This is a genomic window from Nocardiopsis sp. JB363 (genome assembly GCF_900143625.1).
Lineage (GTDB): Bacteria > Actinomycetota > Actinomycetes > Streptosporangiales > Streptosporangiaceae > Nocardiopsis.
The window spans coordinates 57,001-112,954 of sequence record NZ_FRFF01000019.1 but is presented as its reverse complement, the minus strand read 5'-3'; the positions used below and the strand labels follow the sequence as shown (position 1 = coordinate 112,954).

55 protein-coding genes, 2 tRNA genes and 1 riboswitch (2 of these 58 running past the window's edge) are annotated in these 55,954 nt (G+C 68.8%); of the genes, 26 read left to right on the top strand and 31 right to left on the bottom strand.

Annotated features, from left to right (window positions below; translation table 11 throughout):
- Together BQ8420_RS04100 and argS are read right to left on the bottom strand one after the other, a co-directional pair.
- Positions 1-229 carry the start of a YceI family protein gene (locus BQ8420_RS04100; RefSeq protein ID WP_087096451.1) on the bottom strand. It extends 374 nt beyond the left edge of the window, so 229 of the gene's 603 nt are visible here — the first part of the coding sequence; it begins with the start codon at positions 227-229; its stop codon lies off the left edge, out of view.
- Between the two features lie 287 nt (positions 230-516).
- A complete protein-coding gene (gene argS / locus BQ8420_RS04095; RefSeq protein ID WP_087096450.1) occupies positions 517-2,262 on the bottom strand; it encodes an arginine--tRNA ligase in 1,746 nt (581 codons plus the stop codon).
- A gap of 110 nt (positions 2,263-2,372) precedes the next feature.
- On the opposite strand from argS, the gene BQ8420_RS04090 reads away from it, so the two are divergent.
- Complete coding sequence (locus BQ8420_RS04090; RefSeq protein ID WP_087096449.1) at positions 2,373-2,813, top strand: protein-tyrosine phosphatase family protein; 441 nt, start codon at positions 2,373-2,375, stop codon at positions 2,811-2,813.
- A 46-nt stretch (positions 2,814-2,859) separates the two neighbouring features.
- Here BQ8420_RS04090 and plsX read toward each other — a convergent pair whose 3' ends face one another.
- Positions 2,860-3,933 (bottom strand): phosphate acyltransferase PlsX, encoded by a 1,074-nt coding sequence (gene plsX, locus BQ8420_RS04085; protein ID WP_087096448.1) that lies wholly within the window; start codon positions 3,931-3,933, stop codon positions 2,860-2,862.
- A gap of 307 nt (positions 3,934-4,240) precedes the next feature.
- Between plsX and BQ8420_RS04080 the strand changes: the two genes are divergently transcribed.
- The gene (locus BQ8420_RS04080; protein WP_087096447.1) at positions 4,241-5,602 is read left to right on the top strand and encodes a KamA family radical SAM protein; all 1,362 of its coding nucleotides are present in this window, start codon (positions 4,241-4,243) and stop codon (positions 5,600-5,602) included.
- A 293-nt stretch (positions 5,603-5,895) separates the two neighbouring features.
- Here the strand turns inward: BQ8420_RS04080 and BQ8420_RS04075 are convergent, their stop codons facing one another.
- Both BQ8420_RS04075 and BQ8420_RS04070 read right to left on the bottom strand, forming a co-directional pair.
- On the bottom strand, positions 5,896-6,129 hold the full coding sequence (locus BQ8420_RS04075; protein ID WP_087096446.1) for a DUF397 domain-containing protein: 234 nt from the start codon (positions 6,127-6,129) through the stop codon (positions 5,896-5,898).
- A gap of 386 nt (positions 6,130-6,515) precedes the next feature.
- Positions 6,516-7,442 carry a helix-turn-helix transcriptional regulator gene (locus BQ8420_RS04070; RefSeq protein WP_087096445.1) on the bottom strand — a complete coding sequence of 309 codons (927 nt, stop codon included), beginning with the start codon at positions 7,440-7,442 and terminating at the stop codon, positions 6,516-6,518.
- 287 nt (positions 7,443-7,729) lie between these two features.
- Between BQ8420_RS04070 and BQ8420_RS04065 the strand changes: the two genes are divergently transcribed.
- Positions 7,730-8,260, top strand: a complete 531-nt coding sequence (locus BQ8420_RS04065; protein WP_087096444.1) for an ATP-binding protein — start codon at positions 7,730-7,732, stop codon at positions 8,258-8,260.
- Positions 8,261-8,415: 155 nt separating this feature from the next.
- Positions 8,416-8,775 (top strand): STAS domain-containing protein, encoded by a 360-nt coding sequence (locus tag BQ8420_RS04060; protein ID WP_087096443.1) that lies wholly within the window; start codon positions 8,416-8,418, stop codon positions 8,773-8,775.
- 72 nt (positions 8,776-8,847) lie between these two features.
- On the opposite strand, the gene glmS is transcribed toward BQ8420_RS04060, so the two are convergent.
- Positions 8,848-10,701 (bottom strand): glutamine--fructose-6-phosphate transaminase (isomerizing), encoded by a 1,854-nt coding sequence (glmS, locus tag BQ8420_RS04055; protein ID WP_087096442.1) that lies wholly within the window; start codon positions 10,699-10,701, stop codon positions 8,848-8,850.
- Between the two features lie 333 nt (positions 10,702-11,034).
- Here glmS and coaA point away from each other — a divergent pair, with 333 nt between their 5' ends.
- The 3 genes from coaA to BQ8420_RS04040 all read left to right on the top strand — a co-directional run bounded on the left by coaA (position 11,035) and on the right by BQ8420_RS04040 (position 16,071).
- Positions 11,035-11,940, top strand: coding sequence for a type I pantothenate kinase (gene coaA / locus BQ8420_RS04050; protein WP_235005913.1), 906 nt, complete (start codon positions 11,035-11,037; stop codon positions 11,938-11,940).
- A 208-nt stretch (positions 11,941-12,148) separates the two neighbouring features.
- Positions 12,149-14,275 (top strand): AAA family ATPase, encoded by a 2,127-nt coding sequence (locus BQ8420_RS04045; RefSeq protein WP_087096440.1) that lies wholly within the window; start codon positions 12,149-12,151, stop codon positions 14,273-14,275.
- Positions 14,276-14,406: 131 nt separating this feature from the next.
- The gene (locus BQ8420_RS04040; protein ID WP_235005908.1) at positions 14,407-16,071 is read left to right on the top strand and encodes a hypothetical protein; all 1,665 of its coding nucleotides are present in this window, start codon (positions 14,407-14,409) and stop codon (positions 16,069-16,071) included.
- Positions 16,072-16,081: 10 nt separating this feature from the next.
- On the opposite strand, the gene BQ8420_RS04035 is transcribed toward BQ8420_RS04040, so the two are convergent.
- Positions 16,082-16,810: a DUF998 domain-containing protein gene (locus BQ8420_RS04035; RefSeq protein WP_087096479.1), complete on the bottom strand. Its 729-nt coding sequence runs from the start codon at positions 16,808-16,810 to the stop codon at positions 16,082-16,084.
- Between the two features lie 231 nt (positions 16,811-17,041).
- Here BQ8420_RS04035 and BQ8420_RS04030 point away from each other — a divergent pair, with 231 nt between their 5' ends.
- Positions 17,042-17,944 (top strand): universal stress protein, encoded by a 903-nt coding sequence (locus BQ8420_RS04030; protein ID WP_087096439.1) that lies wholly within the window; start codon positions 17,042-17,044, stop codon positions 17,942-17,944.
- Between the two features lie 354 nt (positions 17,945-18,298).
- Positions 18,299-20,095, top strand: coding sequence for a phosphoenolpyruvate carboxykinase (GTP) (locus tag BQ8420_RS04025; RefSeq protein ID WP_200815785.1), 1,797 nt, complete (start codon positions 18,299-18,301; stop codon positions 20,093-20,095).
- Positions 20,096-20,188: 93 nt separating this feature from the next.
- On the opposite strand, the gene BQ8420_RS04020 is transcribed toward BQ8420_RS04025, so the two are convergent.
- Entirely contained in the window at positions 20,189-20,731 is a 543-nt protein-coding gene (locus tag BQ8420_RS04020) for a hypothetical protein (protein ID WP_235005907.1), read from the bottom strand.
- Between the two features lie 202 nt (positions 20,732-20,933).
- Here BQ8420_RS04020 and BQ8420_RS04015 point away from each other — a divergent pair, with 202 nt between their 5' ends.
- Positions 20,934-21,707 (top strand): DUF4239 domain-containing protein, encoded by a 774-nt coding sequence (locus BQ8420_RS04015; protein ID WP_087096437.1) that lies wholly within the window; start codon positions 20,934-20,936, stop codon positions 21,705-21,707.
- A gap of 3 nt (positions 21,708-21,710) precedes the next feature.
- On the opposite strand, the gene BQ8420_RS04010 is transcribed toward BQ8420_RS04015, so the two are convergent.
- The 7 genes from BQ8420_RS04010 to BQ8420_RS03980 form a co-directional block, all read right to left on the bottom strand.
- A complete protein-coding gene (locus tag BQ8420_RS04010; protein WP_087096436.1) occupies positions 21,711-22,352 on the bottom strand; it encodes a hypothetical protein in 642 nt (213 codons plus the stop codon).
- A 77-nt stretch (positions 22,353-22,429) separates the two neighbouring features.
- Positions 22,430-24,085 carry a cation acetate symporter gene (locus tag BQ8420_RS04005; protein ID WP_087096435.1) on the bottom strand — a complete coding sequence of 552 codons (1,656 nt, stop codon included), beginning with the start codon at positions 24,083-24,085 and terminating at the stop codon, positions 22,430-22,432.
- Entirely contained in the window at positions 24,082-24,489 is a 408-nt protein-coding gene (locus tag BQ8420_RS04000) for a hypothetical protein (protein ID WP_087096434.1), read from the bottom strand. The genes BQ8420_RS04005 and BQ8420_RS04000 overlap by 4 nt, the downstream gene beginning before the upstream one ends.
- Complete coding sequence (locus BQ8420_RS03995) at positions 24,490-25,278, bottom strand: LytTR family DNA-binding domain-containing protein (protein WP_087096433.1); 789 nt, start codon at positions 25,276-25,278, stop codon at positions 24,490-24,492.
- Positions 25,278-26,291 carry a sensor histidine kinase gene (locus BQ8420_RS03990; protein WP_087096432.1) on the bottom strand — a complete coding sequence of 338 codons (1,014 nt, stop codon included), beginning with the start codon at positions 26,289-26,291 and terminating at the stop codon, positions 25,278-25,280. Before BQ8420_RS03990 ends, BQ8420_RS03995 begins: the two co-directional genes overlap by 1 nt.
- Before the next feature lie 267 nt (positions 26,292-26,558).
- Positions 26,559-28,256, bottom strand: a complete 1,698-nt coding sequence (locus BQ8420_RS03985) for a cation acetate symporter (protein WP_087096431.1) — start codon at positions 28,254-28,256, stop codon at positions 26,559-26,561.
- Positions 28,253-28,660: a DUF485 domain-containing protein gene (locus BQ8420_RS03980; RefSeq protein WP_087096430.1), complete on the bottom strand. Its 408-nt coding sequence runs from the start codon at positions 28,658-28,660 to the stop codon at positions 28,253-28,255. The genes BQ8420_RS03985 and BQ8420_RS03980 overlap by 4 nt, the downstream gene beginning before the upstream one ends.
- Before the next feature lie 299 nt (positions 28,661-28,959).
- Positions 28,960-29,027: riboswitch (guanidine-III (ykkC-III) riboswitch) on the top strand.
- Between the two features lie 32 nt (positions 29,028-29,059).
- Here BQ8420_RS03980 and BQ8420_RS03975 point away from each other — a divergent pair.
- Positions 29,060-29,374, top strand: coding sequence for a multidrug efflux SMR transporter (locus tag BQ8420_RS03975; RefSeq protein WP_087096429.1), 315 nt, complete (start codon positions 29,060-29,062; stop codon positions 29,372-29,374).
- A gap of 54 nt (positions 29,375-29,428) precedes the next feature.
- On the opposite strand, the gene BQ8420_RS03970 is transcribed toward BQ8420_RS03975, so the two are convergent.
- From BQ8420_RS03970 to BQ8420_RS03940, 7 genes are all read right to left on the bottom strand, one after another.
- On the bottom strand, positions 29,429-30,235 hold the full coding sequence (locus BQ8420_RS03970) for an HAD family hydrolase (protein WP_200815779.1): 807 nt from the start codon (positions 30,233-30,235) through the stop codon (positions 29,429-29,431).
- A gap of 67 nt (positions 30,236-30,302) precedes the next feature.
- Positions 30,303-31,196: an STM4011 family radical SAM protein gene (locus BQ8420_RS03965; RefSeq protein ID WP_087096477.1), complete on the bottom strand. Its 894-nt coding sequence runs from the start codon at positions 31,194-31,196 to the stop codon at positions 30,303-30,305.
- A 43-nt stretch (positions 31,197-31,239) separates the two neighbouring features.
- Entirely contained in the window at positions 31,240-32,574 is a 1,335-nt protein-coding gene (locus BQ8420_RS03960) for an STM4012 family radical SAM protein (protein WP_087096427.1), read from the bottom strand.
- A gap of 11 nt (positions 32,575-32,585) precedes the next feature.
- Entirely contained in the window at positions 32,586-33,431 is an 846-nt protein-coding gene (locus tag BQ8420_RS03955; RefSeq protein ID WP_087096476.1) for an STM4013/SEN3800 family hydrolase, read from the bottom strand.
- 44 nt (positions 33,432-33,475) lie between these two features.
- Positions 33,476-34,639 (bottom strand): STM4014 family protein, encoded by a 1,164-nt coding sequence (locus BQ8420_RS03950; RefSeq protein ID WP_087096426.1) that lies wholly within the window; start codon positions 34,637-34,639, stop codon positions 33,476-33,478.
- The gene (locus BQ8420_RS03945) at positions 34,636-35,706 is read right to left on the bottom strand and encodes an STM4015 family protein (RefSeq protein WP_087096425.1); all 1,071 of its coding nucleotides are present in this window, start codon (positions 35,704-35,706) and stop codon (positions 34,636-34,638) included. The genes BQ8420_RS03950 and BQ8420_RS03945 overlap by 4 nt, the downstream gene beginning before the upstream one ends.
- Before the next feature lie 80 nt (positions 35,707-35,786).
- Positions 35,787-36,149, bottom strand: a complete 363-nt coding sequence (locus BQ8420_RS03940) for a MerR family transcriptional regulator (RefSeq protein ID WP_087096475.1) — start codon at positions 36,147-36,149, stop codon at positions 35,787-35,789.
- 45 nt (positions 36,150-36,194) lie between these two features.
- Here BQ8420_RS03940 and BQ8420_RS03935 point away from each other — a divergent pair, with 45 nt between their 5' ends.
- Positions 36,195-36,785 carry a class I SAM-dependent methyltransferase gene (locus tag BQ8420_RS03935; protein WP_087096474.1) on the top strand — a complete coding sequence of 197 codons (591 nt, stop codon included), beginning with the start codon at positions 36,195-36,197 and terminating at the stop codon, positions 36,783-36,785.
- Positions 36,786-37,029: 244 nt separating this feature from the next.
- Positions 37,030-38,268, top strand: a complete 1,239-nt coding sequence (locus tag BQ8420_RS03930) for a phosphatidylserine/phosphatidylglycerophosphate/cardiolipin synthase family protein (RefSeq protein ID WP_087096424.1) — start codon at positions 37,030-37,032, stop codon at positions 38,266-38,268.
- Positions 38,269-38,309: 41 nt separating this feature from the next.
- Here BQ8420_RS03930 and BQ8420_RS32560 read toward each other — a convergent pair whose 3' ends face one another.
- Together BQ8420_RS32560 and BQ8420_RS03920 are read right to left on the bottom strand one after the other, a co-directional pair.
- Entirely contained in the window at positions 38,310-38,525 is a 216-nt protein-coding gene (locus BQ8420_RS32560; RefSeq protein WP_087096473.1) for a calcium-binding protein, read from the bottom strand.
- 310 nt (positions 38,526-38,835) lie between these two features.
- Positions 38,836-38,908: transfer RNA gene (locus tag BQ8420_RS03920), tRNA-Arg, on the bottom strand.
- 415 nt (positions 38,909-39,323) lie between these two features.
- Between BQ8420_RS03920 and BQ8420_RS03915 the strand changes: the two genes are divergently transcribed.
- Positions 39,324-40,433 carry a D-alanyl-D-alanine carboxypeptidase family protein gene (locus BQ8420_RS03915; protein WP_087096423.1) on the top strand — a complete coding sequence of 370 codons (1,110 nt, stop codon included), beginning with the start codon at positions 39,324-39,326 and terminating at the stop codon, positions 40,431-40,433.
- 46 nt (positions 40,434-40,479) lie between these two features.
- On the opposite strand, the gene mscL is transcribed toward BQ8420_RS03915, so the two are convergent.
- The 4 genes from mscL to BQ8420_RS03895 all read right to left on the bottom strand — a co-directional run bounded on the left by mscL (position 40,480) and on the right by BQ8420_RS03895 (position 43,031).
- Positions 40,480-40,896: a large conductance mechanosensitive channel protein MscL gene (mscL, locus tag BQ8420_RS03910; RefSeq protein ID WP_087096472.1), complete on the bottom strand. Its 417-nt coding sequence runs from the start codon at positions 40,894-40,896 to the stop codon at positions 40,480-40,482.
- 85 nt (positions 40,897-40,981) lie between these two features.
- Positions 40,982-41,632: an SAF domain-containing protein gene (locus BQ8420_RS03905; RefSeq protein ID WP_087096422.1), complete on the bottom strand. Its 651-nt coding sequence runs from the start codon at positions 41,630-41,632 to the stop codon at positions 40,982-40,984.
- Between the two features lie 187 nt (positions 41,633-41,819).
- On the bottom strand, positions 41,820-42,194 hold the full coding sequence (locus BQ8420_RS03900; RefSeq protein WP_087096421.1) for an FmdB family zinc ribbon protein: 375 nt from the start codon (positions 42,192-42,194) through the stop codon (positions 41,820-41,822).
- A gap of 174 nt (positions 42,195-42,368) precedes the next feature.
- Positions 42,369-43,031: a 5-formyltetrahydrofolate cyclo-ligase gene (locus tag BQ8420_RS03895; protein WP_087096420.1), complete on the bottom strand. Its 663-nt coding sequence runs from the start codon at positions 43,029-43,031 to the stop codon at positions 42,369-42,371.
- Between the two features lie 174 nt (positions 43,032-43,205).
- Here BQ8420_RS03895 and galU point away from each other — a divergent pair, with 174 nt between their 5' ends.
- From galU to BQ8420_RS03845, 10 genes are all read left to right on the top strand, one after another.
- A complete protein-coding gene (gene galU, locus BQ8420_RS03890) occupies positions 43,206-44,144 on the top strand; it encodes a UTP--glucose-1-phosphate uridylyltransferase GalU (RefSeq protein ID WP_087096419.1) in 939 nt (312 codons plus the stop codon).
- Between the two features lie 128 nt (positions 44,145-44,272).
- Positions 44,273-45,502: a gephyrin-like molybdotransferase Glp gene (gene glp / locus BQ8420_RS03885; protein ID WP_087096418.1), complete on the top strand. Its 1,230-nt coding sequence runs from the start codon at positions 44,273-44,275 to the stop codon at positions 45,500-45,502.
- A 131-nt stretch (positions 45,503-45,633) separates the two neighbouring features.
- Positions 45,634-46,137 (top strand): cyclic pyranopterin monophosphate synthase MoaC, encoded by a 504-nt coding sequence (moaC, locus tag BQ8420_RS03880; protein ID WP_087096471.1) that lies wholly within the window; start codon positions 45,634-45,636, stop codon positions 46,135-46,137.
- A complete protein-coding gene (locus tag BQ8420_RS03875) occupies positions 46,130-46,651 on the top strand; it encodes a molybdenum cofactor biosynthesis protein B (protein WP_087096417.1) in 522 nt (173 codons plus the stop codon). The genes moaC and BQ8420_RS03875 overlap by 8 nt, the downstream gene beginning before the upstream one ends.
- Positions 46,652-46,902: 251 nt before the next feature.
- On the top strand, positions 46,903-47,622 hold the full coding sequence (locus tag BQ8420_RS03870; RefSeq protein ID WP_087096416.1) for a GNAT family N-acetyltransferase: 720 nt from the start codon (positions 46,903-46,905) through the stop codon (positions 47,620-47,622).
- A gap of 405 nt (positions 47,623-48,027) precedes the next feature.
- Positions 48,028-48,681, top strand: coding sequence for a hypothetical protein (locus tag BQ8420_RS03865; RefSeq protein ID WP_087096415.1), 654 nt, complete (start codon positions 48,028-48,030; stop codon positions 48,679-48,681).
- Between the two features lie 69 nt (positions 48,682-48,750).
- Positions 48,751-48,824, top strand: a tRNA-Ala gene (locus BQ8420_RS03860).
- Positions 48,825-49,151: 327 nt separating this feature from the next.
- A complete protein-coding gene (locus BQ8420_RS03855; protein ID WP_087096414.1) occupies positions 49,152-49,769 on the top strand; it encodes a TetR/AcrR family transcriptional regulator in 618 nt (205 codons plus the stop codon).
- Between the two features lie 2 nt (positions 49,770-49,771).
- On the top strand, positions 49,772-50,185 hold the full coding sequence (locus tag BQ8420_RS03850; protein WP_087096413.1) for a hypothetical protein: 414 nt from the start codon (positions 49,772-49,774) through the stop codon (positions 50,183-50,185).
- An 839-nt stretch (positions 50,186-51,024) separates the two neighbouring features.
- Positions 51,025-51,564 (top strand): hypothetical protein, encoded by a 540-nt coding sequence (locus BQ8420_RS03845; RefSeq protein ID WP_235005906.1) that lies wholly within the window; start codon positions 51,025-51,027, stop codon positions 51,562-51,564.
- 33 nt (positions 51,565-51,597) lie between these two features.
- Here the strand turns inward: BQ8420_RS03845 and BQ8420_RS03840 are convergent, their stop codons facing one another.
- The 3 genes from BQ8420_RS03840 to BQ8420_RS03830 all read right to left on the bottom strand — a co-directional run bounded on the left by BQ8420_RS03840 (position 51,598) and on the right by BQ8420_RS03830 (position 54,260).
- Positions 51,598-51,909, bottom strand: a complete 312-nt coding sequence (locus tag BQ8420_RS03840; protein ID WP_087096412.1) for a sec-independent translocase — start codon at positions 51,907-51,909, stop codon at positions 51,598-51,600.
- 183 nt (positions 51,910-52,092) lie between these two features.
- Complete coding sequence (locus BQ8420_RS03835) at positions 52,093-52,296, bottom strand: cold-shock protein (RefSeq protein ID WP_017603347.1); 204 nt, start codon at positions 52,294-52,296, stop codon at positions 52,093-52,095.
- 326 nt (positions 52,297-52,622) lie between these two features.
- Positions 52,623-54,260 carry a dolichyl-phosphate-mannose--protein mannosyltransferase gene (locus tag BQ8420_RS03830; RefSeq protein WP_087096411.1) on the bottom strand — a complete coding sequence of 546 codons (1,638 nt, stop codon included), beginning with the start codon at positions 54,258-54,260 and terminating at the stop codon, positions 52,623-52,625.
- Between the two features lie 112 nt (positions 54,261-54,372).
- Between BQ8420_RS03830 and rsmI the strand changes: the two genes are divergently transcribed.
- Together rsmI and BQ8420_RS03820 are read left to right on the top strand one after the other, a co-directional pair.
- Positions 54,373-55,248 carry a 16S rRNA (cytidine(1402)-2'-O)-methyltransferase gene (gene rsmI / locus BQ8420_RS03825; RefSeq protein ID WP_087096410.1) on the top strand — a complete coding sequence of 292 codons (876 nt, stop codon included), beginning with the start codon at positions 54,373-54,375 and terminating at the stop codon, positions 55,246-55,248.
- 76 nt (positions 55,249-55,324) lie between these two features.
- On the top strand, positions 55,325-55,954 hold the 5' portion of the coding sequence (locus tag BQ8420_RS03820) for an AIM24 family protein (RefSeq protein WP_087096409.1). 33 nt of this gene lie beyond the right edge of the window; only the first 630 of its 663 coding nucleotides appear in the window; it begins with the start codon at positions 55,325-55,327; the stop codon falls past the right edge of the window.

Below are 55,954 nucleotides of genomic sequence, written 5' to 3'. Positions count from 1 at the left end.
GGTGCTCGTCCCGGGCGTTCACACCGGTGTTGACGCTGGCCGTGGCGATCTCCACCTGGACGGAGGAGAGGGTGGGGTTGTCGGTCACGTGGACCTGGCCGTGCGCGTCGCCGAGGGTGCCCTGAACCCGACCGAAGCGCAGGTAGTGGGCGACGAAGATCAGGCTGGAGTGGACCGGGTCCAGGTACCAGGTGCCCGGACCGGGGCCGAAGGCCGCAGCGGATGTCATCGGCGTTATCTCCCGTTTGTCTGGTATGAGACTTTTGTCCACACACCTTAGGTGTGATGGCCCACCGCAACGTGGAGTTCCGGTCCGACCTGCTACGAGATATTCGACTCGCCCTGCCCGGGAAGTCCTCAAAGCGGTCGTGACCAGCGCCGACACACCTTCTGAGAGGTTCTCATAGGCGGGCTTCCGTCCGGTTCCGGCCATCGCGGAACAGGGCCTCGGCCATGGCCTCCGCCCGACACACGAAAGGGCCGGGGCGTCCGCCCCGGCCCTTCGCGTACCCGCGCCTACATGTACTCGGGCGACTCCACACCGAGCAGGTCCAGGCCCCGCACCAGTACTCGCAGCGCCACCGCGACCAGCGCCAGCCGCGACTCGCGCTCGGCATCGGTCTCGGCGCTCAGCACCGGGCAGTGCTCGTAGAACGCCGTGAGCGTCTGCGCCAGCTCGAACAGGTACGAGGACAGGCGGTGCGGCTGCAAGAGATCGCCCACCTGCTCCACCGCCGCGCCGAAGCCCAGCAGCTTCAGAGCGAGGTCGCGCTCGGCGCCTTCGGACACGGTGATCCGACCCTCCACCCCGGCCGGGTCCACCTGGCCCTTACGGAAGATGGAACGGATCCGGGCCTGCGCGTACTGCAGGTACGGGCCGGTGTTGCCGGTCAGCGCCAGCATCCGGTCGAAGTCGAACACGTACTCGGTGTCGTGTGCGACGGAGAGGTCCGCGTACTTCACCGCGCCGATGCCGACCTTGCGGGCGATCTCGGCCCGGCTCTCCTCGTCCAGGTCGGGGCGGGTCTCGGCGACCACGGCCGCGGCCCGGTCGACCGCCTCCTCCAGCAGCTGCATCAGTCGGACGGGAGCGCCGCTTCGGCTCCGCAGGATCTTGCCGTCCGACCCCAGCACGTTGCCGATCTGCACGTGCGTGGTCTCCACGTCCTCCGGCAGCCACCCGGCCTTACGGGCGGTGGACCACACCATCTTGAAGTGCATGGCCTGCGGGGCGCCCACCACGTACAGGATGCGGTCGGCCTTGAGGTCGTCCACCCGGTACCGGACGGTCGCCAGGTCCGTGGTGCCGTAGCCGTAGCCGCCGTCGCTCTTGCGGATGATCAGCGGCACCGGCTTTTCCTCGCGGCCGGTGAAGCCGTCCAGGAACACGCACAGGGCGCCGTCGCTGATCTCGGCGATGCCCTTGGTCTCCAGCTCGGCGCACACGTCGGCGAGCATGTCGTTGTAGCTGCTCTCCCCGGCCAGGTCCTCGTCGGTGAGGGTCACACCGAGACGGGCGTACACCTTGTTGAAGTAGACCTTGGAAAGGCCGACCAGCTTGCGCCACAACCGCAGGGTGTCCTCGTCGCCGCTTTGGAGGGCGACCACCCGCCGGCGGGCGCGCGCGGCGAAGTCGCCGTGGTCCTCGCCGGAGGAGTCGAACTTGGTGCGGGCCGCCTGGTAGAAGGCGTTGGGGTCGGTGGTGATCAGGTCGGCCTCGGGGGAGTCCTCCCCGACCTCCAGCAGGTGCTCGATGAGCATGCCGAAGGGGGTGCCCCAGTCACCGATGTGGTTCTGCCGGACGACGTTGTGGCCCAGGAACTCCAGGGTGCGGGCCAGGGAGTCGCCCACGACCGTGGTGCGCAGGTGCCCGACGTGCATCTCCTTGGCCACGTTGGGCGCGGAGTAGTCGAGCGGGATGTTCTTCCGCTCCTGCAAGGGGACACCGACACGGTCGTCGTCGAGGAGTCGACGCGCCTGGTCGGCGATCCAGTCCTCGCGAAGCGTGAGGTTGATGAAGCCCGGGCCACTGACCTCGACGTCACGGCAGACGTCGGACACGTCCAGGTGTTCCATGATCGCCGCGGAGACCTCGCGGGGCTTTCGGCCCAGGCGCTTGGCGAGCGCGAGCGCGGCGTTCGCCTGATAGTCAGCGAACTGGGACGGGCGGATGACGGGGTCGGTGTCGGCGAACTCGGGACCGAAGGCGGCGCCGAGGGCGGACTGGACCCGTCGCGAGAGTACTTCCTGCGGGTCGGCCATGACCCTAAGCCTACCGACCGGCCACACCCGTCCCTACTGATATGGCGCAGGCCACATCCAGGACTTTCGGGGGCTGTGCCGCGCCCGTGCCGATGTCTAGGCTCGACGGCATGAGAGACAGGAACCAACTGTGGGATCCGGCCTCGCCCGGGGTCATGCGCCTGCCCTCCGGACGCTTGGTGCGCGGCCGTGGACTCGCCCTGCCCCTGCCCGCCGGTCCCCGCCCCGAGTTCGCGGTGTACCTGCTCGACCACGAACCGCCCAGCGTCCCATGGATGGCCCGGTGGGTGCACTGGGAGGACTTCGGGCTGCCCGCGGACGACACGGACACCCTGGAACGGTTGAGGGAGGCGCTGGAGCTTTCGAGGGAGCAGCGGGTGGAGCTGGCCTGTCTCGGCGGACGGGGACGGACGGGAACGGCCCTGGCCTGCCTCACGGCCCTGGACGGTGTCCCCGCGAAGGACGCGGTGGGCTATGTACGAGAGCACTACTCGACGTTCGCGGTGGAGACCACCGAACAGGAGGAGTACGTCCGCTGCTTCGAGGCGTGAGGGTAGGACCGACCTGGCAGTGGAGGTCCGATCAGCGTTCGTCCGATCAGCGTTCGTCCGGGGAGCGACGGTGGAGCCAGATCGGTGAACGGTGGTGCACCCGGCGGCTGATCCGTTCCCCTATGCGGCCGCCCGCCAGGTCGTTCGCGAGCCGACAGGCGTGGGCGACCCCCACGTGGTGGCTGTCGCCGTGGGCGATCACCACCGTGCCGTTCAGACCGAGCAGGGCGGCGCCTCCGTAGGTCTCGCTGTCGAAGCGCTCGCGCAACCGGCGCAGGGCGCTTCGTTGCAACACGGCACCGGCCTTGGCCATGGTGGAGGAGGAGATCGCCTCCTTCATGGCGTTGAGGGCGAACCCCGCGGTCCCCTCGACGGTCTTGAGCGCCACGTTGCCGGTGTGCCCATCGGTGACCACCACGTCCACCTTCCCGGCGAGCAGGTCGTCGCCCTCGACATTGCCCTGGAAGTCCACCTCCGGCACCTCGGCCAGCAACTCCACCGTGCGGCGGATCAGCTTGTTGCCCTTCCCGGGCTCCGAACCGATGGTCAGCACACCCACCCGTGGGCGCTCGATGCCGAACGCCGTCTGCGCGTACGCGCAACCCAGGTGCGCGAACTGCACGAGCATCTCCGGCTTGGCGTCGGCGTTGGCGCCGGCGTCCACCAGGATCGTGGGAGTGGGCAGGGTGGGAAGGGTCACCGCCAGCGCGGGGCGCAGGACCCCCGTTCGCGTGCGGAGCCGGACGGTGGAGGTGGCCACGATCCCTCCGGTCGAGCCGGCGGAGACCAGGGCGTCGGCGTCGCCTCGCCGGATGAGGCGGCAGGCGACGGCGGCGCTGGAGCGGGGGCGCCGCCAGCTCGCCAGAGCGCCCTCGTCCATCGCGATGCTGTCCTCCGCGTGCACCACCGGGATGTCGCGCAGGGCGCCCTCCTCGGCGAGCATCGCCGCGATCTCGGTGCGTCGGCCCACCAGCAGTACGCGGAGGCCGAGTTCGCGTACGGCCATCACCGCTCCGCGCACGATCTCCCGGGGTGCGTTGTCGCCACCCATGGCGTCCACCGCGATGATCGGCGGTGACGTGCGCGGAACGGGGGATTGCGCGTCGGGTGTGCCACTCATCGTCGGTTGTTTCCTCACAGTCCGGGGATGGTACCGCGTCACCCTTGTCACGCCTGTGTCGGGCGCTTTCGTACACTCATGCGAGGATACTTCCGGTATGTCCAGGTCAGGGCTGGATTTTGCGTGGGGTGGGTACAAATCCCCCTGCGGGGGTATGCCCGCTCGCCGACTCCCCTGCTCGGCACGCTCCGTGCACGGGAGACAACCGAATTTTCGTCCCCAGGTGGTCCACCGGTACCCGTAATACCGGAGCCACCGGCTCAGGGCTGCCTTCTTGGCGCCCTATCTACCGCAGGAGAGGAGAGGCGTGAGCGTTACGCCTGACGCGGCACAGTCCCCGTCCGCCGGACGTCGGTTTCGTGCCTACACGACGAAACACCTCGACGAGTTCACGGCACGAGCCGGTCTCTCGACCGACGAGCAGCTCGCGGTCAAGGCGGTGGCACACGTGCTGCCGTTCCGCGTCAACAGCTACGTCGTCGACGAGCTCATCGACTGGGATGCCGCTCCAGACGATCCGATCTACCGACTGGTCTTCCCTCAGTCGGACATGCTCCCGCCCGCGGACGTCGCCCGGATCGCCGACCTGCTGACCGCGGGTGCGGGGCGCAAGGAGCTCAACGAGGCCGCCAACCAGGTCCGTGCCAAGCTCAACCCGCACCCCGCCGGCCAGATGGACCTCAACGTGCCCACCACGGGCGACGAGGAGCCCATCCCGGGCATCCAGCACAAGTACAAGGAGACGGTGCTCTTCTTCCCGAAGCAGGGGCAGACGTGCCACGCGTACTGCACCTACTGCTTCCGCTGGGCGCAGTTCGTCGGCGACGCCGACCTGAAGTTCGCGTCCGGTGAGATCGACCAGATGGTCGAGTACGTGCGTTCGCACCCCGAGGTCACCAGCGTCCTGTTCACCGGTGGCGACCCGATGATCATGGGCGAGGGGGTCATCTCCCGCTACATCGAGCCGCTGCTGGAGATCGAGCACCTCGAAGCCATCCGTATCGGCACGAAGGCTCTGGCCTACTGGCCGCAGCGCTTCACCACCGACCCGGACGCCGAAGACACGCTGCGTCTGTTCGAGAAGGTCGTCGCCTCGGGCAAGAACCTCGCGTTCATGGCGCACTTCTCGCACCCGAACGAGATGCGTCCGCCGCTCGTGCAGGAGGCCGTGCGTCGCATCCGCGAGACCGGCGCCGTCATCCGCACGCAGGCGCCGCTGATCCGCACGATCAACGCCGACTCCGCCACCTGGGAGAGCATGTGGCGGACGCACGTGCGGCACGGCATGGTGCCGTACTACATGTTCGTGGAGCGTGACACCGGCCCGCAGGACTACTTCGCGGTGCCGTTGGCCGAGGCCTACGACATCTTCCGCGGTGCCTACCAGAAGGTCTCGGGCCTGGCCCGGACCGTTCGGGGGCCGTCGATGTCGGCGACCCCGGGCAAGGTGTGCGTGGACGGGGTGATGGAGATCGCGGGAGAGAAGGTCTTCGTCCTCCACTTCATCCAGGCGCGCGACCCGGAGCTGGTCGGCAAGCCGTTCTTCGCCCAGTACGACGAGAAGGCGGCCTGGCTGTTCGACCTCAAGCCCGCCCTGGGCGCCACCCACCTTCCGTGGGAACAGGCCCCGGTCGGCGCCAACGGCCTGGTCGACCCCACCCGCATCTGACGCGAAGCGTCCGACGCGGGAGGTTCGCGAGGTCCCGTCGGCCCACCCCTTAGGGCGGGCGGGACCGAAGCGGCCGGTGGTCCCTTACCGCCGGCCGCGTAGCGAAACGAAACGGTGTTCCCATGCACGGAGCCCGGCACCTGGATTGGTGCCGGGCTCCGCTCGTGTGTACGCCGTGGACGGATGGTGGCCCGCGCGGCACGGGAGTGGACCGCGCGGACCTCGACGTGCACACGTTCCCGGGCTGGTCTTTTCCTGGGGGGTAGTGGGTGCCCGGGGTGGGGGTCGAGGGGTCAGCTCAGGAGGGCGTCGAATTCGCCGGTCTTGGCGCCACGGACGAAGGCCTCGATCTCCGCGGGGGTGTAGACGAGGGCGGGTCCCTCGGGATCCCGAGAGTTCCGCACGGCGATGTCACCGTCGGGGAGGGTGGCGACCTCTACACAGTTCCCATTGGGGTTGCTCCAGCTGCTCTTGGTCCAATCGACCCGCAGCAGGTCCGCGGGAACGCCGTTGTAGATCGGATACATCCTCAACCTCCTGGAACTTCGGGGACTCGCGGGGTGGTCCACAGACGGCTCCAGCGCGCCGCGCTCATCGGGTCTGGCCGCCACGGTCCCGCCGGTCGGGTCGGCCGCGCCACGGGGGTGGTCCTGATGTCCCCTTGCGAGGCCAAAGCGTAGTGCATGCACGTGCATACGTGATTGCATCGGCAAGCACTCATGAGTGTCCGCAGAAAACCGTGTTGGCAGAACCGCATGTCAGGACTAACGCGCGGGAGGCGCCGATGGTTCGCCGTTCCCGGATCGTTCTTCACTCGTGGCCGAAGTAGGACACTTCGGGCAAGAACGAAGCCCCGGGCGCAAAGCGGCCGGGGCGGTGGGGAGGCGGGGGGATGGGAAGGGGAAGGTGGTGGTCAGTCGCTGTAGCGCTCCAGGAACCTTCTGAGGATGCCCTCGGTCTCCCCCGGCAGCGGGGCCTGGGTGGCGAGGTGGTCCATGGTCTGGGCGTAGACGCTCGTGTCGTCGTACTTGTCGAAATACAGCGCGCTGTTCAACTGCTCCAGGTACACCACGTCGGGCAACTGCGGCGTGGGGAACCGCATGATGCTGAACGGGCCGCCCGCCGCGGGGTGACCGCCCATGTCGAACGTGGCGATCTGGATGGTGACGCTGGGCCGCCGCGCCATCTCGATGAGGTGCTCGATCTGCTCGCGCATCACCTTCGCGTCGCCGTAGGGCCGGTGCAGGACCGCCTCGTCGATCACCGCCCACAGCCGCGGGGCGGGGATCTCCGCGTCGGGGCCGTCGGACAAGCGACGCTGCCGATGCATGCGCATCCTCACACGACTGTTCACGTCGTCGTCGGAGGTGGCGGTGCGGGAGAGCCGAATGACGGAGCGGGCGTATCCCTCGGTCTGTAGCAGCCCGGGGACGAACTGCACCTCGAAGGTACGGATCACCGACGCGGCCTCCTCCAGGCCCACGTACACACCGAACCAATGGGGCAGCACGTCACCGTACTTGTGCCACCACCCCTGGGCGTTGGCGCTGGAGATCAGGCCCAGGAGGGCCTCGCGCTGCTCACGTTCGTCCACTCCGTAGAGTTTCAGCAGGTCGTCGACGTCGCGACGTTTGAAACTGACCTGACCGAGCTCCATTCGGCTGATCTTGGCGTGGGACGCGCGGATGGCGTATCCGGCGTCGTGCCGGGAAATGTCCTTCTCCTGGCGCAGCCGTCTGAGCTGGGTGCCCAACAGAATGCGCAGCACTGTGGGCCCACCACTGGAATTGGCCAGAAAATCCTGTGTGGCCTGGTGGTTCTCGACGGGGTCGGCTACCACTTCGCCTCCCTAGGAGTGGTATTGGCGCGAACGACCGCCAAGTATACCGATGCTGTTCTCGCCTCGACAGACCTCGATGAGGATTCGGCGGTGGACGAAGGTCCCGTTCTACGAATCGATGACGATGAAGGTGAATTCTTCGTGATGCCCCCTACCAATGGGGCCGAAGCTTCCTATAGGGTTGCCAAACGTTGATCTGCACGTGCATCTGTGTCTTACGTCTGTAAGCGACATAGAGGGCACTGCGGAAACGGACTCGCGAACCGCCATCACCCGTGAGGACAGTGATGAACGCAGATCTGATGCCCTCGGAGTTGCAGGCCAGGGCATCCTGGGGCCACCCGGCGCTACCGCGGGGTCGGTGGGACGTCGGGCTCGGCGGCCTGGGGATCGGACAGGGCACCCTGGGGCTCGGCATGGCCGCGCACGCCTACGCCGCGGTGCCGACCTCGGTCGGCGCGGCACGACGATTCGCCGTCAAATGCCTGAACGAGTGGGGGATGGTCGAGGTCACCGAGAACCTCTGCCTCATCGTCTCCGAACTCGTCGGCAACTCCTGTCGACACGCCGTCGCCGGGCGGGACCCCGAGGACACCCGGGTACTCCTCCAGCTCCGACCGCTGCCCTCCGTCGACGCGGTGGTCTGCATGGTCGCCGACCCCGAGGCACGGGGACCGATGCGGGTCTCCGCGCACCAATTCGCCGAATCCGGTCGTGGCCTCGGCCTCGTCGCCGCTTTCGCCCGAGAATGGGGATGGAATCCCATCGCCGGACACGGAAAAGTCGTCTGGGCGGAGTGCGGGCCAGACCCCTTCTGACCTCGAATGGCGTCCTTGGATATACCCGAGACGCACACCCGATCGGGGAGAGCGGATACGACTCCTCGGGGCGAGTAGGCTGTCAACGCATGTCGGTATTCGACCGGCAGCGGTAGACGAACAACCCCACAAACCCCGAAGCGTGGGAGTGAGGCGTGGCCGTACTGGACCCCGACCGTGAGCACTTCTCTTGTGATGGCACGATCATTGTGCGCCTGGACGGCGAGATCGACATCGCCACAGCCGAGGACGCCTACTTCCGGCTGAGCTCCGCCGTCCTGGAGTCCTGCGCGGTCGTCGACCTGTCCGGAGTCGGTTTCATCGACGCCTCCGGGGTCAACGCCCTCATCGGAGCGGCTCGACTGGCCTCCGGACGACAGCGGCACCTACTGATCGCGAGCGCTCCCCGGCAGCTCCACCGGATCCTCGACGTACTCGAACTGCGCGCCGTGCTGCCGACCCACCAGGACACGGTGGCGGCCCGCGCCACACACGCCGCCTGGGCCGCTCACTGAGAAGCACCGAAGAGGACGAACGGGGCGGGCCACCCGGGTACCCCCGTTCGACCCGCCCCGCGAGAGACGTCCCTACTCCACGGTCACACTCTTGGCGAGGTTACGCGGCTGGTCGACGTCGTTGCCCTTGGCCAGGGCCAGCTCGCAGGCGAACACCTGCATCGGGATCGTGGCGACGATCGGTTGCAGCAGGGTCGGCACCGCCGGGATCTCGATGAGCACGTCCGAGTACGGCCGGACCGACTCGTCGCCCTCCTCGGCGATCACGATGGTGCGGGCGCCACGGGCGCGCACCTCCTGGATGTTCGACACGATCTTGTCGTGCAGCACGCTGCGCCCCTTGGGCGAGGGGACCACGACCACGACCGGCAGACCGTCCTCGATCAGCGCGATCGGGCCGTGCTTGAGCTCACCGGCGGCGAACGCCTCGGCGTGCATGTACGCCAGCTCCTTGAGCTTGAGCGCACCCTCCATCGCCACGGGGTAGCCCACGTGGCGCCCCAGGAACAGCACCGTGTCCGCGTCGGCCAGGGAATGGGCCAGCTCACGGACCGGCTGGACCGTGTCCAGGACCTTCTCGATCTGCTCGGGCATGGTGGCCAGCTGGGCGATGACGGCGTTGATCTCGTCGCCGAACTTCATCCCGCGGACCTGCGCCAGGTAGAGGCCGACCAGGTAGCAGGCCGCCAGCTGGGTGAGGAACGTCTTGGTGGCGGCCACCCCGACCTCCGGGCCGGCGTGCGTGTACAGCACACCGTCGGACTCGCGCGGGATGGTGGACCCGTTGACGTTGCAGATCGCCAGGACCTTGGCGCGCTGCTCGCGGGCGTAACGGACCGCCATCAGGGTGTCCATGCTCTCGCCGGACTGGGAGATGGCGATGACCAGGGTCTGCTGGTCCAGGATCGGGTCGCGGTAGCGGAACTCGCTGGCGACCTCCACCTCGCAGGGGATCCGGCACCAGTGCTCGACCGCGTACTTGGCGATCAGGCCCGCGTGGTAGGAGGTGCCGCAGGCGATGATGACGATCTTCTCGACGCCGCGCAGGTCGGCGGGGCTCAGACGCATCTCGTCCAGGGTGAGCTGGCCGTCGACGGTCACCCGGCCCAGGAGGGTGTCGGCCACAGCGCGCGGCTGCTCGACGATCTCCTTGAGCATGAAGTAGTCGTAGCCGTCCTTTTCGGCCGCGGAGGCGTCCCAGTCCACGTGGTACTCGTTGACGTCCACGGGCTCGCCGTCGTAGTCGGTGACGAGCACGGAGTCGGCGCGCAGCTCCACGACCTGGTCCTGACCCAGTTCCACGGCCTCGCGGGTGTGGGCGATGAACGCCGCCACGTCGCTGGCCAGGAAGTTCTCACCCTCGCCCCGGCCGACGACCAGCGGGGAGTTGCGGCGGGCGGCGACGACCAGGTCGGGGTCGTCGGTGGAGACCGCGACCAGGGTGAAGGCACCATCCAGGCGCTTGCAGACATCGCGCATGGCACCGGCCAGGTCACCGTCGCCCCGGCTCGCCAGCGTGGTGCTGAGCAGGTGGGAGACGACCTCGGTGTCGGTCTCGGACAGGAACTTGCAGCCCTGCTCCTCCAGCTCCAGCCGGAGGGCGGCGAAGTTCTCGATGATGCCGTTGTGGACGATCGCGACCCGGTTGTCGTTGTCGACATGGGGGTGGGCGTTCACGTCGTTGGGGGCACCATGGGTGGCCCAACGGGTGTGCCCGATACCGGCGCCGTCGCCGGAGATGGGGCGCTCTTCAAGGGCTTGACGCAGGTTGGCGAGCTTGCCGGCCCGCTTGTCCGTGTTCAGGGCGCCCTCGCCCAGCACCGCGACACCCGCGGAGTCATATCCGCGGTACTCCAACCTTGCGAGGCCATTCACAACGACCTCAAGCGCCGGTTGCGGCCCGACGTAGCCAACGATTCCGCACATGGCCGTCAGCGTAAGCGAAAGAGTGCGCTGTTCCGACCAACCATCGACCCATACCACTTGCCGTTTTCGCAGGTAGCGGTATAGACCATTTGGTGTACGCGGGGTGGGTCGCGCAGGTGGGGGTGCTGGTCTGGTCCACGAGTGGAACCGGTTCCACCCCGTCCGAATCCGGACAAAAAACCTTCGAAGTCGGCGAGGCGAACGTGTGGTTTCGGGAACGATCGCGCACCAGGTCGGCCAATGAGGGGGCCGGCTGCCCGGAATGGCGGAGTGGCTGCTCTAGGGTGATCAACCGTGTCTCACGCGACGAAGAACGGCTTCTCCTCACCGTACGTGGAGCTGGACCGCCCGGCCTGGGCCGCACTCCGCGCCTCCACACCCCTGTCCCTGACCGAAGCCGACCTCAACGAGCTTCGCGGGACCAACGACCCCACCTCCCTGGAAGAGGTGAGCGACATCTACCTGCCCCTGTCCAGGTTGCTGAACCTGTACGTCGGGGCCACCCAACAGCGACACGCCGCCGTGCGCGCGTTCCTCGGCGAGTCCGATCGCCCGGCCCCGTTCATCATCGGGGTGGCCGGAAGCGTCGCCGTGGGCAAGTCCACCACCGCGCGACTCCTGCGCTCCCTGCTCGCCCAGTGGCCCAACCACCCCGATGTCGAACTGGTCAGCACCGACAACTTCCTCCACCCCAACGCCGTTCTGCAATCCCGCGGACTCATGCGGCGCAAAGGGTTCCCGGAGAGCTACGACCGGCGTGCCCTGGTGAGATTCGTGTCGGAGATGAAGGCCGGCGCGGATCGTCTCGACATTCCGGTGTACTCCCACCTGCACTACGACGTGGTGCAGGGCGAACGCCAGACCGTGCGCCGGCCCGACATCCTCATCGTGGAGGGCATCAACGTCCTACAACCGGCCACCACCGGGCACCTGGCCGTCGCCGACTTCTTCGACTACTCCATCTACGTCGACGCCAAGGTGGAGAACGTCCGCAACTGGTACCTGGATCGGTTCCAGGAGCTGCGCCGGACCGCCTTCTCCGACCCGCGGTCCTACTTCCACCACATGGCCACCTCCACGGAGGAGGACGAGGCCCTGGAGTTCGCGGCCAACACCTGGCGCACCGTCAACGAGGTCAACCTGTTGGAGAACATCCGGCCGACGCGAGGCCGGGCCACGCTCGTGCTGTTCAAGGGCGAGGACCACCGTGTCACCCGGGTCCGCCTGCGCAAGACCTGAGTGGCGAAAGCGGTCAGAAGCGGTCAGAGGCGGTGTAAAGCGGCAGGGTGTGCCCGCTCGGGTAGGCTGGACCGTTCGGCCTCGCGACCCCACGGGGTCGTTTGTGCGCGCTCAATGGATCGGAACGAACCGGGCCTTCACGGTGACCGGGGCGGGACCGCGCGCACGCGCGAAGCCGCGTCCTGTCCCGCCGACCAGAGGTCCTCCCATGACCGCGACCGATCCCGAACTCGACTCCGAACGCCGCCACCTCGACGCGGCCCGCGCCGCCCTCCGGAAGATGTACGAGGGGGTGCGTGGCGCCGAACTCGTCATGAGCGGCGACTCCAAGGACGAGTACAACGACGAGGCCCTGTTCCTGGCCCGGCGACGGCGCGTCGCCGAACTGGTCGACATCTCCGACACGCCCCTGTACTTCGGTCGTCTGGACTTCGAACCCGGCACCGTCTTCCTGGAGGAGGACGAGGCGGGCGGACTCGGTCCCAGGGCCACCGACGAGCCCGACCGGATCCGTATCGGCCGACGCCACGTGTACGACACCGACAGTCGCCCCATGGTCCTGGACTGGCGCGCGCCCATCAGCATCGCCTACTACCGGGCCTCGCCCACCGACCGGATGCTGGTGCGATCCCGGCGCCGCTACGGCTTCACCACCCTCCCCGACGCCGACGGTGAACCCCAGGCCCACCTCACCGCCTTCGAGGACGAGGACCTCCTGGCCGGCCCGGACACACCCGCTCCCACCGGCGAGCTCCTCACCGCGGAGATCGAACGGTCGCGTACCGGACCCATGCGCGACATCGTCGCCACCATCCAGCCCGAGCAGGACGACCTGGTGCGCGCGCCGCTGGAGACCACCCTGTGCGTGCAGGGGGCGCCCGGCACCGGCAAGACCGTCGTGGGCCTGCACCGCATCGCCTACCTGCTCTACACCGAACGCGCACGGCTGTCCCGGACCGGGGTGGCGATCATCGGACCCAACCGGTCCTTCCTTTCCTACATCCGCGACGTCTTGCCCGCCCTCGGCGAGGTGGACGTCCACCAGACCACCGTCGTCGACCTGCTCACCCGGGACCTGCCGGAGCGGGCCCGGCACGCCCAGGGGTGGATCCGCCGGGTGGAGGCCCCGGAGGCCGCGCGGGTCAAGGGTTCGGCGGTCATGGCGGAGGTGCTCCGCCGCGACCTGTGGGCGAACCTGCGCGAACCGGAGGAGACGGTGATGGTGCGCGGCGGTTCACGCCGGTGGCGCCTGTACCCGGAGGACGTGCGCCCGCTCGTCACCGAGCTGGCCGGACGAGGGGTCGCCTACGGGTCGGGCCGTGATCTGCTCGCACACCGGATGGCGCACGTGATCCTCACGCAGATGGAGGCCGAGGGACAGATCTGCGACGACCGCACGCACACACGGGTGCGACGCGACCCGGCGATCCGTTCGGCGGTCACCGCCCTGTGGCCCAAGATCGACCCGATGAAGATGGTGCTGGGGCTGCTCACCGACCCCGAACGGTTGGCCCGAGCCGCAGAGGGGCTGCTCACCGCCGAGGAACAGGCCCTCCTGCCGCTGCCGGGCAAGCCGCGCGGACCCAAGTCGGCGCAGTGGTCGGAGGAGGACCTGGCCCTGGTAGACGAGGCGGTGGCGCTGATCGAACGCCCCTCCGGGATGGGACACGTCGTCGTGGACGAGGCCCAGGACCTGAGCCCGATGCAGTGCCGGGCGATCGCGCGACGCAGCGGTTCCGGTTCGCTCACGGTGCTCGGTGACATCGCGCAGGGCACGAGCCCGTCGGCGGCGCGAAACTGGTCGACGCTCCTGGAACACCTGGGCAAACCCACCGGCCACCTGCACGTGCTGGACCGCGGCTACCGGGTGCCCGCGCAGATCATCGACTTCGCGGCCCGGCTGCTGCCCACCATCGCCCCCGGCCTGGGGGCACCGTCCGCGGTACGCCGATCACCGGGCGCGCTGCGGCTCTCCCCGGCCGTCGATGACCTCGCCCCCGCCGTAGCGGAGGCCTGCCGCGCCGCGCTCGACGGCGAGGGTTCGGTGGGGCTGATCGCCGCCGACCATCGACTCGCGGAGCTGCGGACGGCCCTGGCCGCCGAGGGGGTGGAGGCGCCCCTGTTGGGCGAGGTCGGTCTGGACGAGGCACGTCTGATCGCGGTCCCGGCGAGCCTGGCCAAGGGGCTGGAGTTCGACGCGGTGGTGGTGGCCGAGCCCGCCGCCATCGTCGAGGCCGAGGAGCGGGGAGCCAACCGCCTGTACGTGGTCCTGACCCGAGCGGTGAGTGCGCTGCACGTGGTCCACACACGTCCCCTGCCGCTCGAACTCACCTGAGTCGGGCGGGAAACGAGGACGGCCGCGGACACGGGAACACCTTCGGATCGGATAGGACCGGATCGGGCGAAACCTCGGGGCGACTTCCCACGTCGGACAGGGGCGAGGACACGTGCGAAGGGGGAGCGGTCATGAGGGGAGTCGTCCTCGACGATCTCAGGAAGCCGGGGGGCACGGGGGACCCGGAGCTGGACCGACGGCTGCGGCGGGCGGTGGAGCGGGCATGGACCGACGAACCGGAACGCACCATCGATGACCTGCGCGAACTGCACCGGGAACTCGTGGTCCGGGTGGGCGCCGACCACCCCGACGCGCTGTCCGTTCGGGTCCACGTGGCGCTGTGCCTGGAGCGGCAGGACGACCCGGTGGGGGCCGCCGTCGACCTCAGCGGACTGTGGGGGGAACTGTCCGTGAGCGTGGGCCCCCTGCACCCGCACATGCTCGCCCTTCAGGCCGAAATCGCCCGGTTGTGGGGAGAGTCCGACCTGGTGGACCTGGCCGCCGACAGCTACGGCCGTCTCGTGGACCTGCTCGAACAGGACCGTGGCGCGGACGACCCCGACACCCTCGCCGCCCGAGAACGGCGGGCCTGGTGGACCGGGAAGACCGGACAGCCCGAGAAGGCCGCGCTCGCCTACGCCGACCTGCTCGACCGGCAGCGCCGGGCTTTGGGGCCCAACCACGCCGACGTGTTGGAGAGCCGCGCGGAACTGGTGCGCTGGCGCTCCGCCGCCGGCGACCCGGCGGGGGCGGCGCGGGTCTGCGTCGATCAGGTCGCTGCCCGCGAACGTGTCCAAGGACCCTCCCACCCCGAGACCCTCGCCGCCCTGCTCCAGTCGGTGCGGCTGCACACGGAGGCCGGTGACCCGGCCGGCGCCGCGTGGGCCTGCGCCGACCTGCTTCGCGCCCGACTGACGACGAAGTCGCCCGGCGACCGGGAGGTCCTCAACACCCGCCGGATGCTCGCCCACCACAGGGCCGAGGCCGGGGACCTGCTGCGGGCCGAACAGGACTACGAGGATCTCCTGCCGGACCTGACGGGTTCCCTGCCGTCGGACCACCGCATCACCCTGCTGACCCGGTTCGGCCGTGCGCGCCTGCTGTTCCTGTTGGGCGAGACCGACCTGACCCGGTCCGAACTGGCGCAGACCCTTCCCGAACTGCGACGGGTGCTGGGGGAGGACCACAAGGACGTACTGGAGGCGTGGTTCCTGCTGGCGGCCTCCATGGTCACCACGGGCGAACTGGAGGAGGCGCTCATCGAGGCCGAGACGTTGCTGCCGCGACTACGGCATCGATACGGGCGGAGCCACCACACGACCCTGTTCGCGCGGGCGCACGTACTGGAGGGACGGGGCGACCCCGCCGCTCTCGACGTCTACCGCGACCTGTGCGCTGAGTGGGAACGGATCCTGGGACCGACCCACCCCAACACCCTGCTGGTCCGGCTCCGGCTGGCCACCGAGGACGACCTCTCGGAGGAGGTCGAGCGGCGCGCGCTCACCGGCCTGTTCGAGGAGTTCCGCGCGGCGTTGGGCCCCACTCACGGGCTGACCGTCATGTTTCGGGCGCTCCTCATCACCCTGGACGAGGACGAGTCCACCGCCCTGTCCGAGTTGGGTGAGCTGTACCGGCGGTGTGTGGAGAACCTGGGGACCGACGCCCCCGGCACCCGGGCGGCGCTGGAGGCCTACACCGAGTGGCTGGGGCTCGTCGTGGGCCGTGAGAGCGGCCTGGACGCCCCCGACGCCCCCGACGCCCCCGAGGTGCAGGAGGGCACCGGGCGGGTGGTGTGAACTCCGAAGGTCAGCGCAGCCGCTCGGGTGTGCGGACGGGGCCGCGACGCCGCTTCCAATGGCCGGGGACCAAACCCACGGCCAGCAGCCACAGGGCGACCGTCACCAGGTGGAGCCGCTCGGCCAGTCCCAGCGCGACACCCGGGGAACCGTCCCCGGAGGAGAGGTACAGCCCGGCGGCGAGTACCAGGACGACCACGGCGGCCACCGCCTGCGCACCGGTGATCAGCGCCAACACCGGCCAGGTGCGTTCACCCGCCACGCGACGGTCCCAGGCGAGTGAGGCCGAGGCGACCAGTGCCGCGAGGGTCGCGATCACGGCCAGCGGCGGCTGGACGACGCTCACGCCGCCCACTCCCTCCACCACGGACTCCACCGCGCACGCCGCGTCGGTGGACACCACACACCGCCCGGGCAGCAAGGACGAGACCAGCGACGCGACGCCGAACACCACCATCGACCACCACGACACCGTCAGCAGGCGGCGAGGTCGCTCGGCGCCCAGTGCCAGCCCGAGGCCCGCGGCGAGTACGACCAGGATCGCGGCGGTCCGGTGGGCGCTGTCCAACATGCGACCGAAGGTGGAGTCGGGGTCGGCGAGCGCTCCGGTGTCGGCCCCCAACCCGACGGGGAAGACGACCTCCAGTACCCACATGCTGTAGACGATGGCGGCCACCACCGCGGCGACACGACCGTCGCGGTGGTCCCAGTGCAAGGTTGCGGTGTTCGAGTAGGGCATCGCGTTCCCCATCCGCCGATGACTCGCTTATGTCTCTCGGACGCGCCCTGGCGTCCGCACGTTCCGTTCCTGCAGGGACACTGGTCGTCCTGGGACCTTACGTCACCCAACTCGCGGCGGCACTGTTATCCGCCGGTGCGTGTTCGGGCGGCATGATCGGGAAGAGCACGGGAACATCGGCGGGGCCGAAGCTCCCGCGACCGGTGAGATCTACGGAAAGGGCGCACGCAGATGAACGGCGCTACCACGACACGATGGATCGTCGTGGGGGTGGACGGCAGTGACTCCAGCAGGCACGCGTTGGAGTGGTCGGCGTACCAGGCCATGATCCGGGATCTGGGCGTGTTGATCGTCGCCGCCGCGCGCCCGCTGGCCACGGACGGTTTCGACGTGTGGTCGAGCGTCGAGGAGCAGGCCGGGAAGGCCGAGGGCGTGGGGGCGCGGAGCCTGCTCGACCACGCTCAGGACTGGGTGTCCCGGCTGTTCCCCGAACTGTCCGTCCGCACCCGGATGTCGTTCGACCGACCCGCCCAGGCCCTGGTCACGGAGTCCCACGGGCCCGGGGTGGCCGCGGTCGTCGTGGGGTCGCGCGGTCTGAGCGGGATCGCCGCGGCGTTCGTGGGGTCGGTGGGTATCGAACTGGCCGCTCGCTCACCGGTGCCGGTGATAGTGCTGCCCCGGGACCACGCCGCCGCGCACGGGGTGCGCAGCAGGGTGATCGTGGGGGTGGACGGTTCCGAGCCCAGCCGGCGGGCGTTGGCGTTCGCCTTCGACCAGGCGAGGTTCGCCGACACCGACCTGGTGGCGGTCAGCGCCTGGCAGCCGCTGGTGGCGTTCGCCGCGGCGACCGGGCCGATCCCGCCGGAACTGTTCGACGACGCCACGGCGGCGGAGGCCGCCCGGCAGGCCCTGGACGACGAACTGATGGATCTGCGGTTGGTGCGGCCCGACGTCCGGGTGCACACGCGGGTGGTGCGAGCGCACCCGGTGGTCGCCCTGTTGGAGGAGGCCACCCCGGCCGACCTGATCGTGGTGGGGTCGCGCGGGCGCGGAGGGTTCCGCGGCCTGCTGCTGGGATCGGTGAGCCACTCTGTCCTGCACGGTGCCCGAGGCCCGGTGGCCATCCTGCGCTGAGGCGAAGCCGCAGGGTGTCGGCGGATCGGCCCGCACAGGTCTAATGGGTCTTCTCCGGTGGCCCCCGGCCATGGTGTGACGAACAGCACCACGTGTCGTTTTCGGTGCGGAACTCGCCCGCAGCGCAGGGAAAAGCGGCCCGAACAGTGCCGGAGTGGGTGCGCCGAGCACGGGTGCGCGCACCGTGGTCGACCACCCGAACCCCTTGCTGTGCAGCGGAATCGGGTGCGCTGTGTCCACAGTTTTAGACCACTGGCCTAGACCAATTGGTCAGTTCTGCTCCTCGTCGTTCATCATTCGAGAGATCTCGTCATTCGAAGAGGAGCCGTTGTGACTGCTGACGTGGGTATTGACGTGGGCGCCGCCCCGACCGACAACGAAGAACTCATCTCCTGGGTTCGCGACGTCGCGGAGCTGACCCGGCCCGACGAGGTCGTGTGGTGTGACGGATCCGAGGAAGAGTGGACCCGCCTGACCGACCTGCTGGTCGCGCAGGGCACGTTCACCCGGCTCAACGCGGAGAAACGTCCCAACAGCTTCCACTGCAAGTCCGACCCGAGCGATGTCGCCCGAGTAGAGGACCGCACCTTCATCTGCTCCGAGCGTGAAGAGGACGCGGGCCCCACCAACAACTGGATCGCCCCGGACGAGATGCGCGCGACCTTCGACGAGGTCTTCAAGGGCGCCATGCGCGGGCGCACCATGTACGTGGTGCCCTTCTGCATGGGTCCCCTCGGCGGTGACATCTCCCAACTCGGTGTCGAGATCACCGACTCCCCTTACGTCGTCGTCTCCATGCGGATCATGGCCCGGATGGGCTCCGCCGCCCTGCGCCTCATCGAGGAGCGCGGCGAGTTCGTCAAGGCGATCCACTCCGTCGGCGCTCCGCTGGAGCCCGGACAGCAGGACGTCGCCTGGCCCTGCAACTCCACCAAGTACATCTCGCACTTCCCCGAGGCCCGTGAGATCTGGTCCTACGGCTCCGGCTACGGCGGCAACGCCCTGCTCGGCAAGAAGTGCTACGCGCTGCGCATCGCCTCGGTCATGGCCCGCGACCAGGGCTGGCTCGCCGAGCACATGTTGATCCTCAAGGTCACCTCGCCGCAGGGCGCGTCCCACTACGTCGCCGCCGCCTTCCCGAGCGCCTGCGGCAAGACCAACCTCGCCATGCTCCAGCCGACCATCCCCGGCTGGAAGGTCGAGACCGTCGGCGACGACATCGCCTGGATGCGCTTCGGCGCCGACGGACGACTGCGCGCCATCAACCCCGAAGCCGGCTTCTTCGGTGTCGCGCCCGGCACCGGTGCCAAGACCAACGCCAACGCGGTCGAGACGCTGTGGGGCAACAGCATCTTCACCAACGTCGCTCTCACCGAGGACGGCGACGTGTGGTGGGAGGGCCTCACCGAGGAGCCCCCGGCCCACCTGACCGACTGGAAGGGCCGTCCCTGGACCCCCGAGTCCGGTGAGCCCGCCGCCCACCCGAACTCCCGCTTCACCACCCCGGCCGGGCAGGCCCCGACGATCGCCGACGAGTGGGAGGACCCCGCGGGCGTGCCGATCTCGGCCATCCTGTTCGGTGGCCGCCGCGCCACCGCAGTGCCGCTGGTGAGCGAGTCCCTCAGCTGGCAGCACGGCGTCTACCTCGGCGCCAACGTCTCCTCCGAGAAGACCGCCGCCCAGGAGGGCTCCGTCGGTGAACTGCGCCGCGACCCGTTCGCGATGCTGCCGTTCTGCGGTTACAACATGGGCGACTACTTCGCCCACTGGCTGAAGATCGGCGCCGGCGCCGACCAGACCAAGCTGCCGAAGATCTTCTACGTCAACTGGTTCAAGAAGAACGCCGACGGCAAGATCGTCTGGCCGGGCTTCGGTGAGAACGGCCGCGTCATCAAGTGGATCGTCGAGCGCCTGGAGGGGGAGGCCGACGCGGTGGAGACCCCGATCGGCCACGTGCCGACCGCCGACGGCATCGACACCGAGGGGCTGGACCTGTCCGACGAGGACATGAGGTTCGTCCTCGACGTCGACACCGACGTCTGGAAGCAGGAGGCCGCGCTGGTCCCCGAGTTCTTCAAGACCTTCGGCGACAACCTCCCGAGCGAGCTCTGGGACGAGTACCACGCGCTGCTGAACCGCCTGGACCAGTAGCCATCCAGGTCGCCCCCTCCCTTTCCGCGTATCGGGAGTCGACCGACGGTGAGGGGCGCGGGCACGACGGTGCCCGCGCCCCTTCGTCGTGGGTCAGCTACAGGAGACGTAGTCGGTGCGGAACGTCGTGCTCTGCTCCGAGACGTGCATGCGCCCCTGGACGTTGCCGATCGAGGCGATACCGGTGCTGAAGGACGCGGACTGACCCGTGGAGATCACCCGGGGGCCGCCCTTGCGTTCCAGGCGACCGATCTGGCCGACGCGCAGCTCCACGGTGATCCGGCTGCCCGAGACCTTCGAGTAGCTCACCCTCGCGGTGGTGCAGTCGGTGGTCCGGACACGGAGGGTCCCGTGGGTGAGGGCGGCCGAGCCGGCGGCCAAGGCGCCGACCTCGTCGGGATTCTCCACGGCGTCGGTGTACTCGGGGTTCTCGTCCAGGAAGGCCTCCAGGCTCTCCACGTCCTCACCGACCTCGTAGAAACCCTCATCGGTGATGATGACCTCCACGGAGGAACCCTGCGCGCGGTCGTCCTCGGCGACCGCGGCGGAGGGGACGAGGAGGATCGAAACGGTGGTCGCGGCGGCGAGCGCGGTCAACCGCGACAAGGCTCCGCCGGGGGAGAGATGGGTGGGCACGGCTGGTCCTTCCGAGGGTGCTGGGGAGAGGCGGAGAGTGGTGCTGAGAACGTACCAACCGGTAGGTCGGGGGGCCAAGGGCCGAGGCCTCGGCGGCCGGGGCGGGGACAAATGCGGGCGTTCATCCGTTCCGGCGGTGGAGCCGATCGGGGCGTGTTAACGATGATCCGTTGACACCCCTTTCTCCTGTTGGGAGCCCCGATTGTCCACCCTGCTGCTGCTCGCCGCCCTCCTGATCGTCATGGTCGCCGGCGCCGTACTGATCTCCCGACGCCTCCAGGTCGACGATGAGTTCTCCGGTGGCGCCCTGGGCGCCACCATCGCTCCCTGCGTGCTGGCTCTCTACCTCGTGGCCGCCGCCATGGGCGCGGTGATCGCCTGGGAGAACTTCACCACCGCGGAGGACGGGATCGTCGCCGAGGCCGGCGCGGCGCAATCCCTGTACTGGAGCACCACCGCCCTGCCCGAGGGCGAGGCCGCCATGGTGCGCGAGAACCTTCGCGCCTACTTGACGACCGTGGTGGAGGACGATTGGCCGCGCATGGTGGCCGAGGGGGAACTCAGCGCCGAGGGGGACGAGGCGATGGCCGAACTGACCACGTCGGTGCGCACGCTCTCGGCGTCCGACTCCGGCGACGGGCTCGACCGGTTGACCGCGCGTCAGGAACTCGGCAATCTCAGCGACGCGCGTGTGGCCAGGTCCGACGCCGCCGGGGACGGCATTCCGACACTGCTGCTGGTACTGACCGCCGCGTCCGGTGCGGTGGTCGCGGTGATGCCGTTCGCGATGATCAAGCGCGGCGCCAGGGTGGCCTACCTGTGGGCCGCCGTCAACCTGCTGTTCGTGTTCGCCACCATCGCGCTGCTCTTCTACATCGGTGATCCGTACGCGTCGGCGTTGAAGGCCGACGCCGAGGGGTTGTCGGCGGCGCTGGTCACGTTCGAACGCGTCGACTCGATGACCGTCACGCCCTGACTCCTACCCCCGCCGGGTGGCACCGGCGCGGCCGGCACCGGAGGCGGCGACGGCGCCCACCACGGCGATGATGACCATGGTGCGCATCGGGGTGAAGACCCCGGACGCGGTGTCGTCGGCCGTGGGTCGGTCGGCGGCGAGGAGGGGTTCGGAGTGGACGGTCTCGACCGCCAGGGCCGCCTCCACCGTCGTGAAGGGATCGGTGGGTTCGGCGGGTTCCGGCGCCGATGGTGTCTCGGGCCCGGGGCCCTCGGGACCGGGTGATTCCGGTGCGGACGGTGGCGCGGCCACGGCTCCTGCCGGTGCCGGCGCGGTCGCGGCTTCGGGAACGGGAGAGGGAGCGAGTACCTCGGGGAAGACGCGACCCGGTTCGGGCACGGGTTCGGGGAGGAAAGCGGGCGGTGGCACCGGGCAGCCGCCCGGACCGATCACGACCCTCACCTCACCCACGCACACGACCACCCGCTCCGGAGCGGACTCCACATAGGTGTCGGGAGCGTCCACACGGACGTCCCGGGGCCCGGCCGTGACACTCACGTCGGGGGGCCGGACGTCCCCCGACTCGTCGGCCTGGGCGGCCGCGCAGGAGCACAGCACGACTCCGGCGGCGAACAGGAAGGGAAGCGCACGCGGCAGGCGGAACACACTACTCCTCGTGACTGGACTTGGGCACGGGGTGATCATATTCCGCCGGGTCCCGCCCCGTCCCGCGAACGGGGTGGTCAGGGGGAGTGCAGGCGCAGGACCGCGTGTTCGGCCCACTCCGGTGGTCGGGTGAAACGTGAGACGACCACCATCGTCAAGAAGGCCAGCGGGATCGTCCAGGCCGCCGGTTGGGCCAACAGCACGGTCCCCCAACCCGGGATCGTGGGCAGCAGGATCGACCAGCCCACCGCGCCGGTGGCGGTCGACCCGCCCACGATCAGTCCGGCGGCGGCGCCCGGCAGGGTCAGCCGGCGCCACCAGATCCCCAACACCAGCAAGGGGCAGAAGGTGGAGGCGGCGACGGTGAACGCCCACACCACCAGTGCGTTGATGTCGATCATCTGCGCGGGCAGTGCCAACAGGACGGACACGCAGGCGCCGATCACCACGGCCAGCCGCAGGCGGGGCACGCTGCCCTGGAAGAGGTCGTGCGAGAGCCCCCCGGCCAGGGCCAGCAGCAGCCCGGAGGAGGTGGACAGGAACGCGCCGAAGGCACCCGCGGCGACCATCGCCGTCAGGATGGTCCCCACCGAACCCGGGACCGCCTGGGCCGGCAGCACCACCGTCACGGTGTCGGTGCCCTGCAACATCACCAGCTGTGGGGTGAGCACACGACCCAACAGCCCGTACACGGTGGGGAACAGGTAGAACAACCCCAACAACGCGATCACGCCCACGGCCACCCTGCGGGCGATCCGCGCGGTCGGGCTGGTGTGGAAGCGCATGATCACGTGCGGCAGGCCCATGCAGCCCAGAGTGATGGCGAGCAGCGTCGACCAGGTCTCGAACAGTGGGTAACCCCCCACGTCCAGCAGGGGTGTGCTCCACCGCTCGCCGCCGAGCTCCGGCAGACCCTCGGGGTGCGGGATGGTGGCGCCCTCCGGGAACACGTATTCCGTGCCCTGAGCCACCGAGTGCTCTCCCGCCGCCAGTTCCAGCTCCTCGCCGTCCGCGGTGACCACGGTGACCGGTTCGTCCAAAGTGAAGTCGGTGCCGACGGTGAACTCCACCGGTGTGGTCTGGGGGAAGTGCGTACCCCATTCGGGATGCAACGCCTCGGCACGGGTATCGGCGCCGGCGTGCACCACCAGGTAAATCGCCGGCACCGCCAGGAACGTCAACTTGACGACGTAGTGGAAGGCCTGCACGTAGGTGGCCGAACGCATGCCGCCCGCCGCGATGGAGCCGCTCACCACCAGCCCGGCCAGCACCACCCCGACCCAGTAAGGGGTCCCGCTGACCAGGCTCAGCACCACCCCGGCCCCCTTGAACTGGGGGACCAGGTACAGCAGCATGATCACCAGCACCACGCAGCCGCAGAGTTTGCGCAGGCGAGGCGCGCCCAGTCGGTACTCGGCGAAGTCCGGCACCGTGAAGGCGCCCGAACGCCTCATCGGTCCGGCCACCAGCGCGACCACGGCCACGTACCCGGCGGTGAAACCCGCCGCGTACCACATGGTGCCCAGCCCGTTCTTGAGCACCAGTCCGGCCAATCCGAGCACGGAGGCGGCGGACAGGTACTCACCGGCGATCGCCAGGGCGTTCCAGTTGGGCGAGACCCGTCGCGAGGCCACCAGGAAGTCGGAGGTGGACCGCGCGGCCCGCACCCCGTAGATCCCGATGATCAGGCTCATGACGAGCACCAGGCCGATGGCCAGGACCGCGAGGGTCATGAGGTCCCGTCAACGCGATGGGCCGGCCGGTCTCCGGGTTCGTCCCGCACCGCGGCCTCGGCCCGGTCCTCCAGGCGTTCGGCCGACCGCACGTGCCACAGCGCCAGTCCGAACAACAACGGGTAGATCGCCACGGTGAGCAACAGCCAGGAGACCGGGACTTCCATCACCTGAAGGTCCCCGAGCGTCGGGAACAGGGCGAAGGAGCCGCTCAGGCCGAAAAGCAGTACGCCCAGCACCGTCACGGTGCGCACGGCGTTGCGTCGCTGTGCTCGGAACAGGGCGCGGGCCGCCTCGGTGTCCACGGGTTCGGGCACCGGCTGCAGGTGCTGTACCGGCCGGTTGCCCCGGGCCAGCGCGATCCTGGTCTGTGGGCTGGTGAGCTTCTCACGACGTGGACTCAACTACTGCTCCTTGGCCGTGCCCGGGCGCCCGGCCGCCGAACGGCCGAGCTGGTCGTGCTTGGCGGCTTCCAGAAGCTGCGCCCGCAGGTGGCGACCGTGGCGGCGGCTCACCGGCACGTCGCCGGCGGGGGTCCCGGCCACCAGACCGGAGGAGGAGGTCACCCGCAGGTCCCGGACCCACGGGATGGCGATGAGGAAGCCGCGGTGCACCCGGAGGAACCCGGCCGAGGACCACACCTCCTCCAGATACGACAGCGACAGCCGGATCAGGTGGGTGCCGTCGGAGGTGTGCAACCGCACGTAGTCCCCCTGGGCTTCCACGAACTGCACGTCGTCGCGCTTGACGAACACGGTGCGCCGGCCGGTGTCGATCTGGACCACGTGCAGGTCCTCGGCGGGGGAGGAAACGCCGTTGGAGTCGCGCAACTGCGCGATCCGGCCCACGGCCTCGGCCAGCCGCTCGGGACGGATCGGTTTGAGCAGGTAGTCCACCGCACCGATCCCGAACGCCTCCACGGCGTGCGCCTCGGACGCGGTCACGAACACGATCGACGGCGGCTCCGACATGACGCTCAGCACCCGGGCCACGTCCATGCCGTCCAGCCCGGGCATGAGGATGTCGAGGAAGGCGGCGTCGATGCTGGTCGTACCCAACAGTCGTACCGCCGAGGCCCCGTTCGATGCCACCAGGACCTCCGACACCTCGGACATGTCACCGAGGAGGGAGGCCATCTCCTGACGGGTGGAGGCCTCGTCCTCCACCACCAGGACACGGAGCTCGGGCTTCATCACACCACCACCCCGGGTGCGAACCTCGGTACGCGCACGGTCACCTTCGTCCCCTCCCCCAGTGCGGTCTCGATCACCAGACCGTACTCCGGACCGTAGACCGCTCGCAGCCGCTGGTCGACGTTGGCCAGGCCGACGCTGCGGGCCTCGGGTCCGGTACCCGCCAGGAGAGCGCGTGCCAGTTCGGGGTGCATGCCCACACCGTCGTCCTCGATCTCGATGACGCAGAGCGGACCTTCGCCGAAACCGGACACGCTGATGTGACCACGTCCCTCCTTACGCTCCAACCCGTGCCGGATCGCGTTCTCCACGATCGGCTGCACTACCAGGAACGGGAGGGCCACCGGCAGCACCTCGGGTGCCATGCGCACGGTGATGTCCAACCGGTCGTGGAAACGGGCGCGCTGTAGTTCGAGGTAGGTCTGTGTGGCCTCCAACTCGTCGGAGACCGTCGCGTAGTCGCCCTTGTCGGAGAATCCGTACCGCAGGTAGTCGGCGAAGTCCGACAGCAACTCCCGGGCCCGGTCTGGGTCGGTACGGACCAGGGCCGCGATCACTGCGAGGGAGTTGTGCATGAAGTGCGGGGAGATCTGGGCGCGCAGGGTCCGCAGGTCGGCGGCGGCGATCCGTGACCGTGCCCGGCGCAGCGCCGCGTGGTCCAGACTGTCCGAGACCAGCGCCGCGGCCGCCTCGACGTCGGATTCCACCGGTTCACCGATGGCCACCAACGCGCCGGCGAGTTCGTCGGCCACGTGCAACGGGACCGCGCAGATCGAGGTCCCGTCCGCCAGACGGGTGCGAGCGCCTCCGCCGTACTCGAAGACCTGGGACAGGACACCGTCGATCTCCTCGGGGCTCGGCCGGGTCCCGTTCGCGGTGACCGGCCCGTCCAGGTCGGCCAGCAGGACACCCTCCACGGAGAGGATTCGACGCAGCCGTCTGGCGGCCGCGCCCACGTTGCGGCCGTGCAACCCATCCTGAAGATCGACCCCCAGGGCGTGGACTTGGCGCATCAATTCGATGCTCGCCCGGCGATCCGAAGACGGGGGGCGCCGGGAAGGGGGAAGCCACGACAGCCACCGATACGACACGCACTGATCTTATCCCCGCAAAGTGTGTCAACGGTCACGTCGACCCGTTCACCTCTCCGAATCCATGTGGAAGGGCCCGCCACCCCCGGGAGGAGGGGTGACGGGCCGGGACGCACGGTGCGGGGACGGGAGATGTCCACGTTCCGTGCGCGGCCCCCGTAAGCGGCTGGGGGCCAGGGGAGAGGCCTACTAGTGGCTGCCGGCCTTCTCGGCGCCCGCACCGGTGAGGGCGCGGACCTGGAGCATCGCGAACTTGTCGAAGTCCTGCTCCTTGGACATGTACGTGCCGACGACGGCGCACAGGAGGCTGATCGGCACCGACACCAGGGCCGGGTTGGGCAGCGGGAACCAGGCGAAGTCCACGTTCGGCATGAGCGCGGTCTCCGAACCGGACACCACCGGGGAGAAGAACACCAGACCAACGGCGCTGATCAGACCACCGTAGATACCGGCGAGGGCCCCGGAGGTGTTGAAGCGCTTCCAGAACAGGCTCAGCAGCAGGGTCGGCAGGTTGGCGGAGGCCGCCATCGCGAACGCCAGCGAGACCAGGAAGGCCACGTTGAGGTTCTGCGCGAAGATCGCCAGGACGATCGCCACCACACCGACGCCGATGGCCGCGAACCGGGCGACCCTGACCTCTTCGGTGCCGCTCGCCTTGCCCTTGCGGATGACCGAGTTGTAGAAGTCGTGCGCCAGTGAGGACGACGAGGCGATGACCAGGCCGGCGACGGTCGACAGGATCGCCGCGAACGCGGCCGACGCGATGAGCGCCAGCAGGATCGCACCGGCCATCTCACCGCCGATGCGCTCACCCACCACCGAGGCCAGCTGCGGTGCGGCCGTGTTGCCGGCCGGGTCCTGGGCGGTGATGGCCTCGTGTCCGACCAGGGCGGCGGCGCCGAAGCCCAACACCAGGGTCATCACGTAGAAGCTGCCGATGAGGCCGATGCCCCAGTTGACGGACTTGCGTGCGCTCTGCGAGTCGGGAACGGTGTAGAAGCGGATGAGGATGTGCGGCAGACCCGCGGTGCCCAGGACCAGCGCCAGACCGAGGCTGATCAGGTCCAGCTTGTTCCACATGGTCTGGACCGAGTCGCCCGCGACCTCGACGCCGTAGCGCAGACCGGGCTCCAGGAAGCCGGCCGCGTTACCGTCCGCCGCCGCCTGGCTGGCGTTGGCGGCGTCGGTCATCAGCGCGCCGAGGTTGAAGCCGTACAGCGACAGGGTCAGGATCGTGAGCAGCGCGGCGCCGGCCATCAGGATGACGGCCTTGACGATCTGCACCCAGGTGGTGCCCTTCATGCCACCGAAGGCCACGTAGATGGTCATCAGCAGGCCGATGACGACGATGCCGACGATCTTCGCGGTCGGCGCGTCCATGCCCAGGAAGGTCTGACCCTCCTGGATGCCCAGGAGCAGGGCGATCAGGGCGCCCGCGCCGACCATCTGCGCCAGCAGGTAGAAGATCGACACGACGACGGTCGAGACCGCCGCGGCCGTCCGTACCGGGCGCTGCTGCATGCGGTAGGAGAGGACGTCGCCCATCGTGTAGCGGCCGGAGTTGCGCAGCAACTCGGCGACCAGCAGCAGGGCCACCAACCACGCGACCAGGAAGCCGATGGAGTAGAGGAAGCCGTCGTAGCCGAACAGGGCGATCATGCCGGCGATGCCCAGGAACGACGCGGCGGACATGTAGTCACTGCCGATCGCGAGGCCGTTCTGCAACGGCGAGAAACCGCGACCGCCGGAGTGGAAGTCGGTGGCCGAACGGGTGTTGCGGCTGGCCCAGATCGTGATGCCGATCGTGGCCGCGACCATCAGGCCGAAGAGGACCAGGGTGACGAGACGGCTGCTGTCACTCATGGCCGCTTCCTGTGCGAGGATCATCGGCCCGCCTCCTGGTCATTGTCGGCGTTGGCGCCGTTCTGGAGCTCGGCGCGCAGCTCCGCGGCGCGCGAGTCGAAGTTCCGGTTCGCGTACATCGTGTAGAGGATCGCGATGCCGAAGGTCGAGACGAACTGGAGGATCCCGAAGATCAGCGCGACGTTGACGCCGCCGAACAGGTCGATGCCCATCACATCGCGGCCGAAGGCCGTCATCAGCACGTAGAGCAGGTACCACGCCATGAAGGCGATGCTCATCGGGAAGATGAAGCGGTACAGCCGGTGCTTCAGGTCGATGAAACGGGGATCCGCGTGCATGGTCACGTAGGCGGAATCCTTGATGGGCTCGTCCGCGCCCCCGTGCTCCGGTGGGGGCGTTGGATCCTGGGTGGGCCTGTCGGTTGCCATGGTGCGGTACCTCCGGGGGATGGGTGGGACGGTGGCGCTGGTCAGGACACATCTTCATTGGTGTGACCTGTATTACTCGGAACTGTAAGGAGCGACACCCCGAATTGAGCAGAGGGCGCGCCCTGGCGCGCGCCGAACGCGGGGGTGAAGCGTCGAGCGGTCGCCCACCGTGCGATGAACGGTCTCCATTCACGACGAACGGTCGCCGGATGGTCGTGTCCAGAGTCGATGGGATGCGCTTTCCGGTGGTGAGCGACCCCTCCGCGCACCCCCGGAAGACCCTCCCGCGCCCGGTCGTTGTACCGTTCGAGAACCTGTGGACTCCGGACGAGGTGCGCCGTACCCGGTCATGACAAGACGGCGCCTATGTGTTCCCTACGTTCGTGGAGGTAACAGGTCATGGCCTGGTTCGTTCTGGTGATCTCCGGTCTGCTGGAGACCGCGTGGGCGGCGGCGCTCAACGCCTCGCAGGGTTTCTCCCGCTTGTGGCCGTCGGTGACCTTCGTGGTCACGCTGGTGTTGAGCATGGCCGGTCTGGCCTACGCGCTGCGCACCATCCCGTTGGGCACCGGGTACGCGGTGTGGGTGTCCGTCGGCGTGGTCGGCACCGCACTCATCGGTGCCTTCTTCCTCGGGGAGGGCTTCAACGTGCCCAAGGCGCTGTGCCTCATCGCCATCGTCGGCGGCGTCGTCGGCCTCAAGGTGCTGAGCTGACCCACCGCGGCCCCGGCGGAGAGGGCGAATTTCAAGCTCTCCGCCGGGGGTTCCTCAACCCTGCAGCAGTCGCTCCACCACGCGCCCCACGCCGTCCTCGTGGCTGGGCGGGGCCACCAACAGCCCCAGCTCCGGGTCGAGCAATTCCTGGTGGCCGCTCTCCATCGCGTACCCGGAACCCGCCCAGGTGAGCGAGGACCGGTCGTTGGGCATGTCGCCGAAGGCCACGACCTCGTCGCGGGACACCCCCCACTCCTCGCACAGCAGCGCCAGCGTGCTCCCCTTGTTCACGCCGGGCGCGCTCACCTCCACCAACCCGGCCGAACCGGAGTAGGTCACCTCCGCCAGGGGGCCGACGGAATCGCGCGCCGCGTCGTGCATCAGGTGCACGGGCATAGCGGTGGACCGGGCGAGGAGTTTGGTGACGGGGTTCGCCGCGGCCAACAAGGAGTCGGTGTCGTCCAGAACCCCGCTCACCCACTCGGGGAGCATCCAGGATTCCAGCCGGTAGTCGGCGTCGTGGTAGAAGCCGACGCCGGTCTCCACCGCGAACCCGACCCCGGGCAGAGCGCCTCGAAGCTTGTCCACGAGGGTTCCGGAGGTGTCGCGGTCGATCGCCCTGACGAGCGGATCGCGGTCGGGTCTCTGGGTGTGGGCGCCGTTTCCGCAGACCACGGCGGCGCAGTCGAACAGGTCGGCGATGGCCGCGGTGGTACGGGGTGGTCGGGCGGTCACGATGACCACCCGTACCCCGGCGTCGACGGCGTCGTTCAGTGCCCTGCGGTTGCGTTCGGAGACCTCACCCGATCGGCCCAGGAGGGTGCCGTCGAGGTCGGTGGCGATGACACGGGGAAGGACCATGGGGCGAATTATGGCCGTCCCCGGTGACGGTTTCGAAGGGTTTGTCGCTACTTCTCACCCGGATGTGTCAGGAACCACGGAGATCCGGGATTCGCTCGATCACCCCGCCCCGGAACACCTCGTACAGGTCCAGGGACTCCAGGTGGACGTACCCGATGTGGCAGTCGCAGGTGGTCAGCGGGCACCCCGAGGGCCCGAGCCGGTCACGGAAGGACCCGTCGTACAGGTTGCCCAGGGAACGATCCACGAAGTGGCAACGCCGTACGTTCCCGTCCCCCTCCACGGACAGCACACTGTCACCGGTACGACAGGGAAGATCACGACTGGGGTGGGGCAGCCGGCTGTAGTGGAAGTGCGGGTCGATCCGCTGCCACGTCGCCGCTTCGGCGTCGGTGTAGGAGAGACCCTCGGCCGCGTTCACCCACAGGTACACCTCCTCGGGCAGGGCGGCGCGCATGAGCTCGGCCGCCGCCAGGTGCTCGGGCAGTCCCACCACGCCGACGCTGAACCGCACGCCGAGGTCGAGGAGCTCGCGCGCCTTGGCCAGGAACCGTTCGTGGGAGACCTCACCGGGATGGTAGGTGGTCCACAGCGCGGCCGAGGCGAGGTCGCAGTCGGCGAGCCAGCCCACCCGCCCGCTCACGTTGGTCTGGATCGCCACCCGATCCACGTGCGGCAGCCGGCTGAGCCGGACGATCGCCCGCCGGTACCAGGAACGGACCAGGCCCTCGCCCCAAGGGGTGAACAGCACCGAGACCCGGGTGCCGGGGTCGGCTTCGGCCCGCTCGGCCACCCAGTCGGTGAAACGCTCCAGAGCGGCCCGGTCCGCCCGCAACGTGTCGGGGGAGTCCCGGCGCTTGGCGAACGGACAGTACGGACAGTCGTAGTCGCAGCTGGCCAACGGGCCCCGGTAGAGCAGGGTCAGGTGAGCGGGCAGGGGAGTGCGCGCGGGCGGACCCACGGTCGGGTCCGGAAGCGGTACGGGAGAGACGGACGGCACGGGTTCACCCCGCCTCGTACTCGGCCATGAGCCGGTTCACCCGAACCGAGAACAGGTCCGGGCCGATCGCGTCGGAATGGGCCAGACCCTCTTCGGTGAGCCGGATCGTCGTCGCGTCGACGGAGTCCTCCCCGGAGACCAACCACCCGCGCGCGGCCAGTGCGCCGAACTCCTCGGCGAGGTCCGTCACGGGGTGGGCGCCGAACCGTTCGGTGTAGGCCCGCGCGTCCAGTCCCTCCACCCTCAGCAGCGACTGGAGGACGTGGCGGCGCCGACGTTCCTCCCCGTCCAGGTGGAACCCCACCTCGGCGCGGGCGAAGTCCTCGGCGTCGCGACCCACGTAGTCCTCGATGATCGACCGCACCTTCCCCACCCCCACCGCGTAGTCGAACGAGTAGTGGGTGCCGCAGGTGTACGAACGCGCCCCGCAACCCAGACCCACCATGCCGTCGGTCTGGCAGCAGTAGTCGGGGCCGGCCGCCTCGGTGGCGTCCGCCCGCCGGAACATACGCATGGACACCTGCTCGTAGCCGTGATCACGCAGGTGGTCGCGGCCCTGTCGGTACAGGGACAGGCGGTGGTCGTCCCACTCCCGGGCACGGCGGCCCAGCCCGGTCAACGGCCGCACGTACAACGGGTAGAGGTAGACCTCCTCCGGCCGCCACGACAGCGCCGTGTCCAGCGAGTACCGCCAGGTGTCCGGGGTCTGCCGCTCGATCCCGTAGATGAGGTCGACGTTGAGGTCGGCGTCGGTGCACGCCCGGATGTCGGCCAGGGCGCGGTCCACCTCCGTGCGCTTCTGTGGCCGTCCGGCGGCGTGCGCCTCACTGTCGATGAAGCTCTGTACGCCCATGCTGATCCGGGTGGCGCCGCGCTCGTCCAACACCCTCAACCGGTCCGGGGTGGCGGTGGCGGGCGAGGTCTCCACAGAGGTGGGGATCGAGGTCAGGTCCACACCGAGGGTGCGTTCGAGCAGGTCGTAGACGCGGACGAGTTCCTCGTCGGTCAGGTAGGTGGGGGTGCCGCCGCCCAGGGCCGCGCGGGCGAACGACGCGCCCTCGGGCAGGCAGGAGGCGACCACCTCGGCCTGCCGTTCCAAGGCGTCGAGGAAGGCGGTGACCTGCTCGGCCGGCGGAGTGGAACGGGTCAACAGGTTGCAGAACCCGCACCGCATCTCGCAGAACGGGATGTGGGCGTACAACGACAGCGCGCTCACGTCCTCGCCCCGCCACAGGTCGCTCAACCTGGGCCGATCATCGAAGGGACGGTAGGCGGTCTTGTGCGGGTAGGCGTACACGTACGAGCGGTACGGGGAGTCCGCGCGCACCGCTTCGGTCATGGGGACGATACTCACGCCGCTGCCTCCTCGGAGCTTTCGGGGACCTCGGAACGGTAGCCGTGCGGCAGGACCGCGTGAGTGTAGGGGACGGTCCACACGACCTCGTGGCCGATCCGGTGACCGGTGTGACCGTCCTCGCCGTAGGCGGTGCCGTGGTCGGAGCACACGATCGCGAAACAGGGGCGTCGGGCGGCCATCGCCGCCAGGAGCGGCGGTAGGTGCCGGTCCACGTACTCCAGGGCGGCCGCGTGGCTGGAACGGGTGTCCCCGTCCTCCCGGGTCGCTCCGGGTCGGTGGAACCAGTTGGGCTGATGCAGGGCGGCCACGTTCAACAACAGGAACAGGGGACGTTCGGCGGGGACGCTCCGGCTGATCCGCACGGCGCGTTCGACCTGGTTCTCGAAGGAACGGGGATCGGTGACCCCGAACGACTCCTCCCAGTGGCTCTCGGCGAACAGGTCCGGCAGCACCGACCCCAGCGCCGACCGGCGATTGAAGAAACCCGTGCCGCCTACACAGGCGGTGTGATAGCCCTCGGCCGCCAGCCCGGAGGCCAGATCGGCGGTCTCGAAGGTCCACGTGCCGGGGGCGGTGGACACACTGCCGGGGAACGACGCCGCGAACAGACGCGGGTGCGGTCCCGGCGCGGCGGGTGTGGGCAGGAACCCGGCGAGCATCGCCAGGTGGGAGGCGTAGGTGAAGCTCGCCGGCGCGTGCCGTTCCTCCCAGCCGCCCTCGGGCAGCAACCGGGCCAGATGGGGCGTGCGCCCGGCGGCGGCGAGTTCGACCGCCACGTCGTACCGCAGCGTGTCCAGGGTGAGCAGGAGGAGGTCGTGCGTGCCCACCACGGTGTTCATGTCCGGGGTGGCCCCCGGCCGGGTGGACCCGGGCGTACTGGTGTTCAACGGTGTTCCAAGGTGGGTGTCGAGGGTGACGGGTCGGAGTGAGGGGAGGGCAACGGGAACCGGCCGGTCGCGAGCGCGTGCAACTGTTCGGTGTGCGTGCTCCGGCCCTCGTGCAGGACCCGCGGGAGCAGATCGCCGAAGGCGTTCACCTCGCAGATCGTGAAACGGCGCCACCCCGGGGAGAGCATCAGGTCCACCCCGGCGTGCAGGGTCGAACCGAAGACCCCGGCCGCCGCCTCCGCGGTGAGCATGGCTTCCCGCCACGAGTGCGGTCCCATGCTCTCCCGGAGCGTGTCCACGTCGCCACGGGCGTTGCCCAGGTGCAGGTTGGTCAGCGGGGAGCGTGAGGAACGCACCACGACGTGGGTGGCGCGGCCGGCGACCACCAGTACCCGCAGATCCACCACACGTCCGTCGAAGCCGGCTTTGGGCAGCCAACGTTCCACGTGCAGGCCGTCCGGGGCCAAAGCGTCCACGACGGCCGCCACCTCCGCCTCGGTGGTGTAGGTGCGCGGTCGCAGCGAGTTGAACAGCATCACCGACCCGTCCTCCGCCCGGGTGAGGTCGGCGGAGGTGACCGCCTTGATCCTGCCCGCCCCTCCGGTGGCCAGAGCGATCACCCCGGAGGCGGAGGAACCGTGCGCGGGTTTGACGAACACCCGGCGCAGGCGGTGCTCGTCCATGCGCTCGCGCAGGGACGTGTAGCCGGTGACCGGATCCGGCAGAGCGTCCGCCACCGGTACCTCGGCCGCCGCCAGACGCGCGTGGGCGCGGCGCTTGTCGCACATGTCGACCAGATCGGCCGGGTCCTGCACCAGGTGCGTGCCGGGGGTGGCGACCACCAGGGCGGACAGGCGGTCCAGGGCGCGGACGAACCCACGGTGCTGGTCGGCGGTGCCCTCCGCCCGGTACAGGTCGGGGTCCGTCGCCCATCCGCGCAGTAGACGGGCCGTGGTGACGTCCTCGCCCGGTGAGTCCACCCGCACCACCGCGCCGGGAGGCAGCGACGGCGACGCGGCCGGGTCGGCCAGCTCGTGCCAGGGCAGCACCATCGGCTCGGGCCACCCCGCCTCCCGCGCGGCCTCCGCGAACAGTGTGCGGCGCCGGTTACCGGGCACGCACACCACGACCAGTGGCCGACCGGCCAGGGGAACGCTCACTCGGTGACGGAGGGGTAGTAGGCGTACTCGTCGTCGGGGTCGTCGCTGTCGGGCACCTCGCGCTCGGAGAGGTCCACCTCCAGGCCTGCCGCCGCGAACGCGGCGCGCACCCGCTCCGTGTCCTCCTCCGACAGGTAGTGGTGATGCAGGTCCAGGCTCTCCAGATGGGCCAGAGCGGGGACCGAGGCGAGCAGGTGGTCCACGTCCCGGCCGCGCAGCGAACCCTCGGAGAGGTCCACGGTGGTCAGACGGGCGAGCACGGGCGCCTCGACCAGGGCGCGCAGCCACAGGCCGGTGTCCTGGGCGTTGCGCAGACCCAGGTGACGCAGGCGCGGGAAGACGTCGCCGGACAGCAACGGGGCGAAGTCCTCGGGGGTGGCGTCACCGCCGTACTGGTCGATGCCCAGCCACAGCTCCAGGTGCTCCAGATTCGGTAGTCCGCAGGAGAGGACCTGGCGTACGAGGCTTCCTGGCAGGCCACCGCTCTGGAGCGTCAGGGAGCGCAGACCGGTGTGCTCGGGCACCCGCAAGGCCAGCGTGCTCGCGTCCGGGAAGCCGCCGCCGTCGCCCGTGCCACGGACCGTCAGTTCCGCCAGCCGAGGGTAGGCGGCCACGAGCGGCGCCAGATCGTCCTGCTGGATCCAGGAGATCTCGGCCTCCTCGTACGTGAGGTCACCGAAGAACAGCGAGCGCAGCGCGGGGAAGGCGGCGGCGTGTTCGATGAGGGCGTCCCGCACCCCGACGGAGGAGACCTCGGGGTCGTCGTACAACCCCCAGTCACCGATGACCAGGGCGACGATCCGGGTGGTGTCCACGTCGCGGACGAACCGGGTCAGATAATCGGCGAGCTCCTCGCCGTCCTCACCGACGCGCAGTCGCCAGGCCACGTCACCGGGGGCGGCCATGGCCTTGTCCATTCGCTCCCGTTGAGGAACGGACGTCGGTGCCTCCTCGCCGTTCCTACGGGCCTGGTGGGAAGCCGCGCGCAGGTAGTCCTTCTCGACGCCCTCCGACAGGAAGTCCACCACGGGTAGTCCCGCGTACTCGGTGAGGTGTTCGCCGTTCATGCGCGTTCCTTCTCTCGGGTCCAGGGCCGCTGCCAGGGGATGCGCTATTTCTAGCAGCGCCAGAGGACACTCTCGCCGGATCAGGGCTGTTCGTGCCGGCAGACCATCTCCTGCTCGACGATTTCCCGGGCCTCGCACAGCAGGGTCATGCGCTCCTCCAGGTCCGCCAGGTGCGCGGTCAGGATCGCCCGCCGCTCCGCCGGGTCCGGGTTGTCCAGGACCTCGCGGATCCGGGCCAGGCTCATCCCGGCGCGCTGGGCCCTGAGCACCACCTCGACACGGCATCGATGCTCCTCGGTGTAGCGTCGCCGCCCGCCCTGGCGCCGGGCGGGGATCAGCACACCGACCTCTTCCCAGTGCCGAAGCACGTGCGGGGCCAACCCGTACTCGGCCGCCAGATCGCCGATGGAAAGCTCTCCGCGTTCCTTCTCACTTGACCTCATGTCCACATGAAGTTCCAGACTGGTCCCGATGTCAAGGAGGCCGACATGGACGAACGGACCAGGCGGGTGCGCGGTGACTGGGACCGCGCCGCGAACACGTACGACCGCGGGGAGCGGCTCCAGCGTCTCCTCGTCGGAAGGACCAGGGAACGGCTGTGCGCACGGGCGCGTGGCCGGGTGCTGGAGGTGGCGGTCGGTAGCGGCCACAACCTGCCGTACTACCCCGGTGGGGTGGAACTCAGCGGGGTCGACCTCAGCCCGGAGATGCTCGCCCGCGCCCGTGAACGGGCCACCCGGTCGGGCCTGCAAGTGGACCTGAGGGAGGACGATGCCCAGGACCTGGGGTTCGCCGACTCCGACTTCGACACGGTGGTCTGTGCCCTGGCGTTCTGCGTCATCCCCGACCAACGCCGGGCCCTGGAACAGATGCGGCGGGTGCTGCGCCCCGGCGGACTGCTCCTGCTCGTCGACCATATCGAGTACACGCGGTGGCCCGGCCGGAAACGGGAGGAACGGAAGGCGAACCCGAGGCGCCTGCCCAGGGCGATCGCCCAGGAGGTGGGGTTCACGGTCCTGGAACACGGGCGGACCGTGTTCGGCCTGGTCGAGCACGTGGTGGCGTCCAGGGCGGACTGAGTCGATCCGGTGGCGGCGCTGTGGCGGGAGGACCCCGGGAACCGGTGTGAGAGCGGGGCCATGGCTGCTCACAGTGAGCTTTGTGACTTCTGGGAGCACCGTCTCGAAGGGGACCGACCCGGCCCGGGGAAACGGTTCGTTCGAGGCTTACCGTGCACGGCCGGATACGGTTGGACCACAAACTGTGCCGGGCCGCACCCCAGGGGCGGCCCGCGGCAGACGGCCTGTTCCGGGAGGCGACCGTATGCTGAGACGTTCTACCGTCATGACCTGGGTTCGGCGAGGGCTCTTGGGGCTCCTCGCCACTCAGATCGCCGTGGTGGCGACCCTCATCGGGATCGACCACTGGCGAAAGAAGGTGCGCCCGCACCGGGTGAACTTTCCCCGTACCGAACCCACGTCCCTGCCGATCGGGGGCAACACCACCACCGTCTACACCTATGGCGCCGACCTGTTCGAGGACATGCTCGGGGCCATCCGCGGTGCCCGCCGTCGCGTCCTCTTCGAGTCCTTCATCATCAAGTCCGACGCCGTCGGCCGAGAATTCAAGGACGCTCTGATCGAGGCGGCCGAACGCGGTGTCGAGGTGTACGTCGTCTACGACGGTTTCGCGAACCTGGTGGTGCCCCGTCGGTTCTTCGAGTTCCCATCCTCGGTACGGGTCCTGCGCTACCCGGTGTTCCGGCTCGGGATGCTGCTCCTGGACGTGCGCAAGTCCGGCCGGGACCACCGCAAGATCCTCAGCGTCGACGGCGAGGTCGGTTTCGTCGGCGGGTTCAACGTCGGCTCCACCTACGCGATGGAGTGGCGCGACACCCACCTACGGGTGGCCGGCCCGGTGGTGTGGGAGCTGGAGAACGCCTTCGTCGACTTCTGGAACAGCAACAAGGCCGCGAACGAGCCCGAACTGGACGGGTTGGGCGCGACCGAGTGGGACCCCCGCATCCGTGTCCACCGCAACATTCCCGAACAGCTCATCTACCCGATTCGGGCGATGTTACTGGAGGCGCTGGACCGCGCCAAGGACAGGGTGCTCTTCACCCAGGCGTACTTCATCCCCGACCAAGAGCTCACCAACGCGCTCATCGGGGCCGCCGGCCGGGGGGTGGACGTCAACGTCCTCGTCCCGGAGAACTCCAACCACGTCGTCGCGGACTGGCTGGCGCGCGGTCGCTACTCCGAGCTGCTCCGCGGAGGGGTGCGGCTGTGGCTCTACCAGGGCACGATGGTGCACGCCAAGACCGCCACGGTGGACGGCCGGTGGAGCACCATCGGCACCGCCAACGTGGACCGGCTCAGCCTCATCGGCAACTACGAGATCAACGTGGAGCTCTTCGACGAGGGTGTGGCCGAGCACCTGGAGCGGGTCTTCGACACCGACCTCACCAACGCCCGTGAGCTGACCGAGGAGGAGTGGCGCGGCCGCCCCGTCATGGCCAAGTTCAGCGAGATCGTCCTGGCCCCGTGGCGTAGCTTCCTCTGAGGGTGTGCCCGGGCCGCGGGCGCGTCGGGTCTTCCGCCGGGTCAGTCCTCGGGGGCGGGCCTGGGGAACCTGCGAGGGAAGAACGTATCGGGGTCCGCGCGGCGGGGGCGCGGCCCGCCCCAGTGCTGCGGCCCCGGGTGAGGGTCCCTGCTGAGGGCCGACGCGATCGCCGAGGGCGATCCACCTCGCTGCCGCCCTCGTGTCCGACCGTTCTCCCGCTCGGTGTCGCGTCCGGTCCCGTCTTCCTCGTTCGCCACCCGGCTCACCCCCGTTCGCCCCGGATCATGCACGTCCGGCCTGGTCGGCCGGGTCTCCATGATCGGGGGCGAGGCCCCGGGAAGTCCGCCCCGACACGACGTGGACGGCGAACTCCGTCCAGGGATCTCCCACGGTGGGGGCCTTCGTGGAGCGGATACATCCGGAAGGTCGTGATTCGGGCCGGATCGGTGTCGAATGTGCGATCCGCAACACTTGTGGGGACTTTGCCGTCGGTGGGGGAAGTCGTGGAGCGGTAAAAGAGAGTGGGCGCCCTCCCCGATGAAGGGGTGGCGCCCACGCTGTGTACTGCGGCCCCGGCAGGATTCGAACCTGCGGCACCCGCTTTAGGAGAGCGGTGCTCTATCCCCTGAGCTACGGAGCCTTGGTTTTGGCGGAGGTTACCCCGCCGCGGGGTCAAGACTAACTCAGGATGGGCGTGCATGGGATGCCGATTGATGTTCCGACAGTACTGCGGGGGCACGCTGTGTGCGCGGCAGAGTACGCTGACCTACGATTGGTTGTCCTGGTGACGGTGTGATGTTGTTCATGTCGCGTGTCGTGATTATGACGCCTTGAGCGTTACGGTCACTGTGGGTTGATGGACGTGACATCTATCGGTGACCCGATGACCAGGCCTTCAGCCGGGGGTCGAGTGGGACGCCCCGAAGGGGAACGACTCGACGCCCGTGGCAGTGGCCGCCGTATGGAACTGTCCAGTGTGTCCGTATGTGGACATGTAGTACGTTGCCATGCGGCCACGAGTAGATGTTCGAGGAAAAGCAGCCGGAGGATCATTCGTGCCGTTCACTTCTGATTCGGCGCGGCGCAGGTTCCGCATGTCGCGTGGCGGGGCGCTGGCCGCCCTGAGCCCGTCGCAGCGGGTCCGGATGACGCAGGCGCTGACGCTCGTGCTGGTCACCGCGCTGCTCGTCGTCCCATTGCCGCACGCCGCATTGGCGCCCGCTTCCGCCGAGGCCAGCCTTGAGGATCTTCGGGGCAACGCCGAGGACGCGACCCAGGAGCTGGAAGACGCCACCGACGAGTACGTCGAGCGGCAGGAGGCCATGGAATCGGCCCAGGAGGACCTGGTCGGGACGCTCCACGACCTCCAGCAGATCGAGGTCGACCTCGGTGAGATGCGCGAACCACTCGCCCAGCTCGCCAGCACCATGTACCAGCAGCCCGACGCCGGACTGCTCGGCATCCTCGCCACCGGTGACCTCGACGAGGATCTCCAGACCCAGTCCTACGCCGCCAAGCTGTCCGAGGACAATCAGGCGCTCATCCAGGACGCCACGGACCTGCGTGAGGAGCAGGTCGGGTTGGCGAGCGAGGCCCAGGAGCTACAGACCTTCACCCAGCTGGAGCAGGCGGAACTCGCCGCTCGGGTGGACGACCTGCGTGCCCAGTCCGAGGAGAGCACCAACGCGCTCACCGACGAGCTGGAATCACGCGGTCTGGACCCCGACACCTTCATGGCCGCGGCGGACTGTGACGCCTCGGCGGGTTCCAAGGCGGACGGCTACCCCAACGGGCTGCTGCCACAGGATTCCCTGTGCGAGATGTACGAAGGGCACTTCCTGAGAGCGGACGCCGCGAAGGCCTTCCTCGAACTCAACATGGAGCACGTCGAGCAGTACGGCGAGAACATCTGCATCACCAGCTCCTACCGCGACCTGCCCAACCAACACCGCGTGTACGGGGAGGTGGCGCCCGGTTTCGCCGCGGTCCCGGGCACGAGCAACCACGGTCTGGGACAGGCGATCGACCTGGGCTGCGGTATCCAGAACTTCCGTTCCGAGAAGTGGAACTGGATGGAGACCAACGGGGGGGCGCACGGCTGGGTCCACCCGGCGTGGGCCAAGTCCAGCCCCTTCGAACCCTGGCACTGGGAGTACGAGGGCTGATCGGCCCGTGAACCCGGAGGGCGGCCCCGCGGGGCCGCCCTCACGCTTATGCGGGGTTCACCGCGATCTCCGGGGTGACCTCACTGGTGCAGTGGGCGCACTTACTGGCCTTCTTGTCGATTTCGGAGAAGCAGTGCGGGCACTCGCGGGTGGTGGCTTCCTCCGCCTTGATGAACTTCTCCATGAGCTTGCCGAGCGGCAGCACCACGAGGAAGTACAGGATCGCCGCGGTGATCAGGAACGAGATCAGGGAGTCGATGAAGGAGCCGTAGAGGAACCGGCTCTCGTTGATCTCGAAGTAGAGGTCGCCGAAGGTGGGCACGCCCCCGAAGATGCCGAGCAGCGGGGTGATGAATCCCTCGGTGAACGCGGTGATGAGACTGGCGAAGACGGAGCCGATGACGACCGCGACGGCCAACTGCACCAGGTTTCCCTGGAGCAGGAACTTCTTGAAGCCTTCCATGGGGTACTGCCCTACGTGTTCGGAGATGTTCGGAAGACGCCGCAGGTGGGCGCCTCGCATAGCTTTCACCAGCTCTGGTCATGGGTCAACCGCGGATGGTGACGGACAGTCGTGAAACGGTCGCGTGACCCGCCAGTGCGCGAGCCTCCTCGGCGGTGGCCGCGATGAGGATCAGCGCACCGCCCTCACCGGTGGCGCCGTCCTCCGCCGGCACACCGAGCACCGGGCGGTCGCCGACGACCTCGATCGCCGGCCCCGCGCGGGCGGGCGGGCCGCCGAGGTCGTCCATGGCGCCGGCGGCCAATACGTCGACCCTGCTGCCGGGGGAGAGCAGGGCCACCGCTCCGGGGTCGGAGACCCGGACCGGCACCGCCACCATGTCGGGACCATAGGGAGCGGCGGGCGGCTCACCCAGACGGGCGTCGGTCAGCACCTCGCCCGCGCGCAGGGGTGCGTTCGGCACGAGTCCGGTGGGTGGGTCGTCGGGGGAGAGGGCGCCCTCGGGGAGCAGTCGATCCGGCACGGTCCGGCCGGTGAGGTCGGCCTCGGTCATCGGCCCGGAGGCGTCCAGGTCGCGGGTGGCGACCAGGACCTCCGTGGCGGGTTCGGGAGGGGGTCGCAGGACCATGACGGCGGCGATCGCCGCGAGAGCCGTCAGAAGGGCTGCCACGGCGCGGCGGTACCGGTCCAGAAGACGGAGGAGCCCACGCCGGTGGCGGTAGGGGGTGGTGGTCATGCCTTCAACGCTAGAACGGCGGAAGGGGGTCGGAACGGTTGTCCACAGGGTGGATTCCCAGCGATCGTCCACATGACGCCGAGCAGTCGGGAGGCCCCGACCCCTGACACTTCGACGGGTCTCACGCACGCGAAAGCGCCGCCGGAGGATCCCGGCGGCGCGGACAGGTCAACGGAAAAAGGGGGGCTCAGCTCGTGCTGCTGCTCGCGGTGGTGGTGCTGCCTGCGCTCTTGCCACCGTTCGAGGAGTCGCCGCCGGAGGAGGCGCTCTTGGTGGCGGAGTCACCGGACTTGGCGGAGTCTCCGGACCCGCTGGAGTCGGAGGACTTGGCGTCCTTGCCCTCGGCGGAGCCCGAGCCGGCCTTGGTCGAGCTGTTGGAGCTGCTCGTGTTGCTGTCGGTGCGGTAGAAACCGGAGCCCTTGAAGACGATCCCCACGGCCGAGTACACCTTGCGCAGGCGTCCCTCGCACTCGGGGCATACCGTCAGCGAGTCGTCGCTGAAGCTCTGCACGACCTCCATCTGAGCGTCGCACTCGGTGCACGCGTACTGATACGTAGGCACTGTTCCGGGTCCTCCTTGCTGGCACTCTCACCCGTTGACTGCTAAATAGTACGCGTTCGCCGACCACGGCCGCGACCGCCCCTCGTTCCGGGGCGTTCACCTGCGGGAAGGGGCATCGCACTTCTCGATCGCCGGGCGACACGACCGCAAGCGACAACGTCCCGGGCGGACCGCTTAATCCCGGGTCCGACCTCGGCCCGAGCTCCGATCTCGGCCCCCGGTGGGCCAGACCGGGGAGCCCGGATCGAACACGTGCAGACCTCCGCTCGGGGTGACCACCCCGTCCACGGGACGGTCATGGGGCTCGGAGGGCAATTCCGCGACGAACTCCTCGTCGTGGACCAGTGCGATGGCCGGGGAGTGCGGTCCCTTGTGCGCCAGGGCGCGGTCGTAACAGCCCGCCCCGCGCCCCATGCGTACGCCGTGACGGTCCACCGCCAGAGCCGGGCAGATCACCGCGTCCGCGCGGCCCAGGACCTCGGGGCCGTAGCGGTGCCCGGTGGGTTCCACCAGCCCGTGCCCGGCCGGGGCGAGGGAGTCGGGGCCGTCGAAGGACGCCCAGTCCAGGGTGCCGTCCGGTAGGAAGATCGGTAGTAGGACGTACGTGCCGCGCTTCCACAGCGCGTGCACGAGCCTGCGCGTGTCGGGTTCGCCGCCGACCGAGTGGTAACAGGCCACGGTGCCGCCCATGGCCAGCCAGGGCAGCCCCATCAGGGTGTCGCGGACCACCGACCCCACCCGGTCGCGCTCCCGCGGCATCCGGGTCCGACGTTCGGCGAGAACGCGCTCGCGCAGTGCGCGCTTGTCGGCCCGGTCGTGGTTGTTCGGATCACCCATGCGACTCAGTGTGGCACCGCCCGCTCGCACGCGCCTTCGAGTGCCCGTACGGCCCGTCCGGGTGAACTCCGGGTGGCGTTTTCTCCGCCTTCATCCGAAAGGGTGGGGACTTCTCGTCGCCGCCTCCGTCGACCCAACCCGAGAACGGCTCGCTCTGCCCTAAAGTGCCTGTCCATGAGCGCCGACATCGACCAGACGCGTCCCCCGACCTCCGCCGTCACCAAGGCGGTCGTCCCGGCGGCGGGTCTGGGCACCCGTTTCCTGCCCGCGACCAAGGCCACTCCCAAGGAGATGCTGCCGATCGTGGACAAACCCGCGATCCAGTACGTCGTGGAGGAGGCGGTGGAGTCGGGGCTCCACGACGTTCTCATGATCACCGGGCGGAGTAAGCGCTCCATCGAGGACCACTTCGACCGCGCATATGAGCTGGAGGTGGCCCTGAAGGCCAAGGGCGACACGGAGCGACTCCGATCGGTCCGCGAGTCCAGCGACCTCGCCCAGGTCCACTACGTTCGCCAGGGTGAGCCCCGCGGCCTCGGGCACGCCGTGCTGTGCGCGGAAGCGCACGTGGGCGACAACCCCTTCGCAGTGCTGCTGGGCGACGATCTCATCGAGACCGCCGACCTGCTGCGGCGCATGATCGAGGTGCGCCGTGAACACGGTGGCAGCGTCGTGGCGCTCATGGAGGTGGAGCCCGAGCAGGTCTCCCTCTACGGCTGCGCCGCGGTGGAACCCACCGAGGAGGACGACGTCGTCACGGTCACCGACCTGGTGGAGAAGCCCTCGCGGGAAGAGGCACCGAGTCGTTGGGCGGTCATCGGCCGTTACGTGTGCGACCCCGCCGTCTTCGAGGTCCTGCACCGCACCCCGCCGGGCCGTGGCGGTGAGATCCAGCTGACGGACGCCCTGCTCGAACTCGCCCGTACCAAGCCCGAAGAGGGCGGTGGCGTACGCGGGGTCCTGCTACAGGGGCAGCGCTACGACACCGGCAACAAGGCCGACTACATCCGCACAGTGGTGGACTTCGCCTGCCGGCGTCCGGACCTGGCGGAGGAGCTCCTGCCCTGGCTGCGCGAGTTCGTCGACCGTCACGACAGGACCGATCGGAGCTGATCTCGACGGAGCCGACCAGGCCGGACGGCCTGGTCGGCACGTCCCAGCGGTGCCAGTGGTCACAATGGGGTGGGGACGGACCACGAAAGTGGGACGTTCCCAGCGCGCACCCGAACCGGAGGGACCCCATGAAGAGCGTCGAACAGCACGTCTCCGATCTGCTGGCACTGGTCGCCGTGCCCGAGGCGACGGAGCTCGACCTGCTCCGGGCCCACGGGACGGTGCTGGCCGAACCGGTGTTCTCCGCGGTGTCCCTGCCGGGCTTCGACAACTCCTCGATGGACGGTTACGCCGTACACGCCGCCGATCTGGAACACGCCTCGCCCGCCACCCCGGTCAGACTGCCGGTGGTGGCCGACATCCCGGCGGGCGACCCGTCCCCGAGCGCGATCCGCCCCGGCCTGTGCGCGCGCATCATGACCGGCGCACCCATGCCCACGGGCGCCGACGCCGTCGTCCCGGTCGAGTGGACCGACGGCGGGAGCGTGGAGGTCCTCATCGAACGTCCCGCCACGCCCGGTGGGTTCGTACGCCGGAGCGGAGAGGACGTGGAGGAGGGCGCGAGGGTACTGAGCGCCGGGAGCCTGATCGGCGCGGGGGAGATGGGTGTGCTCGCGGCGGTAGGCCGACGGACCGTTCCGGCCCTCCCCCGGCCCAGGGTCGTGGTTCTCTCCACGGGGGAGGAACTGGTCGAGCCCGGGCGCCCGCTCGGCCCCGGCCAGATCTACGAGTCGAACAGCTACATGATCGCGGCGGCCGCGAAGGAGGCCGGTGGTGAGGTGCACCGCCACGGCTCCGTCGGAGACGACCCGGTCAGCGTCCACGACGCCCTGGACGGGCTGCTGCTCCGCGCCGACATCGTCGTCACCACCGGCGGCGTCAGTATGGGCGCCTACGACGTGGTCAAGGAGGTGCTCAGCAGGCAGGGCACCGTCGAGTTCACCTCGGTGGCCATGCAACCCGGCAAGCCTCAGGGCTACGGCACGATCGGCCCGGACAGGACCCCCATCATCACGCTGCCGGGCAACCCGGTGAGCGCCTTCGTCTCCTTCCAGATGTTCGTACGGCCGGTGCTGCGGAAGCTGCGCGGTCTCGACCCGGGGCCCCTGCCCGGTGTGCGCGCCAGGCTGTCCACCGCGGTCACCTCGCCGAAGGGACGACGCTCCTACCTGCGCGCGGTGCTGGAACCGGCGGCCCCCGGCGCCGAAGTGGCGCACACCGTCGCGCCCGCGGTCCGGCAGGGTTCACATCAACTGTCCGCGCTGGCCGACGCCAACGGACTCCTCGTCGTTCCGGAAGAGGTCACCGAGCTGCCGGCCGGCGCGGTCGCCGAGGTCCTGGCACTGCCCGGGCACTGACCTGAGACGGTCCCGACGCCGTTGTCACCGTGGAGGAGTACGGTCATCCGTGGGACGCGCCACCGCGCGCCCCACGCGGCCGGCGCACCGATGGCCGTGTGGTCCACACGCGAAGACAACGGGTGACCCCGATGACCGAGACCCCGAAGCCGGCGGCGCACCCCTCCGGCCTCACCCACCTCGACGAGTCCGGCGCCGCGCGCATGGTCGACGTCTCCCGCAAGGACGTCAGTGCCCGTAGTGCCACCGCCACCGGTCGGGTCCTGCTCAACACCGCGACCATCGCCGCCCTGCGCGGCGGTGAGGTGCCCAAGGGCGACGCCCTCGCGGTCGCGCGCATCGCCGGCATCCAGGGGGCCAAACGCACCCCGGACCTGGTGCCGTTGTGCCACCCCATCGCGGTGCACGGCGTCGACGTGGACCTGACGGTCCTCGATGACGGCGTGGACATCTCCGCCACGGTCCGTACCGCCGACCGCACGGGTGTCGAGATGGAGGCGCTCACCTGCGTGATGACCGCGGCGCTGGGCCTGGTCGACATGGTCAAGGCCATCGACCCGGAGGCCGAGGTCACCGCGGTCAGGGTCGAGGAGAAGCTCGGGGGAAAGAAGGGGCACTGGAAGCGTGGTGACTGAGTCGAGAGAACGGTCGCCGCACCGGGTCGCCGTGGTCACCGCCTCGAACCGGGCGGCCGCCGGGGTCTACCCGGACCGTTCCGGGCCGGTGATCGTGGAGCGTCTGCGGGACCTGGGCTTCACGGTGGTGGGGCCCTGGGTGGTGTCGGACGGTCCACCGGTGACCGCGGCGCTGTTGCGCGCGCATGGTGAGGGGGCCGACGCCGTGCTCACCACGGGTGGCACCGGCCTCACTCCGCAGGATCGCACCCCTGAGGCCACCCGCCCCCTACTGTCCTTCGAGGTCCCCGGGATATCCGAGGCGCTGCGCGCGGCGGGACGCGACAAGGGGATACCCACGGCGATCCTCTCCCGTGGTCTGGCGGGGGTCGTGGAGCGGGACGGGCACAGCATGCTCGTGGTGAACCTGCCCGGCTCCCGGGGCGGTGTGCGTGACGGAATGGACGTGCTGGCACCCGTTCTGAGACACGCGGTCGACCAGATGCGGGGCGGTGACCACCCTCGGTCGGAATGAGACCCGGTAATGACCACAATCACATCCCGGGCATTCCGGAGGCAGAGAATTCCTTGACCCTAGTACGGTTTTCGGTGCAGGAGTGAATGGAGTTTGGAATCATCCGATTCCAGTGTGGCGGAAGCTACACCCGCCGCCGCACGTCCGCGGGGTGGAATACTGGACGGGCTCACCGGCGTCGGGCGCGGCCACGCCCCGAGGTCCGGTGGCGTATCCGCGCCGGGTGGTGCACAGGGCCACGGAGGGACGACGTGAATCGCAGACAGAGGTGGCCGGTCACCCTGCGGGAGGGGGCGATCGCGCTTCGTCCGCTGCGGCTGCGCGATGCTCCCGACCTGCGTGACACCCGTGCGCGCAACGCCGAGTGGTTGCGCCCGTGGGAGCCCACGTACCCGGAGATGCCATTGCGCACCACCGGGGTCGCCCCCTACCTCGCGATGATCCAGGCCATCCGCCGCGAGGCACGCCAGGGGCTGTCCATGCCCTGGGCGGTCACCTATGACGACCGTTTCGTCGGCCAGCTCACAGTGGGCGCCATCGTGTGGGGTTCGGCCAGGTCGGCGCAGGTCGGTTACTGGATCGACAACGCCTACGCCGGTCGGGGCATCACACCGACCGCGGTCGCGCTGGCCGTCGACCACTCCTTCTTCAACATCGGACTCCATCGGATCGAGGCCAACATCCGACCCGAGAACCGTGCCAGCAGACGCGTGGTCGTCAAACTCGGTTTCCGGGACGAGGGCGTGCGGCGCAGACAACTGCACATCGACGGGGCCTGGCGAGACCACATTTGCTACGGGCTCACCGCGGAGGAGGCGCCTCGGGGGGTTTTGCGTCGTTGGTACGACGGAGGGTCTTCCGGTCCGACTGCAGAGGGTGGTTCCGGCCCTGGTTCCGCTTTGGGGCCACATGGCCTGAACGGTGGCGAGGATCCACGTGATCCGGCGAGTCCACCCCCGGGGCCGAACTGAACATGGCAGCATGCACGGGTGTATCCGAAGCCTAAACCTCTCTTTAAGAACATTGCTTCATTACTTTGCGTTGAATTGGCACTGCGCTCCGCAGTCACTGTCTGACCTGGGATTTCTACAGGAGAGGTGAGGCGACCGAAACTGAGGGTCCACAATCTTGCGACACTCCGGTCGGAATGCGGCGCATTTATGGACACGGGGTCGTACCGTGCGGAACATAGACGCATTGACGATGCGGGCAACGCGTGGATATGGCACACGGGATTCGCTCTCGCCCCGACACGGGGCGGGAACGAGGTCGGGTCGGGAGACGTCGGTACTCCCGAGACAGTGTTCATGTACACGCGGCGCGGTGTCGACGAAGTGTCGATCAACGTTCAGTGGCCGTCATCGTGAGGAGGGGTGATGAGCAGCTCTCCCCTGTACCTCGCCATCGTGGTGGTCTGGCTCATCGTCTTGGTGCCGATGCTGCTGCGCAAGGACGCGGTCGAACCGGTTCACGAGGAGACCCGTCGCGACGACGCCGAAATGGACATCGACGAGGCCGATGAGGCCTTCGAGGAGGATGCGGCGGACGAGGAGGACCCGGATCTCACCGAGACCCAGGTCATCACCCGCCCGAGGGCACGTGAGGAACACGTGGCCGAGGTCGAGGAGGCGCGTCCCGTCGAACGGCGTCGCGTCCCCGCACCCGAACCCCGGGGCCGGGTCATCGCCCGCCGTCGCCGACGTACCAGTGGGCTCACCCTGCTCAGCGTCGCCACCATCGTGGCCGTCACCTTCGGACTCGGCCCCTGGTGGGTGATCGCACCGCCGGTCCTGTTGCTCGTCGGGCACCTCGCGCTGCTCCGGGAAGCCGCCAAGGCTGACGCCGAGCATCGCCAGGCCCGCCTCAGGGCACGCCGCCAGGCCTTGCTGCGTGCGCGTCGGGCTCGCGACCGCGAGGACCACGAGGCCTGGGAAGCCGAACGCCTGGCCAAGGTGATCGCTCTCAAGGAGCGTCGCAGCCAGGTCTACGACCAGTACGCGGACGCCCGCCTGAGGGCCGCCGGAGACTGACCCCGGTCCGAACACCGGACACGGTGTTCGGACCACCCGAACTTTCCTGCTAAAGTTGGTGACGTCTTCGGGGCTGTGGCGCAGACCGGTAGCGCACCTCGTTCGCATCGAGGGGGTCAGGGGTTCAAATCCCCTCAGCTCCACCGAAGAGAAGAGACCCGGGAAAAGGACGAAGTCCTTTTCCCGGGTCTCTTCGTTTTTTCGTGCAGGAAAGCAGGGCCCGATCCGTGGATCGGGCCCTTTCTCGTGCTCGTCTCGGGCCGGACGCCGTGCTTGCCATTCCCTGTCGCGGGAGGTCATCCGGACCTGAGCCCCGAGTGTCACCGGCGAAGCGTCTATCCCCTGCGGCGGGGTGGTGCCGATGTGGTCCCAGCCTATCCACCGAAGTACGGGAACGCCCATGGGTTCGGGAAATCGGATCGTCAAACCGAATCTTTACAGTGGTAACTTGCCGCTGTATAGTTCCGGACATGGCAGACGGATACCACCACGGAAACCTACGGGCCGCAGTGCTGGAGCGGGCCGCCGAGGTCATCACGGAGAAGGGCCCCTACGGCTTCAGCCTGCGATCGCTCGCCGCGGACCTCGGGGTCAGCCACACGGCGCCCAGGTACCACTTCGGCAGCCGGGAGGGGGTGCTCAACGCGCTGGCCACCGAAGGCTTCACCGAGCTCGCCGACCGGCTCCGGATCAACCGGGACGCTCGCGGCGGTTTCCTGGAGGCCGGGGTCGTCTACGTGGACTTCGCCATCGACTTCCCGGCCCACTTCACCGTGATGTTCGAACCCTCCCTGTTGGACCAGGACGACCCCGGGTTGCGCGCCGCCCGTGTGGCGGCTTTCGCCGAACTGCGCTCGGGGGTGGAGTCCCTGGCGGAGGAAGGGCGGGGGGTCGCCGACGGGCCGGCCGCGGTGGTGGCCGGGTGGTCGATCGTGCACGGTCTGGCGACCCTGGCGCTCACCGGGAACCTGGACGTTTCCGGGGTGCGTGAACTGTTCGGTGACACCGACCTGCCGACCATCACCCGACGCAGTGCCGGACTCCTGTTCGGCCCTTCGGACCCACCTCCCGACAACGAAGTGGAGTAATCATGTCGGCGTCCACACTCATCTCGTCCGGGGTCGTCCTGCTCACTGTCGTGGGCATCGCCTACGGCGGTACATTCCTGTTGCGTGTGGTCAACGGACGGTTCCCCGCCAACGACCTGCAGAAGTCCTACTTCCGGGCCGGGCACGCCCATGCCGGGGTCCTGGTCATCCTCGGGTTGGTGGTGCGGCTGCTGCTGGATCAGCCCACCGTCCCAGGCTGGGGGCGTTCGGTGGGCGACCTGGTCCTGGCCGCGGCCATCCTGATCCCCGCGGGCTTCTTCCTGTCCGTGGTCGGCCGGGACCCGCGGACTCCCAACCGGCTCCGGTACCTCATCTGGGCGGGTGCGGTGAGCCTGGTCGTCGGGCTGTTCGGTGCGGGGGTCGCGTTGATCGTGGGCGGGGTGGCGCTCATCTGAGCCCTTGCCGGGGTGAGCGGTCGGTTTGAAAGGAAGGACCAAACTCGCTTTTGGTCATGTCCCAAACGGGGGTTCCCGGGACACCAGGGACGCGCGTCCGAATGGAACCGGGTTTTCAAACGATCACTTAAGGTGACGACCTCTTCGGGTGAAGGGTCGCAGAAGTACCGCTATGTGGGGGTTTCTGGGGTGATGCGTGGATGCGGGCGCCCGCCGTTGACGTCGTCACACGTCCCGGTGCCAGGTGGAATCGGGTTCTCCGCAGCGATTTCAACACTCCTGGTGACAATAGCGAGATCGTCGCCCTCCGTTATGCCGACCTCTTCTTATTTTGCTTATCAAGGGAGTTGTCTTTGCAGGTCATCGGGGAGCGTGTCGTGCGGGGGCGATGAGGGAAGCCGGCCTGAGCTGCGCCGATTCCGCCTTCTGTGGTTATTTCCGAAGTGCTGGTGCAACCTTTGGTCGTCCCTCGGCCATAAGATGATGAATATTCGGCCTCGGCCCTTGTGGACTCTGCCGCGATAGGACATCTTGGTTCCGGGATGGGCTGGAAACACCAAGAAAGGTAGATGCCATGATCATGCACGCGCAGAGCTCCCGTAAGAACAACGGTTGGACCTGGTGGTAACCAGATCGGCCTGACGACGCCCACGCGGTGTCGTCACGCTCCGAGGGCCCGTTCGACACTGTCGGCGGGCCCTTACCCATGTCCACCCAAGACGTTTCGCTCCGTGATCAGGGGGAGATCTGACCGAACACCCGACAGGGTAGGAGTTCGATACGTCGTCCGGACCGTCCGGGTCGGGGCCGAAACGAACGCGAAGGGGCGACCAGTAGCAGTGTCCGACTCCCCTCAGCAGTCAGGCGGATACGAGTACTCGAACGAACCGGAGCCCGCGGGCGGTTACACGCGCCCACCCGTCCCGGAGGGTGCACCGGGCCGACGCCCGCCCGAGAGCCGGGTGGAGCCCGTCACCGAGGAGCCCACGGCCGTCGCGGGTGAGGGCTTCCGACGCACCACCAGGGCGCGCAACAAGGCGATGAGGGTCGAACGAGGTCGGGGATTTTGGGGTCTGGCCACCTCCACCGTCCTGTACGTGATGGTGGTCGGGGGCATGGCCGACTACGTCGATCCGCAGGTGCGCGTCATCGCCCACCTCGGGTTCTGGCTGTTCATCGGGGTGGGCCTGGGGCTGGCGGTGGCCCGAGAACGCCGGCACGACTGGGCGCCGCGGCCACGGTGGCCATGGCTGCTCGCGGCGCTGGGCGGCGCGGTGGCGGCGGAGCTGCTCATCCTGGCGGTGGGATCGCCCGCGATCATCGTGGGATCGATCATCCTGCTGGTGCTGGGGGCGTTCTTCCTCATGCTGGTGGGTTGAACACCGGGCCGGCGGGCCGCGGGGCGACGCGGCTCAGGTGGCCTCGTCGTCGAAGGGCGGGCGCTTGCCGTTCAGGCGGGAGACCGGCTTCTTGGCGGACTCCTCCTCTTCCTCCCAGAAGTGTTTCTGGATGAATCTCTTGGGGTTGAGGTCCTGGACGTCGAAGTCCTTGTACTCCGGGCCGAGCCCCTCCTTGATGTCGCTGGAGGCGGAGTTGGCCATGGTACGGAGCTGGCGCAGGACACGCCCGATCTGCTGCGCCGCCTTCGGGAGCTGGTCCGGTCCGAAGATCAGCAACGCGAGAAGGATGAGGAGGACGAACTCTCCACCGCTGATGCCGAACATGTGTGGTCCTCGCCTTCGGGTGCTGACCGGCTTCAAGCAGGTTAACCGGTATCGCCACGCTTGGGTAACCGTGTCCCCATCCAACACCCATCCCTCGCCCACTCGGCGCATGTCAGGGCCCGGAACACGAACCAGCCCCCCACTCGGGGAGAGCGGAGGGCTGGGGAAACGCACGTGTGACGGTCAGACCGTGCGAACGTCCGCCGCCTGCGGGCCCTTCGGGCCCTGGATGATGTCGAACTCGACCTTCTGGTCCTCTTCCAGGTTCCGGAAGCCGGTGCCCGCGATCGCCGAGTAGTGAACGAACACGTCGGGTTGACCACCCTCGACGGCGATGAACCCGAAACCCTTCTCAGAGTTGAACCACTTCACGGTGCCCTGAGCCATGTGCTCTCCCTTGGGGACTACGACGGGACCGCACCCTGCTGGTCCCGGGTCGCCGGGCGCCGGACCGAAGAAGGGTCATACCCGAATCGACAAGCGCCCACGTGAAGTTCCGCGAGGCGCCTCGGGCATCCATGGAAACTACAACAGCAACCAGTTGCAGACAGTACCAGGGAGGATGGGGCCTTGCCGAGGCTTTTCACCCAGGAATCCCTCATATCGGAGTGTCCTGTTTCGGCTACTCGAAAAGGTTGATTTCCAGCCCTTCTGCCACTAATGGAGTTGTGCCCGAGGAACGGTTTCCGCCGTTCCCCGGGGTGCGTCACTCCTCAGGAAGCGTCACGGCCGTAGATCCACACCTCGAACCACAACCGGTCGCCCCAGGTGTCGTCCGGCAGTGGATAGGCCGATAGGACCGGGTAGAGGTGGGCGAAGTGCGCGATGGTCAACAACACCACCACACCGAAGACCACCCCGCCGAGCGCACGTGTGTAGGGAGCGAATCGTGGACTGTCCTCTCCCGAACCCATCAGCATTCCCAACATCAGCACGATGGCGAGCACCAGGAACGGCAAGAACGGCAGCGCGTAGAACAGGAACATCGGGCGGTCCGGATAGGCGAACCACGGGAGCCAGCCGGCGGCGACCGCGAGCAGCACCGCGCCGGCCCGCCAGTCGCGGAAGGTGATCCACCAACCGAGCATCACGACCATGGCGAGGATGCTCACCCACCAGATGACCGGGGTGCCGATGGACACCACCGACGTCACACAGCTCCCGGTGTCGCACCCGACGGCCTGCCCGTCGTAGTGGAACATCACCGGGGTGCGCATGATCAGCCACTCCCACGGCGCGGAGATGTAGGTGTGGTCGCTTGAGAGGTTGGAGTGGAAGTTCATCATCCGGCCGTGGTAATCGACCAGACTCCACAGGGACTCCAACGGCGTGGACAGGAAGTCCGGTAGCCAGCTGGGGGCCAGACCTTCGGCGAAGTCCCGGTTGTAGCCGCCGCGGGTGAACAACCATCCGGACCAGGAGACCAGATAGACGATCCCGGCGACCACCACGGTCTGCAGGAAGGCGGGGATGGCGTCGGTACCCAGCCAACGGCCGAAGACACGGCGCTGGCCGACGCTGCGCCGGGCACCGTAGTCCCAGGCGACGGTGAGCAGGCCGAAGGCGGCGATGAAGAACAGGGCCGACCACTTGGTGCCGACCGCCAGGCCGAAGCACAGACCGGCCGCCAGACGCCACCAGCGCATGCCGAGCCAGCCCACCGTGGTCAGGTCCACCCCGGCCTCCGCCAGGCGGACCAGACGTTCCCTCGTCTTGTCCCGGTCGATCACCAGACAGGCGAACCCGGCCAGGATCCACAAGGTGAGGAACATGTCCACCATGGCGATACGGCTCAGGGTGAAGTGCAGGCCGTCCAAGGCCAGGAGCAGGCCGGCGGTGCAGCCGAGCAGCAGGGAACGGGTCATCCGTGTGGCGAGCCGGACCAGGATGAGAACGGAGATCATCCCGGCCAGGGCGGAGGCCACTCGCCAGCCCTCGGGGCTGACCTCGGCGCCGAACGGCATCAGCGCCCACAGCCAGTCGCCGAGCGCGATCATCCACTTGCCCACCGGCGGATGGACGATGAAGTCACCCGTACCGGTGAAGATGTTCGGATCGCCCTCGGCCAGCATGGTGTCCGAGTTGTCGTGGGTTTCGTGCTCGTATCCGAAACGCCACAGGGCGAAGGCGTCCGTGGCGTAGTAGGTCTCGTCGAAGTAGATCCGTTCCGGCTGCCCGAGGTTGAAGAACCTGAGCGCTCCCGCGAACAACGCGACGAGGCCGGCTCCCAGCCAGCCCAGCCACACGGGGGTGGGCATGCGGGGCACGAAGCGGGAACGGAGATCGGAGGGCCGGGCCGCGGCCGGAGGTTTCGAGGGCTCGGCCTCGCTGCGAAGTGCGGTGGTGGTCATCTCGGCTCGTAGGTTGGGGTCAGAGATGGGGGTCCGTTGCGGACGGGCCGCGAAACCGGGTTTCGGATGGTTCGATCATGGCCAACCGTAGCGCGACAGGACGGGGATCACAGTGGTTGAGGGTGTTGAGGAAACGCAGCGGAGCGGGAGGCTCGTCCTGGCGGGGTTGCCCATCGGGAACCTGGAGGACGCGCCACCTCGGTTGTTGCACGCCCTGGAGGGGGCGCGTGTGATCGCTGCGGAGGACACGCGCAGACTGCGACAATTCGCCTCCCGTGCGGGCATTCGTCTGGGCGGTGAGTCCGGGGCCCGTGTCGTGTCCTACTACGACGCGAACGAAAGCCGCAGAGGGGACGAACTCCTCGCCGATCTGCGGCGGGGCGAGGAGATCCTGGTCGTCACCGACGCCGGGATGCCGGGGGTGTCCGACCCCGGCTACCGCCTGGCGGCGGCCTGTGCCGAGGAGGGGATCCCCGTCACCTCGATCCCAGGGCCGTCGGCGGTGACCACCGCCCTGGTGGTCTCCGGACTTCCCACCGACCGATTCTGCTTCGAGGGGTTCCCACCGCGCAAGGGCCTGAAGCCGTACCTGGAGGAGTTGGCAGGCGAACGCCGAACGATGGTCTTCTTCGAGAGTCCGCACCGGATCGCCGCCACCCTGGAGGCGATGGCCTCGGCGTTCGGCGCCGATCGTCGGGCGGCGGTGTGCCGTGAGCTCACCAAAACCTATGAACAGGTGCGCCGAGGCGGGTTGGGCGAGCTCGCCGCATGGGCCGCCGACGGTGTGCGCGGTGAGATCTCCGTGGTGGTGGGGGGCGCGCGACCCCGTGCGGAGCACACGAGTGACACCGACCTGATCGCCGCCGTGGGTGCGCTGGAGGACGAGGGGACGCGCCGCAAGGAGGCCATCGTCAGGGTCGCCAAGGAGGCCGGGGTTCCCAAACGTCGTGTCTACGACCTGGTCCACGGGGTCGTCGAGGCGGAGTGACTTCGGCTCTGAAACCGGTTCCCGGTTCCGTGCGTCGAACAGCACTGAGACCGAAGTGACGAAAGAGGATTCCTTCATGCGCAGTGAGCTCTTCCAACAGGCCCAGGAAACCCAGCAGCCGGGGATGCACCTGCAGAACCGCAAGATGCTGAGAGTGGGGCTCAACGGTGAGTTCTACGCCCGCCAGGGATCGATGGTCGCCTACCAGGGCGGGGTCGACTTCGCCTATCAGGGTGCGGGTAGCGTCGGCCGGTTCATGAAGAAGGCGTTCACCGGGGAGGGCCTGCCGCTGATGAAGGTGTCCGGGCAGGGGGACGTGTTCTTGGCCCACGAAGCCTGGGACGTGCACTTGATCGACCTGGAGGAGGAGTCTCTCACGGTCAACGGCGCCAACGTCCTGGCCTTCGAGCCCACCCTGAACTGGGACATCCAGAAGGTGCAGGGGTTCGGCGGCATGGTGGCCGGAGGACTCTTCAACACGGTCTTCTCCGGTCGGGGCCGGGTGGCCGTGGCCTGTCACGGAACCCCGGTGCTGCTCAATGTGGACCAGCCGACCTTCATCGACACCCAGGCCGCCGTCGCCTGGAGCACGACCCTGCAGGCGAACATTCGCAGCACGGTCAAGGCCGGAGCGATCATCGGGCGCGGCAGCGGTGAGGCCTTCCAGCTCGCCCTCCAGGGGCAGGGCTTCGTCCTCGTCCAGGCC

Excerpts from the sequence above, each read along its gene's own strand:
- argS (WP_087096450.1), bottom strand. The coding sequence starts at position 2,262 with ATGGCCGACCCGCAGGAAGTACTCTCGCGACGGGTCCAGTCCGCCCTC.
- BQ8420_RS04090 (WP_087096449.1), top strand. The coding sequence starts at position 2,373 with ATGAGAGACAGGAACCAACTGTGGGATCCGGCCTCGCCCGGGGTCATG.
- plsX (WP_087096448.1), bottom strand. The coding sequence starts at position 3,933 with ATGAGTGGCACACCCGACGCGCAATCCCCCGTTCCGCGCACGTCACCG.
- BQ8420_RS04075 (WP_087096446.1), bottom strand. The coding sequence starts at position 6,129 with ATGTATCCGATCTACAACGGCGTTCCCGCGGACCTGCTGCGGGTCGAT.
- BQ8420_RS04065 (WP_087096444.1), top strand. The coding sequence starts at position 7,730 with ATGAACGCAGATCTGATGCCCTCGGAGTTGCAGGCCAGGGCATCCTGG.
- glmS (WP_087096442.1), bottom strand. The coding sequence starts at position 10,701 with ATGTGCGGAATCGTTGGCTACGTCGGGCCGCAACCGGCGCTTGAGGTC.
- BQ8420_RS04045 (WP_087096440.1), top strand. The coding sequence starts at position 12,149 with ATGACCGCGACCGATCCCGAACTCGACTCCGAACGCCGCCACCTCGAC.
- BQ8420_RS04040 (WP_235005908.1), top strand. The coding sequence starts at position 14,407 with ATGAGGGGAGTCGTCCTCGACGATCTCAGGAAGCCGGGGGGCACGGGG.
- BQ8420_RS04035 (WP_087096479.1), bottom strand. The coding sequence starts at position 16,810 with ATGCCCTACTCGAACACCGCAACCTTGCACTGGGACCACCGCGACGGT.
- BQ8420_RS04030 (WP_087096439.1), top strand. The coding sequence starts at position 17,042 with ATGAACGGCGCTACCACGACACGATGGATCGTCGTGGGGGTGGACGGC.
- BQ8420_RS04005 (WP_087096435.1), bottom strand. The coding sequence starts at position 24,085 with ATGACCCTCGCGGTCCTGGCCATCGGCCTGGTGCTCGTCATGAGCCTG.
- BQ8420_RS03995 (WP_087096433.1), bottom strand. The coding sequence starts at position 25,278 with ATGAAGCCCGAGCTCCGTGTCCTGGTGGTGGAGGACGAGGCCTCCACC.
- BQ8420_RS03990 (WP_087096432.1), bottom strand. The coding sequence starts at position 26,291 with ATGCGCCAAGTCCACGCCCTGGGGGTCGATCTTCAGGATGGGTTGCAC.
- BQ8420_RS03985 (WP_087096431.1), bottom strand. The coding sequence starts at position 28,256 with ATGATCCTCGCACAGGAAGCGGCCATGAGTGACAGCAGCCGTCTCGTC.
- BQ8420_RS03980 (WP_087096430.1), bottom strand. The coding sequence starts at position 28,660 with ATGGCAACCGACAGGCCCACCCAGGATCCAACGCCCCCACCGGAGCAC.
- BQ8420_RS03975 (WP_087096429.1), top strand. The coding sequence starts at position 29,060 with ATGGCCTGGTTCGTTCTGGTGATCTCCGGTCTGCTGGAGACCGCGTGG.
- BQ8420_RS03970 (WP_200815779.1), bottom strand. The coding sequence starts at position 30,235 with ATGGTCCTTCCCCGTGTCATCGCCACCGACCTCGACGGCACCCTCCTG.
- BQ8420_RS03960 (WP_087096427.1), bottom strand. The coding sequence starts at position 32,574 with ATGACCGAAGCGGTGCGCGCGGACTCCCCGTACCGCTCGTACGTGTAC.
- BQ8420_RS03955 (WP_087096476.1), bottom strand. The coding sequence starts at position 33,431 with ATGAACACCGTGGTGGGCACGCACGACCTCCTCCTGCTCACCCTGGAC.
- BQ8420_RS03945 (WP_087096425.1), bottom strand. The coding sequence starts at position 35,706 with ATGAACGGCGAACACCTCACCGAGTACGCGGGACTACCCGTGGTGGAC.
- BQ8420_RS03940 (WP_087096475.1), bottom strand. The coding sequence starts at position 36,149 with ATGAGGTCAAGTGAGAAGGAACGCGGAGAGCTTTCCATCGGCGATCTG.
- BQ8420_RS03935 (WP_087096474.1), top strand. The coding sequence starts at position 36,195 with ATGGACGAACGGACCAGGCGGGTGCGCGGTGACTGGGACCGCGCCGCG.
- BQ8420_RS03930 (WP_087096424.1), top strand. The coding sequence starts at position 37,030 with ATGCTGAGACGTTCTACCGTCATGACCTGGGTTCGGCGAGGGCTCTTG.
- mscL (WP_087096472.1), bottom strand. The coding sequence starts at position 40,896 with ATGGAAGGCTTCAAGAAGTTCCTGCTCCAGGGAAACCTGGTGCAGTTG.
- BQ8420_RS03905 (WP_087096422.1), bottom strand. The coding sequence starts at position 41,632 with ATGACCACCACCCCCTACCGCCACCGGCGTGGGCTCCTCCGTCTTCTG.
- BQ8420_RS03895 (WP_087096420.1), bottom strand. The coding sequence starts at position 43,031 with ATGGGTGATCCGAACAACCACGACCGGGCCGACAAGCGCGCACTGCGC.
- galU (WP_087096419.1), top strand. The coding sequence starts at position 43,206 with ATGAGCGCCGACATCGACCAGACGCGTCCCCCGACCTCCGCCGTCACC.
- glp (WP_087096418.1), top strand. The coding sequence starts at position 44,273 with ATGAAGAGCGTCGAACAGCACGTCTCCGATCTGCTGGCACTGGTCGCC.
- moaC (WP_087096471.1), top strand. The coding sequence starts at position 45,634 with ATGACCGAGACCCCGAAGCCGGCGGCGCACCCCTCCGGCCTCACCCAC.
- BQ8420_RS03865 (WP_087096415.1), top strand. The coding sequence starts at position 48,028 with ATGAGCAGCTCTCCCCTGTACCTCGCCATCGTGGTGGTCTGGCTCATC.
- BQ8420_RS03855 (WP_087096414.1), top strand. The coding sequence starts at position 49,152 with ATGGCAGACGGATACCACCACGGAAACCTACGGGCCGCAGTGCTGGAG.
- BQ8420_RS03850 (WP_087096413.1), top strand. The coding sequence starts at position 49,772 with ATGTCGGCGTCCACACTCATCTCGTCCGGGGTCGTCCTGCTCACTGTC.
- BQ8420_RS03840 (WP_087096412.1), bottom strand. The coding sequence starts at position 51,909 with ATGTTCGGCATCAGCGGTGGAGAGTTCGTCCTCCTCATCCTTCTCGCG.
- BQ8420_RS03835 (WP_017603347.1), bottom strand. The coding sequence starts at position 52,296 with ATGGCTCAGGGCACCGTGAAGTGGTTCAACTCTGAGAAGGGTTTCGGG.
- BQ8420_RS03830 (WP_087096411.1), bottom strand. The coding sequence starts at position 54,260 with ATGACCACCACCGCACTTCGCAGCGAGGCCGAGCCCTCGAAACCTCCG.